Origin of the sequence: Streptosporangium sp. CA-135522 (assembly GCF_050949235.1) — a bacterium.
In the GTDB taxonomy this organism is placed as follows: domain Bacteria; phylum Actinomycetota; class Actinomycetes; order Streptosporangiales; family Streptosporangiaceae; genus Streptosporangium.
In genome coordinates this window covers 7,426,664-7,482,822 of the sequence record NZ_CP192026.1, presented here as the reverse complement: position 1 = coordinate 7,482,822, position 56,159 = coordinate 7,426,664, and the positions used below count along the sequence as shown (strand labels likewise).

At 70.7% G+C, this 56,159-nt stretch carries 55 protein-coding genes, 1 other RNA gene and 1 pseudogene; 22 read left to right on the top strand and 35 right to left on the bottom strand.

Annotated elements, in window-relative coordinates; translation table 11 throughout:
- Window positions 1-129 precede the first annotated feature (129 nt).
- The 3 genes from ACQPYK_RS35440 (at window position 130) to ACQPYK_RS35430 (ending at window position 5,961) form a co-directional block, all read left to right on the top strand.
- Window positions 130-2,223, top strand: coding sequence for a M6 family metalloprotease domain-containing protein (locus tag ACQPYK_RS35440; RefSeq protein WP_433240979.1), 2,094 nt, complete (start codon window positions 130-132; stop codon window positions 2,221-2,223).
- A 404-nt stretch (window positions 2,224-2,627) separates the two neighbouring features.
- Window positions 2,628-5,090: a tetratricopeptide repeat protein gene (locus ACQPYK_RS35435; protein WP_433240976.1), complete on the top strand. Its 2,463-nt coding sequence runs from the start codon at window positions 2,628-2,630 to the stop codon at window positions 5,088-5,090.
- Window positions 5,091-5,163: 73 nt separating this feature from the next.
- On the top strand, window positions 5,164-5,961 hold the full coding sequence (locus tag ACQPYK_RS35430; RefSeq protein WP_433240973.1) for a tyrosine-protein phosphatase: 798 nt from the start codon (window positions 5,164-5,166) through the stop codon (window positions 5,959-5,961).
- Window positions 5,962-6,071: 110 nt separating this feature from the next.
- On the opposite strand, the gene ACQPYK_RS35425 is transcribed toward ACQPYK_RS35430, so the two are convergent.
- Both ACQPYK_RS35425 and ACQPYK_RS35420 read right to left on the bottom strand, forming a co-directional pair.
- On the bottom strand, window positions 6,072-7,109 hold the full coding sequence (locus ACQPYK_RS35425) for a Gfo/Idh/MocA family oxidoreductase (RefSeq protein ID WP_433240970.1): 1,038 nt from the start codon (window positions 7,107-7,109) through the stop codon (window positions 6,072-6,074).
- Window positions 7,102-8,010 (bottom strand): proteasome assembly chaperone family protein, encoded by a 909-nt coding sequence (locus tag ACQPYK_RS35420; protein WP_433240967.1) that lies wholly within the window; start codon window positions 8,008-8,010, stop codon window positions 7,102-7,104. The genes ACQPYK_RS35425 and ACQPYK_RS35420 overlap by 8 nt, the downstream gene beginning before the upstream one ends.
- Before the next feature lie 663 nt (window positions 8,011-8,673).
- Here ACQPYK_RS35420 and ACQPYK_RS35415 point away from each other — a divergent pair.
- Window positions 8,674-9,594, top strand: a complete 921-nt coding sequence (locus tag ACQPYK_RS35415; protein WP_433240964.1) for a 4-epi-cubebol synthase — start codon at window positions 8,674-8,676, stop codon at window positions 9,592-9,594.
- On the opposite strand, the gene ACQPYK_RS35410 is transcribed toward ACQPYK_RS35415, so the two are convergent.
- Window positions 9,595-11,712, bottom strand: a complete 2,118-nt coding sequence (locus ACQPYK_RS35410) for an ATP-binding protein (RefSeq protein ID WP_433240961.1) — start codon at window positions 11,710-11,712, stop codon at window positions 9,595-9,597.
- 184 nt (window positions 11,713-11,896) lie between these two features.
- Here ACQPYK_RS35410 and ACQPYK_RS35405 point away from each other — a divergent pair, with 184 nt between their 5' ends.
- Window positions 11,897-12,067 carry a hypothetical protein gene (locus tag ACQPYK_RS35405; protein WP_433240958.1) on the top strand — a complete coding sequence of 57 codons (171 nt, stop codon included), beginning with the start codon at window positions 11,897-11,899 and terminating at the stop codon, window positions 12,065-12,067.
- Between the two features lie 51 nt (window positions 12,068-12,118).
- Here ACQPYK_RS35405 and ACQPYK_RS35400 read toward each other — a convergent pair whose 3' ends face one another.
- From ACQPYK_RS35400 to ACQPYK_RS35340, 13 genes are all read right to left on the bottom strand, one after another.
- On the bottom strand, window positions 12,119-12,361 hold the full coding sequence (locus tag ACQPYK_RS35400; RefSeq protein WP_433240955.1) for a gas vesicle protein K: 243 nt from the start codon (window positions 12,359-12,361) through the stop codon (window positions 12,119-12,121).
- A 223-nt stretch (window positions 12,362-12,584) separates the two neighbouring features.
- Complete coding sequence (locus ACQPYK_RS35395; RefSeq protein WP_433240952.1) at window positions 12,585-12,836, bottom strand: gas vesicle protein; 252 nt, start codon at window positions 12,834-12,836, stop codon at window positions 12,585-12,587.
- Entirely contained in the window at window positions 12,833-13,648 is an 816-nt protein-coding gene (locus ACQPYK_RS35390) for a GvpL/GvpF family gas vesicle protein (protein ID WP_433240949.1), read from the bottom strand. The genes ACQPYK_RS35395 and ACQPYK_RS35390 overlap by 4 nt, the downstream gene beginning before the upstream one ends.
- On the bottom strand, window positions 13,641-14,099 hold the full coding sequence (locus tag ACQPYK_RS35385) for a gas vesicle protein (RefSeq protein WP_433240946.1): 459 nt from the start codon (window positions 14,097-14,099) through the stop codon (window positions 13,641-13,643). Before ACQPYK_RS35385 ends, ACQPYK_RS35390 begins: the two co-directional genes overlap by 8 nt.
- Before the next feature lie 12 nt (window positions 14,100-14,111).
- Window positions 14,112-14,603 (bottom strand): gas vesicle protein, encoded by a 492-nt coding sequence (locus ACQPYK_RS35380; RefSeq protein ID WP_433240943.1) that lies wholly within the window; start codon window positions 14,601-14,603, stop codon window positions 14,112-14,114.
- Window positions 14,604-14,607: 4 nt separating this feature from the next.
- A complete protein-coding gene (locus tag ACQPYK_RS35375; RefSeq protein ID WP_433240940.1) occupies window positions 14,608-14,880 on the bottom strand; it encodes a gas vesicle protein GvpG in 273 nt (90 codons plus the stop codon).
- Window positions 14,881-14,883: 3 nt separating this feature from the next.
- The gene (locus ACQPYK_RS35370; protein ID WP_433240937.1) at window positions 14,884-15,696 is read right to left on the bottom strand and encodes a GvpL/GvpF family gas vesicle protein; all 813 of its coding nucleotides are present in this window, start codon (window positions 15,694-15,696) and stop codon (window positions 14,884-14,886) included.
- 3 nt (window positions 15,697-15,699) lie between these two features.
- Complete coding sequence (gene gvpJ / locus ACQPYK_RS35365) at window positions 15,700-16,122, bottom strand: gas vesicle protein GvpJ (protein WP_433240934.1); 423 nt, start codon at window positions 16,120-16,122, stop codon at window positions 15,700-15,702.
- A gap of 44 nt (window positions 16,123-16,166) precedes the next feature.
- Window positions 16,167-17,498: an SRPBCC family protein gene (locus ACQPYK_RS35360; RefSeq protein ID WP_433240931.1), complete on the bottom strand. Its 1,332-nt coding sequence runs from the start codon at window positions 17,496-17,498 to the stop codon at window positions 16,167-16,169.
- A 6-nt stretch (window positions 17,499-17,504) separates the two neighbouring features.
- On the bottom strand, window positions 17,505-18,188 hold the full coding sequence (locus tag ACQPYK_RS35355; RefSeq protein ID WP_433240929.1) for a hypothetical protein: 684 nt from the start codon (window positions 18,186-18,188) through the stop codon (window positions 17,505-17,507).
- A 303-nt stretch (window positions 18,189-18,491) separates the two neighbouring features.
- Window positions 18,492-19,403, bottom strand: coding sequence for an ABC transporter permease (locus ACQPYK_RS35350; RefSeq protein ID WP_433240926.1), 912 nt, complete (start codon window positions 19,401-19,403; stop codon window positions 18,492-18,494).
- Complete coding sequence (locus tag ACQPYK_RS35345) at window positions 19,400-22,018, bottom strand: CocE/NonD family hydrolase (RefSeq protein ID WP_433240922.1); 2,619 nt, start codon at window positions 22,016-22,018, stop codon at window positions 19,400-19,402. Before ACQPYK_RS35345 ends, ACQPYK_RS35350 begins: the two co-directional genes overlap by 4 nt.
- A gap of 139 nt (window positions 22,019-22,157) precedes the next feature.
- Window positions 22,158-22,679, bottom strand: coding sequence for an N-acetyltransferase family protein (locus tag ACQPYK_RS35340; protein ID WP_433240919.1), 522 nt, complete (start codon window positions 22,677-22,679; stop codon window positions 22,158-22,160).
- A 109-nt stretch (window positions 22,680-22,788) separates the two neighbouring features.
- Between ACQPYK_RS35340 and ACQPYK_RS35335 the strand changes: the two genes are divergently transcribed.
- Window positions 22,789-23,946 (top strand): hypothetical protein, encoded by a 1,158-nt coding sequence (locus ACQPYK_RS35335; RefSeq protein ID WP_433240916.1) that lies wholly within the window; start codon window positions 22,789-22,791, stop codon window positions 23,944-23,946.
- On the opposite strand, the gene ACQPYK_RS35330 is transcribed toward ACQPYK_RS35335, so the two are convergent.
- From ACQPYK_RS35330 to ACQPYK_RS35320, 3 genes are all read right to left on the bottom strand, one after another.
- Window positions 23,904-24,935, bottom strand: a complete 1,032-nt coding sequence (locus ACQPYK_RS35330; protein ID WP_433240913.1) for a copper resistance D family protein — start codon at window positions 24,933-24,935, stop codon at window positions 23,904-23,906. The two genes, ACQPYK_RS35335 and ACQPYK_RS35330, sit on opposite strands and share 43 nt — an antisense overlap.
- On the bottom strand, window positions 24,932-25,498 hold the full coding sequence (locus tag ACQPYK_RS35325; protein ID WP_433240910.1) for a copper resistance CopC family protein: 567 nt from the start codon (window positions 25,496-25,498) through the stop codon (window positions 24,932-24,934). Before ACQPYK_RS35325 ends, ACQPYK_RS35330 begins: the two co-directional genes overlap by 4 nt.
- 158 nt (window positions 25,499-25,656) lie before the next feature.
- Window positions 25,657-26,301, bottom strand: coding sequence for a class I SAM-dependent methyltransferase (locus tag ACQPYK_RS35320; RefSeq protein ID WP_433240907.1), 645 nt, complete (start codon window positions 26,299-26,301; stop codon window positions 25,657-25,659).
- A gap of 445 nt (window positions 26,302-26,746) precedes the next feature.
- Between ACQPYK_RS35320 and ACQPYK_RS35315 the strand changes: the two genes are divergently transcribed.
- Both ACQPYK_RS35315 and ACQPYK_RS35310 read left to right on the top strand, forming a co-directional pair.
- Window positions 26,747-28,387 (top strand): L-lactate permease, encoded by a 1,641-nt coding sequence (locus tag ACQPYK_RS35315; RefSeq protein ID WP_433240904.1) that lies wholly within the window; start codon window positions 26,747-26,749, stop codon window positions 28,385-28,387.
- 480 nt (window positions 28,388-28,867) lie between these two features.
- Entirely contained in the window at window positions 28,868-29,335 is a 468-nt protein-coding gene (locus ACQPYK_RS35310; protein ID WP_433240901.1) for an ATP-binding protein, read from the top strand.
- 118 nt (window positions 29,336-29,453) lie between these two features.
- Here the strand turns inward: ACQPYK_RS35310 and ACQPYK_RS35305 are convergent, their stop codons facing one another.
- Together ACQPYK_RS35305 and ACQPYK_RS35300 are read right to left on the bottom strand one after the other, a co-directional pair.
- Window positions 29,454-30,248, bottom strand: a complete 795-nt coding sequence (locus tag ACQPYK_RS35305) for an SDR family NAD(P)-dependent oxidoreductase (protein ID WP_433240898.1) — start codon at window positions 30,246-30,248, stop codon at window positions 29,454-29,456.
- Entirely contained in the window at window positions 30,245-31,234 is a 990-nt protein-coding gene (locus ACQPYK_RS35300; RefSeq protein ID WP_433240895.1) for an AurF N-oxygenase family protein, read from the bottom strand. The genes ACQPYK_RS35305 and ACQPYK_RS35300 overlap by 4 nt, the downstream gene beginning before the upstream one ends.
- A gap of 183 nt (window positions 31,235-31,417) precedes the next feature.
- Here ACQPYK_RS35300 and ACQPYK_RS35295 point away from each other — a divergent pair, with 183 nt between their 5' ends.
- Complete coding sequence (locus tag ACQPYK_RS35295) at window positions 31,418-32,341, top strand: DMT family transporter (RefSeq protein ID WP_433240892.1); 924 nt, start codon at window positions 31,418-31,420, stop codon at window positions 32,339-32,341.
- Here ACQPYK_RS35295 and ACQPYK_RS35290 read toward each other — a convergent pair.
- Together ACQPYK_RS35290 and ACQPYK_RS35285 are read right to left on the bottom strand one after the other, a co-directional pair.
- A complete protein-coding gene (locus tag ACQPYK_RS35290) occupies window positions 32,298-32,900 on the bottom strand; it encodes a TetR/AcrR family transcriptional regulator (RefSeq protein WP_433240889.1) in 603 nt (200 codons plus the stop codon). The genes ACQPYK_RS35295 and ACQPYK_RS35290 overlap by 44 nt on opposite strands.
- A 9-nt stretch (window positions 32,901-32,909) precedes the next feature.
- Window positions 32,910-34,253, bottom strand: a complete 1,344-nt coding sequence (locus tag ACQPYK_RS35285) for a sensor histidine kinase (protein WP_433240886.1) — start codon at window positions 34,251-34,253, stop codon at window positions 32,910-32,912.
- 169 nt (window positions 34,254-34,422) lie between these two features.
- Here ACQPYK_RS35285 and ACQPYK_RS35280 point away from each other — a divergent pair, with 169 nt between their 5' ends.
- The 3 genes from ACQPYK_RS35280 to ACQPYK_RS35270 all read left to right on the top strand — a co-directional run bounded on the left by ACQPYK_RS35280 (window position 34,423) and on the right by ACQPYK_RS35270 (window position 38,156).
- Entirely contained in the window at window positions 34,423-35,604 is a 1,182-nt protein-coding gene (locus ACQPYK_RS35280; protein WP_433240883.1) for an acyl-CoA dehydrogenase family protein, read from the top strand.
- A complete protein-coding gene (locus ACQPYK_RS35275; RefSeq protein ID WP_433240880.1) occupies window positions 35,601-36,593 on the top strand; it encodes an acyl-CoA dehydrogenase family protein in 993 nt (330 codons plus the stop codon). The genes ACQPYK_RS35280 and ACQPYK_RS35275 overlap by 4 nt, the downstream gene beginning before the upstream one ends.
- A gap of 84 nt (window positions 36,594-36,677) precedes the next feature.
- Window positions 36,678-38,156 (top strand): AMP-binding protein, encoded by a 1,479-nt coding sequence (locus ACQPYK_RS35270; RefSeq protein WP_433240877.1) that lies wholly within the window; start codon window positions 36,678-36,680, stop codon window positions 38,154-38,156.
- Here ACQPYK_RS35270 and menC read toward each other — a convergent pair.
- The 5 genes from menC to ACQPYK_RS35245 form a co-directional block, all read right to left on the bottom strand.
- Entirely contained in the window at window positions 38,153-39,253 is a 1,101-nt protein-coding gene (gene menC, locus ACQPYK_RS35265; protein WP_433237022.1) for an o-succinylbenzoate synthase, read from the bottom strand. The two genes, ACQPYK_RS35270 and menC, sit on opposite strands and share 4 nt — an antisense overlap.
- Window positions 39,254-39,296: 43 nt before the next feature.
- Complete coding sequence (locus tag ACQPYK_RS35260; RefSeq protein ID WP_433240874.1) at window positions 39,297-40,118, bottom strand: GNAT family N-acetyltransferase; 822 nt, start codon at window positions 40,116-40,118, stop codon at window positions 39,297-39,299.
- Entirely contained in the window at window positions 40,115-41,458 is a 1,344-nt protein-coding gene (locus tag ACQPYK_RS35255) for a M20 family metallopeptidase (protein ID WP_433240871.1), read from the bottom strand. The genes ACQPYK_RS35260 and ACQPYK_RS35255 overlap by 4 nt, the downstream gene beginning before the upstream one ends.
- Complete coding sequence (locus tag ACQPYK_RS35250) at window positions 41,455-42,492, bottom strand: dipeptidase (protein ID WP_433240868.1); 1,038 nt, start codon at window positions 42,490-42,492, stop codon at window positions 41,455-41,457. Before ACQPYK_RS35250 ends, ACQPYK_RS35255 begins: the two co-directional genes overlap by 4 nt.
- An 81-nt stretch (window positions 42,493-42,573) precedes the next feature.
- Window positions 42,574-44,013 (bottom strand): flavin-containing monooxygenase, encoded by a 1,440-nt coding sequence (locus ACQPYK_RS35245; protein ID WP_433240865.1) that lies wholly within the window; start codon window positions 44,011-44,013, stop codon window positions 42,574-42,576.
- Window positions 44,014-44,113: 100 nt separating this feature from the next.
- On the opposite strand from ACQPYK_RS35245, the gene ACQPYK_RS35240 reads away from it, so the two are divergent.
- From ACQPYK_RS35240 to rnpB, 4 genes are all read left to right on the top strand, one after another.
- A complete protein-coding gene (locus ACQPYK_RS35240; protein WP_433240862.1) occupies window positions 44,114-44,950 on the top strand; it encodes a Nif3-like dinuclear metal center hexameric protein in 837 nt (278 codons plus the stop codon).
- Window positions 44,947-45,687 (top strand): zinc ribbon domain-containing protein, encoded by a 741-nt coding sequence (locus tag ACQPYK_RS35235; protein WP_433240859.1) that lies wholly within the window; start codon window positions 44,947-44,949, stop codon window positions 45,685-45,687. Before ACQPYK_RS35240 ends, ACQPYK_RS35235 begins: the two co-directional genes overlap by 4 nt.
- Window positions 45,684-46,961, top strand: a complete 1,278-nt coding sequence (locus tag ACQPYK_RS35230; protein ID WP_433240856.1) for a bifunctional RNase H/acid phosphatase — start codon at window positions 45,684-45,686, stop codon at window positions 46,959-46,961. The genes ACQPYK_RS35235 and ACQPYK_RS35230 overlap by 4 nt, the downstream gene beginning before the upstream one ends.
- A gap of 219 nt (window positions 46,962-47,180) precedes the next feature.
- Window positions 47,181-47,573, top strand: an RNA gene (gene rnpB, locus ACQPYK_RS35225) — RNase P RNA component class A.
- A 139-nt stretch (window positions 47,574-47,712) separates the two neighbouring features.
- Here rnpB and ACQPYK_RS35220 read toward each other — a convergent pair.
- A complete protein-coding gene (locus tag ACQPYK_RS35220) occupies window positions 47,713-47,889 on the bottom strand; it encodes a hypothetical protein (RefSeq protein WP_433240853.1) in 177 nt (58 codons plus the stop codon).
- Window positions 47,886-48,101: a hypothetical protein gene (locus ACQPYK_RS35215; RefSeq protein WP_433240850.1), complete on the bottom strand. Its 216-nt coding sequence runs from the start codon at window positions 48,099-48,101 to the stop codon at window positions 47,886-47,888. Before ACQPYK_RS35215 ends, ACQPYK_RS35220 begins: the two co-directional genes overlap by 4 nt.
- A gap of 153 nt (window positions 48,102-48,254) precedes the next feature.
- On the opposite strand from ACQPYK_RS35215, the gene ACQPYK_RS35210 reads away from it, so the two are divergent.
- The 4 genes and pseudogenes from ACQPYK_RS35210 (at window position 48,255) to ACQPYK_RS35195 (ending at window position 50,228) form a co-directional block, all read left to right on the top strand.
- On the top strand, window positions 48,255-48,995 hold the full coding sequence (locus ACQPYK_RS35210) for a helix-turn-helix domain-containing protein (RefSeq protein ID WP_433240847.1): 741 nt from the start codon (window positions 48,255-48,257) through the stop codon (window positions 48,993-48,995).
- Window positions 48,996-48,997: 2 nt separating this feature from the next.
- Window positions 48,998-49,138 (top strand): annotated as a pseudogene (locus tag ACQPYK_RS35205) (NUDIX hydrolase); the annotation flags it as partial.
- Window positions 49,139-49,236: 98 nt separating this feature from the next.
- Window positions 49,237-49,623: a nuclear transport factor 2 family protein gene (locus ACQPYK_RS35200; protein WP_433240845.1), complete on the top strand. Its 387-nt coding sequence runs from the start codon at window positions 49,237-49,239 to the stop codon at window positions 49,621-49,623.
- A gap of 35 nt (window positions 49,624-49,658) precedes the next feature.
- Window positions 49,659-50,228, top strand: coding sequence for a hypothetical protein (locus tag ACQPYK_RS35195; protein ID WP_433240842.1), 570 nt, complete (start codon window positions 49,659-49,661; stop codon window positions 50,226-50,228).
- On the opposite strand, the gene ACQPYK_RS35190 is transcribed toward ACQPYK_RS35195, so the two are convergent.
- The 5 genes from ACQPYK_RS35190 to ACQPYK_RS35170 form a co-directional block, all read right to left on the bottom strand.
- Window positions 50,225-50,548 (bottom strand): putative quinol monooxygenase, encoded by a 324-nt coding sequence (locus ACQPYK_RS35190; RefSeq protein ID WP_433240839.1) that lies wholly within the window; start codon window positions 50,546-50,548, stop codon window positions 50,225-50,227. The genes ACQPYK_RS35195 and ACQPYK_RS35190 overlap by 4 nt on opposite strands.
- Before the next feature lie 161 nt (window positions 50,549-50,709).
- On the bottom strand, window positions 50,710-51,183 hold the full coding sequence (locus tag ACQPYK_RS35185) for a phosphohydrolase (protein ID WP_433240836.1): 474 nt from the start codon (window positions 51,181-51,183) through the stop codon (window positions 50,710-50,712).
- The gene (locus ACQPYK_RS35180; RefSeq protein WP_433240833.1) at window positions 51,167-51,649 is read right to left on the bottom strand and encodes a hypothetical protein; all 483 of its coding nucleotides are present in this window, start codon (window positions 51,647-51,649) and stop codon (window positions 51,167-51,169) included. Before ACQPYK_RS35180 ends, ACQPYK_RS35185 begins: the two co-directional genes overlap by 17 nt.
- Window positions 51,646-53,070 (bottom strand): ATP-binding protein, encoded by a 1,425-nt coding sequence (locus ACQPYK_RS35175; protein ID WP_433240830.1) that lies wholly within the window; start codon window positions 53,068-53,070, stop codon window positions 51,646-51,648. Before ACQPYK_RS35175 ends, ACQPYK_RS35180 begins: the two co-directional genes overlap by 4 nt.
- Complete coding sequence (locus tag ACQPYK_RS35170; RefSeq protein WP_433240827.1) at window positions 53,067-53,741, bottom strand: response regulator; 675 nt, start codon at window positions 53,739-53,741, stop codon at window positions 53,067-53,069. The genes ACQPYK_RS35175 and ACQPYK_RS35170 overlap by 4 nt, the downstream gene beginning before the upstream one ends.
- A 137-nt stretch (window positions 53,742-53,878) precedes the next feature.
- Here ACQPYK_RS35170 and ACQPYK_RS35165 point away from each other — a divergent pair, with 137 nt between their 5' ends.
- Window positions 53,879-54,376: a hypothetical protein gene (locus ACQPYK_RS35165; RefSeq protein WP_433240824.1), complete on the top strand. Its 498-nt coding sequence runs from the start codon at window positions 53,879-53,881 to the stop codon at window positions 54,374-54,376.
- Between the two features lie 332 nt (window positions 54,377-54,708).
- Window positions 54,709-56,091 (top strand): FAD-binding oxidoreductase, encoded by a 1,383-nt coding sequence (locus ACQPYK_RS35160; protein ID WP_433240821.1) that lies wholly within the window; start codon window positions 54,709-54,711, stop codon window positions 56,089-56,091.
- Window positions 56,092-56,159 lie beyond the last annotated feature (68 nt).

Below are 56,159 nucleotides of genomic sequence, written 5' to 3'. Positions count from 1 at the left end.
GCGGTCCTTGTGTCCCTGTGCGGTCCCTGTGTTACCGTACGGCCCCTCCTCTCCTTTCTTCATCTGATGGACGGCCTTCCTCCAAAAGAAGATTGATCGTTGCTAAAGCGATCTATAGCGTCATTTTTCGTGACTCGTCCCCCCAGGTTGCTCAAAGCGTTGATCGCAGTCGCGGTGCTGATCCCGATCGGCATCGCCTCCCTCCCCGCCTCCGCCGACCCGTCTCCCGACCCCGAGCACCCGTGGCGCCTGAACCAATGGCCCCAGACCCAGCCCTGGCAGCGGGACGAACCCGCGGCCACGCTGCGCGGCAAACCCGGTGGCCCGGCTCCGGTCGACCCGCAGAACTGGAAGAACCCGGACCACATGACGTGGGCCGACTACACCAAGCCGCCCGGCACGAACTGGGCCGATCCCGCGGTCAAGGGGTCCAAGAGAACCTTCCGCGGCGCGCTGGTCCTGCTCGACTACCCCAACCAGCCGTTCGTGGTCACCCGGCCCAAGGGATCGACGGTCTTCAAGAACCCCAGCGCCGAGGCCCACGACATCCCGCGCGAGCAGGTCGCCCAGTTCTACAAGGACTTCCTCAACACCCCCGGCGGGCTCAACCGCGGCCACACCATCCACGAATACTGGATGGAGGACTCCGCAGGCCGTTACGGCGTCGACCTGACCGCCTTCGGCCCCTATCGGATGCCGGGCAAGTCCCACGAGTACGCCATGGAGTTCCAGGCGGGCACCGGCTGTCCGGCGGGCGACAGTTGCGATCGCAACATCAGGACCGACGGGCGGGCCGCGTGGGCCGCCGCAGAGGGGCCGGACGTCCCCGCCGGGTTCGACTTCGTCTTCTACCTCAGCGCCGGCCAGGACGAGTCGGCCACCTGGCAGGAGTTCGGGTCGATCAAGTTCCCGGTCAAGGAGGCGGTGACCGACGACTTCGGGCCGCCGGACCCGGCCCTGCCCAACTGGGCCAGGACCAGATACGTCGAGTGGACCTCCTGGGCCTCCGCCTCCTCCATCTGGCCCAACGCCGGAGGTGGATCGTCCACCCAGGCAGAGAGCTCGGGACAGGGCGTCTACGCCCACGAGCTCAGCCACATCCTCGGCATCGGCGACAACTACAACAACCCGTTCGGAGTGCCGCCGCGCCGGGCCTACACCGGCATCTGGGAGATGCTCAGCCGGGGAAGCTTCAACGGGCCCGGCGGCCCGCACAGCCGCTGGATGATCCCGCCCACCGGCGGCGGTTCCATGGGCGCCCAGCACATGCTCCGCAACAAGATCAAGCTTGAGATGGTCGACGAGCGGAACGTGCTGCGCCTGTCCCGCGAGGCGTTGGCCCAGTCCGGTCTCGTCGTGGCGAAGGTGACCGCGCGGTCGGTTCAGCCCGGCCCCGATGACCTGTCCGGCGTCAACATCGCCTTCGGCGACGGCGATCGCAGCCCGGCGTGCGACATCGCCGTCGACCCGCTCTGTGACGGCGGCGGCTACGAGAACTACACCGTCGAGGTCGTCGACCGGATGGGCGCCGACTCCTTCACCCCCGACTCCGGGGTGCTGCTGGCCAAGACCAAGAACCAGGACCGCGCGCCCTTCGAATGGGTCGTCGACGCCAATCCCCAGGACATCGGCATGACCGACTACGTCCTGCCCGACGGGACCGCCGTGCCCATCACCATCGGCGACTACCGCCAGCTGTCGGACGCGCTGTTCCACGCCGGCACCGACTCCGGCTCCGAGTTCGAATACGTGGACGAGGCCAACCGGCTCCACTTCTACGTCCTCGACGTGCGGCGCGACCGCGGGGGCGTGCTGTCCTACACGGTGGCCGTCCGTTCCCTGGACGGCGCCGGGCCGCAGAAGCGCGGCCTGAAGCTGCTCCCCGCCGCCGGGGTCCCCGGCGGCAAGGGCCTGTCCTCCTGCCGGTTCCCGCTGTTCAACACCGGTGCGACCGCCCCCGCCCAGGGGCAGCACCCCGAGGACGTGAGCGCCCACCTCAACGGCGACGTCTACCGGCTGTCGGCCACCGTCCAGGGCGACGGCTGGACGGCCTCGCTGCCGAACCGGCTCGCGACCGCCGACTTCGGCCGGCAGACGCTGGTGGCCGTCAACGCCCAGCGGGCCTCCGGGGGCAGCCGCCTGGCCAAGGTCACGCTGACGGCCACCTCCGAGAGCGACCCGTCCAAGACCGCCAAGGCCACCTGCCACGTGATCGGCCTGTAGGGGGTCCCGGCCGGAGAACATCCCGCAAGGGCGTGAGAGCCCGCTCGGGACGGCGACGGGGTACGGCGCGCATGCCGTACCCCGTCATCGCGGGTCCGGCAGGCGGCGGGGCGGGGCGGAGCGCGCCTCCCCATCTTCACCAGGCCACCTTCCGGTGAATTTTCATGGCATGTCATTTCACCGACTGTTTAGCTGATCTATGGGGTCTCGCCGCCGGCCCGGTATCTGGTTGAATCAATCTTGGGGCAACACGTCGGCCGGTTCGGGCGGTCGCGGACGTGCCGCGGTTCTCTCGGGGGGTGTGGATGCCCGGGCCGTCGAACGTGCCTGATCATCGTGATTCGAGACCGCCGAGGCGGTCGATCCCGCTGGCGGCCCCCGCCGCCGCCGGAACGGTCGCGGCGGTGGCCAGCATCCTGGCGACCTCGCTGGACATCTGGGACCTGCCCACCGGGGCCAAGGTCGGTGTCACCGCGCTCGCCGCCCTCCTCGTCGGCCTGCTCACCTGGGCGACCGCCGGCACGCGGGGCCAGGAGCGGACCGAGGGCAACGGCCCGTCCTGGCGCGCACCCGACCAGTGGCCACCGGGTTCGGCGCACTTCACCGGCCGGACCGAGTCGCTGGCCGAGCTGCGCCGGGTGTTCGCCGAGCGCCACCGCTCCCACGGCGGCGACGAGGCCACCTCGCCCCTGGTCGTGTCGGTGTACGGCAGGGGCGGCGTGGGCAAGTCCATGCTCACCGCCAGGTTCGGGCACGAGGTCGCCGACCGCTTCCCCGACGGACGTCTCTACGCCGACCTGCGTGGCGCGGCGGAGCCGGTCCCGCCCGAGGAAGTGCTGATCGGCTTCCTGCGGGCACTGGGAGTGCGGCTGACGACCGACCCCGGTGGCCTGACCGAGCTGCGAAAGCTCTGGCTGACCTGGACCAAGGGCAAGCGCATCCTGATCGGCCTGGACAACGCCCAGGACGGGGATCAGGTCAAGGACCTCATCCCCGCCGAGCCCGGGTGCGCGGTGATGATCACCTCCAGGCAGCCCCTGTTCCTGCTCAACACCTACGACAAGCAGCTTTCGGTGTTCAGCGAGGCACAGGGCGTGGAACTGCTCGCCCGGCTGGCCGGGGACGACCGGGTCGCCGCAGACCTGGAGTCGGCCCAGGAGATCGTCCGCATGTGCGACCATCTGCCGCTGGCCATCGGCATCTGCGGCGGGCGCCTGGCGACCCGGGAGAACTGGACCCTGCGCGAGCTCGCCGACCGGCTGCGGGACGAGCGCCGCCGCCTGGACCAGCTCGAACTGGCCCGCAGGCTCGACAAGAGCGTGCGGGCCTCGCTCCAGCTCAGCTATGACGACTGCACCGGGCTGCAGCGTCGCCTGCTGCGCCTGCTCAGCCTGCTGACCGCTCCCGACGTGCCCGGCTGGGTGGCGGGGGAGCTGCTGGCCACCTCCGAGCTGGACGGCGCCGACCAGCTGGAGGCGCTCATCGACACCCAGCTCGCCGAATGCTCGGGCGTCGACTTCTCCGGCGTCATGCGCTACCGGCTGCACGACCTGGTGCGGATCTTCGCCCGTGAGCTCGCCCTCTCCGGCGACGACGAGGCCCATCGCCGGGCGGCCATCGAGCGGGTCCTGTCCGGCTACCGCCGCCGCGCCGAGGTCGCGGCCATGGCCCGCTGGCCGCAGGACTGGGGCCGCAGCGGCAGGCGCACCGATCCGGCGGCCGCGACGATGGCCCAGGCGTCGGCCGCCGACTGGCTCAACGCCGAGCGGCTGACCCTGGTCGCCGTGATCCACCAGGCCCGCAACCTGGAGATGTGGGAGCTGGCCTGGGGCCTGGGCCGGGCCCTGTGCTCCCTGTGCCACTCCCTGCGGGCCTACTGGTCCGACTGGCGAGCGGTCGCCGAGATCGTGTGCGAGGCGGCGGTCCACATGGACGACCGGCGGGCCCTGGGCATCGCGTTGCTGGATCGGGCCGCGGTGACGAGCGGGCAGGGCAGCCACCAGATCGCCAGGGCCGACGCCGAACGGGCGCTGGAGATCTTCACCGAACTGGGGGAGTCCTGGTGGGCCGCGCGGGCGATGCGCACGGTCGGCATGACCCTGTTCAGCGACGGCAGCCTCGACCGCGGTCAGGGCTACCTGATCGACGCGATCACCGCCTTCAAAGGGGAGGAGGACCGCTGGTGGTCGGCCAGGACCCAGCGCAACCTGGCCGAGCTCCGGCTCGCCCAGCGCAGGCCCGAGGAGGCCAGACGGCTGCTGGAGGACGCCCTGGAGGTGTTCAAACAGGACCGCAACCGCTACTCCGAGGCGCAGACCCTGCGCGCCTACGGCGAGGTGCTCGGCGCGACCGCCCGAGCCCTGCACGCCCGGGGCGAGACCAGGGCCGCCGGCGAGGACTTCACCCGGGCCGGGTTCAGCCTCGACCGGGCGGCCGAGACCTTCCGACTCCGGGGCGAGCTCTGGGAGGAGGCCAGGTGCCTGCGCGCGGCCGGCGAGGTCGGCAACCCGGCCAACGGGCTGCGCGAGCTGACCTACGTACGGCGGGCCGCGGAGATGCTGGTCGCCCTCGGCGACTCCTGGGGGGTGGCCAGGGCCGAGCTGTCGGCCGGACGCGCCCACGGCCGGCTGGGCCGTACCCGAGAGGCGCAGGAGGCGCTGCGGCGGGCCGTACGCGCCTTCGAGGAGCTGGATGACCGCTGGTGGATGGCCAGGAGCCTGCGCTACCTCGGCGAGGCGCACCTGGAGGCGGGCGACCCCCAGACGGCGATCCTCCCGCTCAGACGGGCCCAGGACATCTACCGCAGCCTCGGCAACCAGGCGGGGATGGGCCGCACCATCGAACTCCTGCGCCGCGCGGGGGAGTGAGGCGACCGTCGTTGCAACGATGGGCACCGGGTGTTCACCGCGCGGACATACCCCTACGTATAGGCTCATGGTGATGAACGACTTCACGCGATGGATCGATCTCGAAGGCGCCGTCAACGTGCGCGACCTCGGCGGGCTGGCGACGGTCGACGGCGGGACCACACGCTTCGGCCGGCTCTACCGATCGGACAACCTGCAGGGGCTGACGGCGCGCGACATCGAGCTCCTCGTCGGCGAGCTCAAGCTCCGCCACGTCGTGGACCTGCGCTCCGGCGCGGAGGTGTCCCTGGAGGGGCCCGGACCGCTCACGACCGTGCCGGAGGTGAGCATCCACCACCTCACCCTGTTCGCCGAGGGCGGCAGGCACACCGACGTCGAGGCCGACACGATCGACGCCGATCGGGTGCTGCCCTGGCAGGAGCGGGTCGAGGAGGACCTCGCCGAGCTCAAGGTGACCGGCTTCTACTACGGCTACCTGCGCGACCGGCCCGACTCGGTGCTGGCCGCGTTGCGCGTCATGGCCCACGACGACGGCGCCGCCGTCGTGCACTGCGCGGCGGGCAAGGACCGTACCGGCGTCGTCTGCGCCCTGGCCCTGGAGGTCGCCGGAGCCACCCGGGAGGCGATCGTGGCCGACTACGCCGCCACCGGTGACCGTCTGGAGGGCATCCTGGCTCGCCTGCGCTCCAGCCCCACCTACCGTGACGACCTCGACTCCCGCCCGGCCGACGACCACCGGCCGCGCCCGGAATACATCGAGCAGTTCCTCCAGGTCCTCGACGACCGTTTCGGCGGGCCTCTGCCATGGCTCGCCTCGCACGGCTGGAGCGACGCCGACTCCGAGGCGCTCCGCTCCCGCCTGCGCGACTGACGTCCGCCGGGCGCCCGGCCGAAGACCCGCCAAGGCCTCGTCGCGCCCGTCACGCCCGCCGCGGCCGGTCGCCGGCCCCTGAGCGGGAGGGCTCGGCGAGAGCGCGGCTCTCAGAGGGCGATCACCTGGCGCTCGGCGACCGACCGGCGGGCGGCTTCCAGAACGGTGAGGGCCTCGACCACCTCTCCCGGCTCCACCGGGGGCGGGGCGCCCTCGCGCAGGCTCGCCGTCACCGCCTCGTAGAAGGATAGGTAGGCGCCCGGTTCGGTGCGGACGGGATTATGGTCGTCGTCGGTGCCCAAGGTGCCCCAGCGCTCCGGAGGGTCCTCACCGAAGCCCGAAACGTCGGGGGTGAGGCCGGCGCGCAGCCGGTCCTCCTGGACGTCCAGGCCGTATTTGACGTAGCCGGCCGTCGAGCCCAGGACCCGGAAGCGAGGGCCCAGCCGGGCGGTGAGCGCGCCGGCCCACAGGTGGGAGCGGGCGCCGCCGGCGTGGGTCAGGGCGATGAAGGTGTCGTCGTCGGAGGCGACCCCGGGACGGCGGACGTCGGACTCGGCGTAGACGTGGGTGACGGGGCCGAGCAGCCGCAGGGCCTGGTCCACCAGATGGCTGCCGAGGTCGTACAGGAGGCCGCCGACCTCCTCGGCGTCACCGAGCTCGCGCCAGCCGCCCTTCGGGGTGGGGCGCCAGCGCTCGAACCGGGACTCCAGCCGGTTCACCGTGCCGAGCTCGCCGGCCGAGACCAGCCGCTCGATCGTCAGGAAGTCGCCGTCCCAGCGCCGGTTCTGGAAGACGGTCAGCATCAGGCCGAGATCGCGTGCCAGCTCCATCAGGGCGCGGGCCTGCGCGGCGGTGGCCGCCAACGGCTTGTCCACCACCACCGGCAGGCCCGCCTTCAGCGCGGCCTCGGTCAGCGGGACGTGGGTGCGGTTGGGAGAGGCGACCACGATCAGGTCGCTGGAGTCCCACAGCTCGGCGGCGTCGCCGACCGCCCGCGCGCCGTACTTCTCCCGCACCTCGGCGGCCCGCTCGGGATTGCCGGTCACCACGGCGGACAGGCGCAGCCCCGGGGTCGCGGCGATCAGCGGGGCGTGGAAGAACGCCCCGGCCACGCCGTACCCGATGAGGCCGACCCGGAGATCAGTCACCGCGCCGCTCGTCACGTTCGGCGAGGAAGGCCTCGAACTGGGCGGCGAGCTCGTCGCCGGTGGGCATCTCGGAGGGCTCGGCCATCAGGCTCTCGCGCTGCGCGCCGGTGGCGAACGCGTCGTACTGCTGCTCCAGGCCGGTGATCGCGGTGGACAGCTCGTCGGAGGCCTCGATCTGCTCGGCGATCTCGGTGTCGGTCCGATCGGCGGCCTCGCGCAGGCTCTCCAGGGGGAAGACCAGGCCGGTGCCCTTGGTGACCGCCTCCAGAGCGGTCACCGCCGCCGCGGGATACTCCGCCTGGGCGAGGTAGTGCGGGACGTGGACGGCGTAGCCGAGGGCGTCGTGGCCCTTGGCGCCGAGCCGGAACTCGATCAGCGCGGCCACGCTGCCGGGCACCTGGACCTTCCCGAAGGCGCTGGTCTGGCCGGTGATGAGCTCGGCGCGGCTGGCGTGACCGGTGATGCCCAGCGGGCGGGTGTGCGGGACGGCCATCGGGATGCCATGGGTGGTCACCAGCTTGCCCACGTTCAGCCGGGTGACCAGCGTGTCCAGGGCGGCGGTGAACAGCTCCCACTCGCGGTCCGGCTCGGGGCCGGTGAGCAGCAGGAACGGGGTGCCCGTGGTGTCGTGGGCGAGGTGGAGGGCGATCTCGGGACTTTCGACCTCGACCCATCGGTCGGTGTCGAAGGTCATGATCGGGCGCCGGGACCGGTAGTCGAGCAGCCGGTCGACGTCGAAGGTCGCGACGACCCGGTGCTCCAGCTCGTCGAGCAGGTGACCGATGGCGAGCCGTCCGGCGCCACCGGCGTCCACGAAGCCGTCGAAGTGGTAGAGCAGCACCGGATCGGTCAGCTCAGGGACGTCTCCGCTGAGCCGGTAGAGATCCGTCGGGTCGAACACCGTGTTCCAGCCTTTCGTCGGTCGTCTCTTCACATGAACCCGTGGGGCACCCGGTGAATTCCGCCTACCCGCGGCGATCAAGGGGCACCCTATCGGGGCACAATGAGTCTCACGCAGCCCGACCCGGAGCCGGAAGAGTCCGCGACCCGCCTGTTCGACCTGGCCAGGACCGGGCGAACCGAGCAGCTCGGCGCATGTGTTCGGCGCATATGTGGGGACCGGGGTGCCGGACAACCCGGCCGGTGACAGGGGTGACACGTTGCTCGTGCTCGCCGCCTGCCACGGTCACGCGGAGACCGTCCGCGCGCTCACCACCCCGGGCGCGCTGACGACCGCGGCAGACGCCGTTGCCCGGTGCGGTCTTCAAGAGCGGTGCGGCCTTCAAGAAGGAGTTCGAAGTGATCCGGGCGCTCCTGGAGGCGGGGCCGACCCGGACGCGGGCACTCCTTCGGCCGCGGACGCCGCCCGGATGTTCGGACAGGACGAATACCTAAACTGGTTCATGCGGCGTCCGAAACCATGATGATTCATCATTTCGGAGTTTACGGACGTATATGAATTCAACTGTTGTTCGGTCATTCTTGACGGGTGGGAACTACTACTACTCATAGGTTCGCCCAATCGCTCTGCATTCCCCCGCTCCCCTGTCCCTTCCCCAGCGACGTGAACCCTTATGTCGAGCAGGTCAACACGGAGACCTTGAAGTGGCTCGTCGAGTCGGGAATGCTGGACGACGCCGAGGCGGTGGAACGCTACAGGCAGGCGAAGTACGGGTGGCTGTCCGCGCGCACGTACCCCTACGCCGAGCACCACACGCTTCGCCTGGTGACCGACTGGTGCGTGTGGCTGTTCGCCTTCGACGACGCCTTCTGCGAGTCGGACCGGCGAGCCGCCGAGATCGCCCGTGCCCTGCCCCAGTTCTACGCCGTCCTCGAGGACCTGGAGGAGGGCCAGGAGCTCGACGACGCGTTCGCCAGGTCCCTCCTGGAGATCAAGGGGAGGATCGCCTCCTACGGCGACCCCGACCAGCTCGACCGCTGGCGCGGCGTCACCAAGGACTACCTGTTCGCCCAGGTGTGGGAGGCGGCCAACCGGGAGGACGAGGTGGTGCCGCCCCTGGAGGACTACCTCTTCATGCGGCGGCGGACCGGGGCCATGCTCACCGTCTTCGCTCTCATCGACGTCGCCAGCGGCCGGCGCCTGACCTCCGACGAGTGGCGCCACCCCGCGGTCCGCGCGATCACCGAGAGCGCCAACGACGTCGTCGTCTGGGACAACGACCTCATCTCCTACGCCAAGGAGAGCGACGGCGGCAACGCCCGCAACAACCTGGTGAACGTGCTCGCCAGGCACCGGCACTACTCCCGGCAGCAGGCGATGGAGGAGATCGGCGAGATGCGCAACCGGGCCATCGCCGACATGGTGGCGGTGCGCCCGTCACTGGAGGCGCTCGGCTCGGAGGCGGTGCTCGCCTACGTGCGCGGCCTGGAGTTCTGGATCAGCGGAAGCGTCGACTACTCGCTGACCAGCTCCCGCTACACGGTCGCCGGGCAGCGGACGGCCCGGCAGGCCTCCGCTCAGTGATCACAACTGGGGGAGCGGGTCGTCCGGCTCCTGGTCGCCGAGCGCGAGCTCGATCAGCTCCTCCAGATTCAGCTTCCTGCCCTGCGCGAACGCTTCCTCGTGCGCCTGCTCGCCCAGTACGCGCTTGCACTCCTTGAGGCATCGGTCGTGCTCGGAGTTGAAGAACGGAGAGTTCATCTGGGGCATCCCGAAGGTGCGCCAGTTCGCCTGTCCGGCCCCCATCAGCAGCGCGGCGAGCGCCGGCTGCCCGTCGTCCAGGGCCTGCCTGGCCACCACCTCGATCGCCAGGCCGATGCCGAGCACGTCGTGGAAGTAGCGCTTGAGCCGTAGCGCCTCGCGCGCGTTGGTCATGGCCTCGGTGGTGCGGCCCATCGCCTGGTAGACGCTGGCCAGCGCGTAGATGGCGTACGAGCGCAGCCACAGCTCGCCGCGCTGGGTGCAGACCGCGATGCAGTCGCGCAACAGCACCTCGGCCTCGGCGGGGTCGTTCTGCATGAGCAGCACCATCGACAGCTCGACGATCGAGGGCAGCAGCCCCGGATTGAGCTCCCGGCCGCTCTTGTGGAACTCGATCGCGACGCCCAGCAGCGCGCTGGCCTTCTGCAGGTCGCCCTGGAGGAAGGCGGCCGTGCCGAGCATCTTGGTGGCCAGGATGACCGCGCCGGAGTCGCCCACCCGGACGGCGTCCGAGCTGCATTTCTCGGCGGCCTCGATGGCTCCGGCGATGTTGCCCTGCGCGCTGTTGATGTAGGAGAGCACCCACAGCGCCTTGCACCGCTCCGGGCTCGGACGGGGCGCCAGCTCCAGGGTCTTCTCCAGATAGACCCTGCCCTCACGCGCCAGCCCGCAGGCCACCCACATGAACCACAGGGAGGACAGGAGCTTCAGCCCCTCCTGCACCTCGGAGGGACTTCTCAGGCAGTGGTCCAGGGCCACCCGGATGTTGTCGTGCTCGTGGCGCATCCGGACGTACCAGTAGACCTGGCGGGCTCCGGACCAGGCGTCCTCGCTCCTCTTGGCCAGCTGCAGGTAGTAGTCGCGGTGCCGCTCCCGGACCGCGTCCGTCTCGCCCAGCTTGTCCAGCCACTCCTCGCCGTACTGGCGCAGGGTGTCGATCAGCCGGTAACGGTGCCCGGAAGGGGTGCCGTCGCTCAGCAGGATGGACTTCTCCACCAGGCTGGCGACGAGATCCATGACGTCTTCGGAGGGCAGGCTCTCCCCGGAGCAGACGTAGCGGGCGGCGTCCAGCTCGAAGTCGCCGGCGAAGACCGACAGCCGGGCCCACAGGAGTCGCTCGGCGGGCTCGCACAGCTCGTGGCTCCAGCCGATCGCCGCGCGCAGCGTCTGATGGCGGGGCAACGCCGTACGGCTGGCACCGGCGAGCAGGCTGAAGCGGTCGGCCAGCAGGCCGAGGATCTGCTCCACCGACAGCGCGCGCATCCGGACCGCGGCCAGCTCGATGGCCAGCGGGATGCCGTCCAGGCGGCGGCAGAGCTCGGCCACGGGGCCGATGTTGTGCTCGTCCAGCATGAAGTTGGGCACCACCGCGCTCGCCCGAGCCACGAACAGCTGCACCGCCTCGTTGCTGAAGACGTCCTCGCCGGGCGAATCGCCGGGAACGGCCAGCGGCGGGATGGTGACCGTGTGCTCGCCCCTGGCGTTCAGCGACTGGCGGCTGGTCGCCAGAATGGTCAGACCCCTGGCACTGCTCAGCAGGTCCTCGAAGAGCGCGGCGCAGGCGTCGACCAGGTGCTCGCACGTGTCGATGATCAGAAGGATCTCGCGGTCGCCCAGCCACTCGACCAGCGTCTCGTCCGCCGATCGGGAGGACTGGTCGGCGATCCCGAGCGCCGAGGTGATCGTGTGGCGGACCATTCCCGAGTCCTGCAACCGGGCCAGATCGGCGAACCACACGCCGTCCCTGAACTGGCCGTCCATCAGGTGCGCGATGCGCAGCGCCGTACGGGATTTGCCGACGCCGCCGATGCCGGTCACGGTGACCAGACGATGCTCGCGCAGTCGCTGCCGGAGAGTGGTCAGCAACCTGGTGCGTCCCACGAAGCTGGTGAGCTCGTTGGGGAGATTGCCGTCTCGCCGCCATCCTGATGGCGTTGCCATGGCCGCCTCACGGGGGTAGCTGACAGGGGGGAGCTGACAGGGGGTGGCGCACACCTGCCACCGCATCCTACCGCCTGGGTCCCCGGCTGTCCCTGCGCCGGGACCGGCGGTGACGATCTTACGCTGGAAGGAAACGGCTCGCCGTGACACCGGTCGGCGGGCGGAGGCTGGTTAGCATGTACGAGTGACATCGCATGAACCTGACGACCTGCGCCCCGTCGACCTGTCCGACGACGGGCCGCCGATCCTGCCCGACCAGACCAGCGACGACACCGACCTCGGATGGGGCGAGTGGCGTGGCTCGGACGACGACGACGCCCGACTGCTGGAGGACCGCCCGCCGCACTGGGGCTAGGCACTCCGGTGAGCGCGGGACGCCCGGCGGCCGAGGGCGCCGTGGTCCGCCTCAGTCCATCGGGAGCAGCGTTCCGAGCGGGCCGAGGTCGAGGTTGAGGTCGGACGGGGACAACCCGAAGTGTTCGCACAATTCGGCCATGGCCTCTTCCAGCCGCATCAGCGTCAGGCCCAGCGTCTCGATCTGCTCGTCGGACAGGTCGCCCCGGTCCATCCGCCGTATGCACTGCCGCTCCACCAGCTGACGTACCAGCTCGACGATGGTGAGCACGAGACAGGTCAGGTCGCGCTGCACCGTCTCGGGATCGGCCTCGATGCGCCGGCGACTCGATCGCGCCGTGTCGGAACGCGAGGTGTCCGATCGCGCCGTGTCGGAACGCGAGGTGTCCGATCGCGCCGTGTCGGAACGCGAGGCGCTCGGTCGGAAGGTGTCCGATCGCGCCGAATACGGCTCTGCGGGGTGTGGCCGCGCCGCAGCGGGCCGCGGGGGCCGCGGGCCGGCGTTCCTCGCGGGGGGTTCACTTCCGGGCAGGGTCATGCCATCTCTCCCGTCTCTCGTGTTCTGCCGGGTCGGACTCCAGGACGGACGTGAGCAGCACGCGCAGGGAGACGCGCACGAGGTCGATGTCGGCGATGGACAGGACGAGGTCGCCGGTCACGACGACACCGCCCGCCAGCAACCGGTCCAGCAGGTCGACGAGCGCCACACGCTGGGGCGGCAGCCGGCCCTCGGCGGCCAGCGCGGCGCCCGGCGAACCGCGCGATGTCACGGCGCGCCTTCCGGATCGAGAGGGTCGCGCGGGTCGCTCGGGCCGGGATCGAGGGCGGTGAAGGAGTAGGGCGCCCAGGGGCCGGTGAGTTCCAGGTCGATCCCGCGTCCGCGGAGGGCGTCGAGGGCGGCGGCGAACTCCTCGCCGCGTTCGACGTCGACGAGGTAGGCGCCGTTGAGCACCATCCACTCGTCGCGGCCGGAAAGGCTCGGATCCTGTGGCCGGTGGAGCCGGTCCGCGACCGCGATGGCCGCGAGACGGGAATGGATGTGCTCGGCCTCGGCCACCGCGTCCCGCCACGCGTCCTGCCTGTCGTGCAGGCTCGCCCTGCGGCGTCTCAGGTAGGCGGTACCGGGACTGTCCTCGGCGGTGGCGTCTTCGGCGGCGTCTTCGACGCCCGTCGCGGGCGAGGTCCGCTCGGCGTAGGCCTTGACCCCCCACTCCCTGCGCCCGGCCACCTGGGAGAGCAACGCGGTGAAGTCGTCGTATCGTCGCTGCAGCAGGTCGCCCACCTGCTCCTCGTCGCTGTAGACGGTCACGAGCCTGACCGGGGCCGTCGCGGCCGCCTCGGCCACGGTCTCCACGACGCGGTGGTGGGCGCGAGCCGTCTCCTCCACCCACTCCAGATCCTCCAGGGAACGCCGCAGCGGCTCCTCGCCGAACCGCTCCAGCGGCACGGTGCTGACGTACGCGACGAGACCGGCGCGCCGCACCGTACGCACGGGCGCGCCTGCCACGCCCGTCAGGCCCTCCGGGCGGGGACAGTCCTCCTCGCGTGCGATCGCGTAGACGTAGGTGCCGGCGTCAGCCACCGCGTCCCTCCCCTTCGCGTGGCCGTCCTCTCGGGGTTCTCCGTCGAGCTTCGATGGGGCGGCGCTCTCGCCCGCCGTTCCGTAGTTCGTCCTGCTCCTGTCGATCCTCCGGCAACTCTCCCCACTCCTCCTCCGCGGCGGCCAGCCGCCTGCGGAGCCGGCGGTTCTCCTCGGCCAGCTCACGACCGTCCGAGCTGAGCCACGGATCGTTCTCCCACCAGTCGATGCCCAGCTCCCGGGCCGTGTCGACGGAGGCGATCAGCAACCGCAGTTTGATCGTGAGCAGCTCGATGTCCAGCAGGTTCACGCGGATGTCCCCCACGATCACCACGCCTCTGTCGAGCACTCTTTCCAGGATGTCGCCGAGGTTGGTGGTGTCGCGCCGGGCGGGCGCCCTGCCGCCGTAGGACGACTGGGGAAGAATGGAGCCGGACCGCGCTGGATCGGTCATCTTCAGTCACGCCTAACCGTCGTCGCCTTTGCCGCGCTTGTAGCGCCGCGTCCTGCGGTAGGAGAGCAGGTCCCCCCGCCGGTCCATCTCGGCCTCGTAGAGCGCCAGGATGTCGCCCGAGGACGGGATCCGCCGGTCCTCGACGATCTCGACCCCGACCCGCCAGCCGTCCTGTTCCGGCTGTACGAAGGTGACGCCCTCGGGCTGCTTGCCGGTCAGGTCGGCGATGAGGCGCAGCCCGGCCCGGCCGGCGGTCGCCGCGGACAGCGTCCGGGCCCGCCGGCGGGCCCGCGGAGCCTCCTCCTCGTCCTCGTCGAAGTCCTCGTCGAAGTCCTCGTCGAAGTCCTCGTCGTGGTCCTCGTCGTGGTCCTCCTCGTGGTCGTCGTCGAGGTCCTCGCCGGAGGCGTCGTCCTCCTCGTCGAGGAGCTCGTCCTCGTCGTAGAGGTCGTCGGAGGCGTCCGCGTCGGCGGCGCGCTTACCGTGGGTTGTGCGCCTGACAGGCACGAGGTCATTCCCCCTCTTCGCTTCTGTCCGGCGAGGCGGCGCCGGAAAGGTCCGGCTGGACCATCATCTGTTCGATGATCTCCGCCATCGCCCTGGCCGCCTCCTCCTCGGAGATCTCGCCGGCGAGCCTGGCCTCCTCCACCTCCTCCATTCGCCGCCGGACCGCCGCCGGGTGCCGCAGTTCGAGTTCGGCCTGTTCCTGCAGCATCTCCCCGAGCCGGATCAACGCCCGGATCGGGGCGAACGGCAACCCCACGGTCAGGCTGAACAGGCCCATCCGTCATCCCCCCTGTCCCGATGTCGTGACGAAGTCGTACGGTGCCATCGGTCCGAGCAGGCGCAGGTCGATCCGGCCCGCCCACCGCTCGCCGAACCCGTCCAGGACCTCCTCGAACTCCGCCTGCCGGTCGGCCTCCACCAGGACGGCCACGTGCACCGCGTCCTGCTCGTGGGTCGGCTCGCGCACGGCGACGGCGACGCACCGCGGAGCGACGGCGTCGACGAACGCGGCCGTGTCGGCGTCGCGCTTGGCCGCGACCGCCTCACCGACCAGCTGTCCGAGCTGGATCCGCGCGTCCCAGGTCGCCTCCTCCGGCAGGTCGCGGATCTCCTCCCGCAGGCGCGCGGCCTCCGGCTCCTCCGCGAGAACCTCCCCGATGACCACCCGCTCGACGTAGCGGCCCTTGACGACGTACTCCGTCCGCCCCTCGAGCTCCTTCAAGGCGGTGACGAACGCGTCATGGTTGGGACGCAGCAGTTCCTCGATGACCGCCTCCGAATCGGTCAGCACCGCCCCGAAGCGGAACGGGAGCACGGGAACCTCGGCCGCCGTGTCGTCCAGCAGTCGCTGATGCGCCAGCAGGTCGTCGGGCCGGCCCAGCGGGCGGTCCAGGAGGATGTCGCTCACCAGGGCGGCGACGTCGCCGTGCCGTACCAGCGTGACCCGTTCGGGGGGGTCGCCCACCCCGCGGGCCTCGGCGGTCAGCTCGACGTCCGCCGGCACGACGCCGTAGACGTAGGAATGCCGATCCTGAGCGCGCCGGGCGGTTTTCTCGGAGCCGGCGGTCTGTGTCTTTCCGGTGGAGCCGGACATCTTTCACTCCTCCTCTCGCCGTCGCCGGCGGCGGGGTGCCGGTTCGCGCTCCTCTTCCTCCTCCTCGGGCGCGCCGAGGAACTCCTGGAGCCTCTCCCCGGCCGCCTCCAGCATTCCCTGGGCGACCCCCTTGCTCTTGGAACTGCTCACGCCCTGCGTCATGTCCTGCACGACTTCCGGCAGTCCCTTCCCACCGGTCTGCGCGAGATCCAGCCGGTTCGTGGCCTCCGCGAAACGCAGGTAGGTGTCGACGCTGGCCACGACGATGCGCGCGTCGATCGTCAGAATCTCGATGCCGACGAGGGAGACCCTGACGAAGGCGTCGATAACCAGGCCCTTGTCGAGAATGGTGTCGATGACGTCGGCCAGTCCCGACGAGGACCCGCGGCCACCTCCACCACCTCCCGAAGGTTGCACGATGGTCATCTGTTACTCCTCGGCTCTGTTCGGCTCTGTGCTTGTTTCCCGGTTCACCCGCTGCGGGCGCCGGTACGGCGGCGTGCGGTGCGCGGCGCCGGTCGCTCGTCCGCGCCCGCCGCCGCGGTACGGCGGCGTGCCGGGCGCCTGGCCGGCTCCTCGGGCTCCTCGGGCTCCTCCTCGGCCGCCGCGGCGCGGCGGCGGCGTGCCGGCCGTTTGGGCGGCTCTTCCTCCTGCTCCTCCTGTTCCTCCGGCTCCTCCTCGGCCGCCGCGGCGCGGCGGCGGCGTGCCGGGCGCCTGGCCGGCTCCGGTTCCGGCTCCTCTTCCTCCTCGTCTCCGGCGGCCTCGCCCTCTTCGGCCTCGCCCTCCTCCTCGTCCTGCTCTCCGCCTTCCCCTTCCCCGGTCTCCTCTTCTTCTTCTCCGGTCTCCTCTTCGGGGGCCTGTCCCTCGGTCTCCTCGGCTCCCTCCGCCTGCCCGGTCTCTTCCTCCTCGGGGGCGCCCTCCTGCTCCTCGCGCTCCTGCTCCTCCTTGAGGGCGGTCTCGTGGTCCTTGACGACCTTGCTGTCGCGGATCTCGCCGCGCCAGCCCTCGATGTCGTCGGGGTGCAGCACGGTCTGCGTCATGACGTGCCGCCGGAAGTGCTTGAGCTCCAGGCGTGCCCGCCGGCCCTGCGCGCGCCAGATGTTGCCGGTGCGCTCGAAGAGGCCCTGCGGGTGGTACTCCAGCACGACCAGGATCCGGGTCATGTCGGGACTGAGCGCGTGGAAGCTCACGGCGCCGTCGACGTGGCCCTTGGCGCCCTTGGAGCGCCAGACGATCCGCTCGTCCGGCACCTGCTCGATGATCGTCCCTTCCCAGGTCCGGTGGGACCAGAAGATCTGCGCCTTCCACCTCGTCTTCTGATCGTCCTCCTGTTCCACGCCTTCGACCTTCTTCATGAAGCCGGGGAAGTCCTGGAACTGGGTCCACTGGTCGTAGACGAGTCTTCGCGGGGCGCCCACGTCGATCGTCTCGACTATGTTGGTGAGCTTGAGCTTCTTGCCGCGCCCGCCCTTGCCGCCTCCGGTGATCTTGTTCATCAGGCCTCCGGCCGCCATCTTGGCCGCTCCCTTGAGCCCTGCGGCCACCGGGTGCTTCGAACCGATCACCGTGCTCAGCAGGCCCAGGCCGCCCGATACACCTGATCCGTCCGACCCGCCCGATCCGCTGTTCTGCACGTAATCGGTCAGCCGCTCGGTCAACCCGCCGAGCTTGTCGGTCGCGGACGACAGGATCCGCTCCCCGAGCGCTTCGGCGAGGTTGCGCAGCTCCTGGGTGAGCTGCTCGGTGGGCAGCAGCTGGCCGTCGCCCCGCTCCGGCCGGTCGTTCCTCGTTTGCTCGGTCATCGGACCTCACCCTCGCGCCCGGCGGACCGGCCGTTCCCGGGTGGCCGTCTGGGTGCGCTGCGCGCCACCGCGGCGCCTGGTCGCCGTCGCCCGTGGCTGCTCCTCTTCCTCTTCCTCTTCCTCCTCGGGCTCGCCACGGGACCTGCCGGCCTGGCGTCCCCGAGCGCCGGACGTACGGCGTCCGCGGGCGGGGGCAGGGGCGGGCTCTTCCTCTTCTTCCTCTTCGGGCTCCTCTTCCTCCTCCTCGTCGTACTCCTCTTCCTCGTCCTCGGGCTCCGGCTCCGGCTCCCGGCGGGAGGCCGGACGGCGGACGGACGCGCGGCGCTTGCGGGCGGGCGTCGGCTCTTCCTCTTCCTCGGGCTCTTCCTCGTCGGCTTCGCCCCGGCCTCGAAGCGACTCCGCGCGATCGTGGAGCCGGGAGGTCAGCGAGTCGATCTGCTTGGTCGCCGCGCTCTTGACCGCGGCCTTGCCGACTTCCATCAGCTCGCCCCGGATGCTCTCAGCGATCTTCTCCAGCTCGGGTGAGGATCCGAGCACCTTCAGACCCTGCTGCAGCAGGTCGCCCCCGCCGGAACCCAGCCGGCCCGTCGCGCCCGCCGCTGCCAGCGCGAGCGCCGTCCGTAGCTTGTGGCTCCGGCCGAGAAAATAGCCCGCGCCTACAGCCAGGGCCATCTGCAGTCCGCATTTCACGATCATCACTCCCTGATCGATCACTCCATGTTCGGGGCCGGCCCACCCGGAAGCCTCGGCGGACCGGCTGGGCGGAAGGGAAGACATCGGTAAGAGCTGACGTCTGTCGTTTTGAACGTGTCAGAAGCGTCTTGCCTCGTATTGCCGCTACATACCCTAAAAAAGGGACATGAAATCACATATAGGTTAAAAACGGGCACACGTGATCAAGGGGGAGCTGCGGCCGTCATGGCAGACGTGACCGCCGCTATCCGGCCGAATGCGGCGGGGTAGCGGCGGGAGTCAGGAAAAGGCGGTTAAGCGCTAGGAAACGACATCCCTGCGCCGGAAGCGACGGAAGGCGAGCGCGACCAGGATCGCCGAGTAGGTGACCGAGACGGCCACGCCTTTGATCATGCCGCCGTATTCGGGCTGCGGGGCCAGAGCGTCCAGCCAGGCCGTGTTCCAGAAGGTCGGGAGGAACTCGCGGAGCGAACCGAGCGCCTCCACCGCCTGCAGGATGTTGCTCACGATCACCAGACCGACCGCCCCGCCGACCGCGCCGAGCGGGGAGTCGGTGCTGACCGACAGCAGGAAGGCCAGTGCGGCGACCACGAACTGGCTGATCAGGGCATAGACGATGACGACGCCGAAGCGGGGCAGCACGTCCAGCGCGGCGATGGTCTCGCCGGTGCCCGGCACCCGGACGTCGTTCCAGCCGAAGGCCAGGGTTCCGGCCAGCAGCGCCATCAGCGGCAGGCAGATCACCGCCGCCGCCGAGTAGCCCATCGCGACGACCAGCTTCTGCCGTAGCAGCCGGTCACGGGGGATGGGGGCGGCCAGCAGGTAGCGCAGCGACGACCAGCTCGCCTCGCTGGCCACGGTGTCCCCGCAGAACAGCGCCACCGCGACGACCAGCAGGAATCCGGCCGACACCGACAGCGCGAAGGCGGCGAAGTTCAGGCCGCCCTCGGTCGCCAGGTCGGAGATGCGCAGCGTGCCGGTCGGCTGGCCGGACCCGGCGCCGACCTGGAAGGCGACCACCAGGATCCACGGCAGTGCGAGCAGCAGGCCGAACATGACCAGCGTGCGGCGCCGCTTGAACTGGCGGACGATCTCCACCGCGAGCGGCAGCGTGTGCCGGGGCAGATAGCCGCTCGCCGAGCCGTCCCGCGGGGAGCCGGCGCCGGTCGCGGGGACGGCGACGGCCGTACCGGAGCCGTTGGCGTCGCTCATGCGTTCTCTCCGATCAGGTCCAGGAACACGTCCTCCAGGCGGCTGCCCGAGCCGTTGCCGGAGGTACGGCTGCGCAGCAGGTCGCTCACCGGACCGGCGCTGATGAGCCGGCCGCGGTGCATGACCACCACGTGACTGCAGGTCTGCTCCACCTCGGCGAGCAGGTGGCTGGAGACGATGACGGTACGGCCCCGCGCGGCGTAGGCGATCAGGACCTCGCGCATCTCGCGGATCTGGGGCGGGTCGAGGCCGTTGGTGGGCTCGTCGAGGACCAGCAGGTCGGGCAGGCCGAGCATGGCCTGCGCGATGGCCAGACGCTGGCGCATGCCCTGGGAGTAGGTTCGCACGGCGCGTTCCAGCGCGGTGCCGAGCCCGGCGATCTCCAGGGCTTCGGCGAAGTGGGCGTCCTCGGCGGGCCGGCCCGTCGCCTTCCAGTAGAGCTCCAGGTTGGCCCGGCCGGTCAGGTGCGGCAGGAAGCCGGGGCCCTCGACGAAGGAGCCCAGCCTGGACAGGACCGGGGCGCCGGGGACGACCCGGTGGCCGAAGATGCGGATCTCACCCGCGTCGGGATGGATCAGACCCATCAGCATCCGCATGGTGGTGGTCTTGCCCGCGCCGTTGGGACCGAGCAGGCCCAGCACCTGACCGTGCCCGACCGTGAACGACAGGTCGTTCACCGCCAGCTCACCGTTGCGATAGGCCTTGGTCAGGCCGTCGATCCGCAGGGGCACGGCCTCCAGCTCGGGGTCGGGCTCGTCCCGGCCGCGCCGGCGCCCGGCCAGCAGCAGGGCCGCCGCCACGACGACGGAGACCAGCGGCAGCGTCCAGGTCCACCAGGCAGGACCGGTGGAGGGGGTGCGCAGCGTGGCGTCGGTCGGGACGGTCACGGCAGGCGAGGCCAGGCCGACCGTGTAGACGGCCGGAGCGGCCGGCGTGCTGTAGCCCAGGTCGGTGGTGGTGAAGGTGACGCGCAGCCGGTGCCCGGGGTCGAAGCGATGGTCGATGGCGGGCAGGCTCACCGTGGCCTCGCCGGTGCCGCCCTCGGGAACGGCGATCCTGACAGGGGCGGCGAGCCCCTCGGGCAGCAGCGGCACCTGGGCGTCGCCCGCCACGTCGTAGAGCTTGGCGAACAGCGTCGCCTCCCGGCGGCTCGCCTCGCCGCCCGCGGCGGAGCCCTGCCCGGGCTCGGAGCGCACCCGCACCTTCACGGTGGAGCTGCCGGTGACCTGAAGCGGCGCGGTCAACGGCGCGGAGTCGAAGTCGGCGCTCTGGCCCGGCATGTCGACGGCCACGCTCAGGTTGCCGGCGCCGGTGAGGCCGCCGAACCCGGGGACGGCGGAGATCGAGGCGGGGGAACCGCCCGGCGGGTTGGCCACCTGCTGATCGGAGCCGTTGAGCGGCACCACGGTCCGGGCGGTGCCGTTCAGGCCGGGGTAGCCGGCCGCGGTGGCGTGCAGCTGGACCGGGCGGCGGGTGCCCGGGTCCCGGCCGCCGTCGCGGGTGACGGTGAACGGGCTGCCGGCCGGCTCCGCGCCGGCGGACTCCTTCAGGTAGCGGTCGAACCAGCCGAGGGTCCGCTCGTGGAGCCAGTCGACCTCGCCGTTGCCCCCGTCGTGGCCGCCGTCGAACCAGGCGACGCCGACCGGGGCGCCGGTGGCGGCGATGGCTCGGGCGTTGGCGTCCGCCTGGCCCAGGGGGAACAGCGAGTCGCGCCGCCCCTGCAGCAGCAGCGTCGGGATCCTGATCTTCCCGGACACCGAGATCGGGCTGGACCTGCGCAGGGTCTCGACCGCCTTCGGGGTCGCCCGGCCGGTCTGGGCCACCTGCTGGTACATGTCGCAGACCTCCGGCAGGAACCGGCCGCACCGAACCTCCTGCGCGGTCGGCGGGGTGGGCGGGTCGGACCGGTCGGCACGGGTCGCCGTCCCGCCCAGCCTGCTCAACCCGCCCAGCCCGCCGGCTCCCGCATCCGGCGTCGGGCCGCCCCGGCTGAAGAACAGCCCGGCCCACATCCGCTTGAACACGCCGTTGTCCGGCCCCCTGCCGGTGGCGTCGGGAAACAGCGCGTCGGCCAGGTCGTACCAGGTGACCTGAGGGACGATCGCGTCGATCCTGCCGTCGTACGCGGCGGCCATCAGCGCGATCGCCCCACCGTAGGACCCGCCCGCGATGCCCACCCGCGGATCACCGGCCGCGTCGAGCTGGACCTCGGGCCGCCTGGCCACCCAGTCCACGAGCTGGCGGACGTCCTTGACCTCGTAGTCGGGGGAGTTGAGCGCGATCTGCCCGGTGGACCGGCCGAAGCCCCGCGCCGACCAGGTCAGCACGGCGTAGCCCTCCTGAGCCAGCCGCACGGCCGCGTCTCGGACGCTCTGCTTGCTGCCGCCGAAGCCGTGCGCGAGCAGCACCGCCGGCGCCTTGCCGCCGCCGGCGGGCGGGAAGAAGCTCGCGTCGAGTGTGACGTGCTGGTCGTCGCCCGGCCCGTCGAGCACGGCGATCTTCTGGTCCTGGACCCGCACCGGTGGCGCGGACGGCCACAGCGACCAGGCCGCGACGCCGATGACCAGTACGGTGATCACCGCGACCCAGGTGGCGGGCCTCCTCGCAAGCTTCATGTCGCGAGCTTACTGAGGGGGGGCTGAGAGGGAACTGAGGAGAACGAGAGGGCCTGCGGGCGGCGGTCCGGCGGACGCGCGATGGCGCGGGGTGACGGGGATGGCGCGAGGCGACGGGGATGAGGCGGGCGACGGAAGATCAGGCGCCGTCGGCGGCGAGCGGGAGCCGGTAGTGCACCTCCGGGGCCGCGACGGGCAGACCCTCGACATCCTGGACCCGCCCGGAGAGGGTGAATCCGAAGCGCTCGTAGAACCTGCGAGCGCGGACGTTGCTCTCCAGGACCCAGAGCCCGGCCTCCGCGTGCCCCATCTCCCGCAGCCGCGCCACCGAGCGGTTCATCAGGGCCAGCCCCAGTCCGGTCGACCAGTGCTCGCTGAGCACGTAGATCGCGTAGATCTCCCCGCCGGGGATCTCCCTGTCGCGCGCGGACCCGAACAGGCTGAAGCCGGCGCTCACGCCGCCCGCCTCGCCGATCACGACGCGTTCGGCGGCGCCGGCGAACCTCGCCCGCCACAACTCCACCTCGCGGAGCTCGACCCGCAGCTCGTCGAGGAAGTCCTGAGGGAGCAGACCCCGGTAGGCCGTCTTCCACGTCTCGGTCTTGATGCGCAGGACGTCCTCGGCGTCGTCGGGGCCACCATCTCGTACAAAAGGCTCCATAACGGTCCATTATCCAGACGTGAAGGACAACCCATGCCAATGCCTGGACGATGCATCAGGGATGTCCCCGATTGCGGACCAAGGTAAAGGCCGGGCATCATTTCGACGCGTGAAGCCAGTCGACAGCCTCAAACGAAGAGCCGCTCCAGTGATCGAGTGGGCCCTGCCCTACTGGACCCGTGGGAAGGCCGGCCGTGAAACCCCGGAGGATCTGTTCCGGCTCCTGTACTTCGGGTGGCTGGTGGCCTTCTCCTTCAAGGTGCTCGGCGCCTCCTGGGACGTCTCCTGGCACTTCAAGTGGCTCCGTGACGACCTGGCGCCGCCGCACCTGCTCAACAGCGTCGGCACCGCCATCGCGCTGGTGCTCACGATCATCCACCTCTACACCGGTTACGGCGTGGACAGGACGGCGCAGCGCCTTGTCGGCTGGGGCACCGCGGTCTTCCTGACCGCTGTGCCGCTGGACCTGATCAACCACCGGATCAACGGGCTCGACATCACCTCGTGGAGCCCGTCCCACATGATGCTCTACATCGGCACGTTCCTCATGATCTGCGGCGTGATCCGCGGTTGGTTCATGGGCGCGCCCGCCGGGCGGACGCGGACGCTGGTGCTCGGCGGGCTCTTCGTGTTCCTGTTCGAGAACGTCTGGTTCCCGGCGCAGCACCAGGAGTACGGCGTGTTCGGCATCGCCGCCTGGGACCGGGGCCGGCCGGAGGCCGAGCCCATCCTGCTGCAGTTCGCCGCCGACCAGATGGGCCGCGCGGTGGACCGGCCGATGGTGGTCAACTTCTCGCTGCCGGTGCCCGACCAGGTGTATCCGCTCTACGCCGCGGTCGCCGCCATGATCGTTCTGGTCTTCGCGCGGGCGATGGTCGGCCGGATGTTCTCGGCCACCGCCGTGATCGGCACCTACCTCGTCTACCGCACCCTGATCTGGCCGCTCCTGGCGCTCACGGACTTTCCGCGTTCGTCGGTGCCGATCTTCCTGGTCGCCGGGGCGCTCGCCGTCGATCTGGCGTTCCTCATCCGGATCCCGATGATCCGGGCACTGGTCGGCTCGCTCGGGGCCACCATCCTCGTCGACCAGGCGCTGCGCCTGCAGAGCGGCGTCTACTTCACCCCGCCGCTGGTGTCACCGATGACCATGCTGGTCGGCGGCCTCATGCTCGCCGCCCTGTGGCTGGGCGGCGAGTGGGCCCTGAACCGCTACAGGCTGCGGGCTCAGGACATGGAGGCCGTGGTCAGCGCCACCGCGACGCCGTAGGCGAGTCCCATCACGGTGATCTCCGCCGCCGCCCACGCGACGACCGCCGTCCCCTGCCGCTCAGCGATGCGCGGCAGCAGGCGGAACCGGATGTGGGCGGCGAAGGGCACCAGCAGCGCCACGCACACGGTCTTGGCCACCACGAGCAATCCGTAGTCGCTGGTGAACACCGCGCCCGGCAACTCCACCCCCTGGGTGAGGGCCATCGTCGCCAGGCCGTTCACCAGGCCGGAGACGCCGACCACGACCAGTGCCACAGTGGCCAGCCGGGAGAACTTCGGCAGAACCCGCGCCAGCGACTCGCGGTCCCCGGCGACCAGCGCGACGATCGCGAGCAGTCCGCCCGTCCAGGCCGCCGCACCCATCACGTGCAGCTCCATCGAGATCATGATGGGGTCGTGCCAGACCGAGTCGACCGCGTGGCCGGTGACCGGGATCGGCAGCAGGCCGAAGAATGCGATCACGATCCGCAACTCGGCCGGGACCTTCTCGCCGAAGCGCACGGCCAGCAGCCCGATCCCGGCGTAGGCCAGCGCGCAGGCGGCGCTGAAGAGCATTCCCTGGCCGGCGCCGACGCCGTCGACGTATTCGGCGATCATCCCCGGCGTGGGGATGAGGCCGGGGTTCAGCTGGGCGGTCTGGAACACGATGACGACCAGCGCCAGCACCGCCCACGCCCACGCGAACGTCACCGCCAGCGGCCGCGCCCGGCGCATCACCGGCTCGGTCCGCTCGGGGTCGTCGAAGCCGAGCAGCCTGGGCAGCACGCTCAGCCCGACCACCGCCACCGCGGCCAGGTCCAGCAGCACCCGCAGCACCGGCAGGCCGTACTCCACCAGCGGGCCGGGCATCGCGATGCCCGGCACCGCCTCCTGGGCGGTGAACGCCGTGGCGGCCAGCACGGCGAGCACGGCTCCCGAGACGAAGCCGCCGGCCACCAGCTTCTTGACCGCGCCCGCCTCGGGGGCACGCTCGACGGTCACGGTCATCCCGGCGTCCCCTGCCCTCCGGTACGGCGCAGCGCCACGACGGTGGCCCCGCCCAGCACGACGAGGGCGCCGGCGATCCACAGCACGGCCATCCCGGCCCCGCCGTTCTGCGCGGCCTCGGCGGCCTGGGCGCTCAGGTCGGGGGCCTGCGGCGCGGCGGCCGAGGACGCCGGGGCCGGCTGGGAGGCGGTGCCCGATCCGGCGGCGGTCAGGGTGAAGGTCACCTTGCCGGCCACCGGATGACCGTCGGAGGACAGGATCCGGTATCCCGCGACGTACTGCCCGGCCGGTCCCAGGGGTTTGACCCCGATGCTGACCTTGTGCTTGTCGACGGTGGTCTTGCCGTCCTCCCAGCGGGTCCCGTCCGGGCCGGTCACGCTGATCTGCGCGAAGCCCTGCCGTACCGGCTGGTCGAAGGTAAAAGTGATCTTTCCGGGTCCGGTGGCGAGCCGGGCGCCGTCCTGGGGGTCGCTGCCGATCAGCACGTTGTGGGCCTGCGCGGGGGTGGCCACGCCGAGCAGCGCGGCACACGCGAACAGCAGGACCGTGAGTAGCCGCCTCAACGATCATGGCCTTCCGTTGGGTTCGTCATGACCCGGCCATGGTCCCATCCCTGCCTCGCGCCCGGGGAATCGAGTGAGCCCGTACGCGGTGGGGGTGTCGTGGACGGACCGTGTCGCAGCGATGACCCGCCGGGCGATCCGTGGTGACGTCCGGTCCGTCAATCCCCGGCCGGAGGGCGGGGCGCGGAGGCGGCCTCCCGCCGTTCCCACACGATGGAGTAGCGCCACAGGAGATGGCGGCGGAAGCGGCAGCCGGGCAGCAGGCGCCGGGCCTCGCGGCGGACCTGGTCCCAGGACATCCGGGCGTCCTCTACCGGCATGCCGGGCGGGTCGACCTTGCCGCCGTGCCGCAGCGCCTGGATGCGGGACGCCGGGACGCCCGCGCCGCTGATGATCCAGTCCAGCGCGGTGTGGTTGCCCGCCAGGCCGACGATCGCCAGGCGTCCCCCCGGCGCGAGCAGCCGGGCCATACGGGTGACGGCGGCCTCGAAGTCCATGTGGTGCACGACGGCGACCGCGCTGACGAAGTCGTACTTCCCCTCGGGGAAACGGCCCTGGGCGTCGTCGAGGAAGTCCGCCTCCACGAAGGCGACGTTGCCGGCGTGGGCGCCGCGCTCGCGGGCGAGACGGATCATCTCGGCCGAGCGGTCGACGCCGGTCGCCTGACGGGCCCGGCCGGCCAGCTTGCGGGTGAGCAGACCGTCACCGCATCCGATGTCGAGGGCCTCGCCGCACGCGTCCGGCACGGCGCCGAGCACCACCGGGTGGTAGTGGACGTTGTGGTTCCAGTAGTCGTCGGACATCAGGGCACTGTAGTCCGGCGGCCGGCCAGGAAGCGATCTTCGTCCGTGGCCGGTGCCGTCCTCCGAGGGCGGGCGCGCGGTTTCACGTTCGTGAGGCACTCGCCGAGCCGACCCGCGGGGTGGGGCCGTGGTGGGTGGCCGGCATCTCGCTGGCCGACCTCGCGCTCTGAATGGGCCATTTCGGGCCGCTCCAGGCGCTGTCGCCGTCGCAGGTGGCGCAGGTCGCCCCGGGGAGCAAGGAGTCGGCGCTGCCTCGCGGATGAGACACCAGCGGGAGACTTCACGGGTCTTCGCAGGTCTTCGCAGGTCTTCGCGGATCTGCACGGGATCTTCACAGGTCTTCGCGGGGTCTTCGCGGGGACCTCGTGAGGTCTTCACGAGGCCCGCGAGGGGGTAGAACCCGGAGTGATCGCTAGGAGAGCCATGCCTGTGCGAGGTGGTCACCGTGTACCAGCAGATCCTCGATCCCGTCGCCCACTCCCTCGCCTGGAGCTCCCTGGTCGCCGCGTTACCGCTGCTGACGCTGTTCGTGCTGCTGGGGGTGTTGCGGGTGACCGCCTGGGCCGCCTCACTGGTGTCCCTCGCCCTCGCCCTCGCGATCGCCATCCTGGTGTACGGCATGCCGGCCGGGCAGGCGCTGCTGGCCGGGTCCGAAGGGGCGGCGTTCGGCTTCTTCCCGATCCTGTGGATCGTGATCAACGCGATCTGGGTCTTCCAGATGACCGTCGAGACCGGGCATTTCGACGTGTTGCGGCGTTCGTTCGCTCAGGTGAGCGACGACCAGCGCATCCAGGCGATCATCATCGCGTTCTCGTTCGGCGCCCTCATCGAGGCGCTCGCGGGATTCGGCACGCCGGTGGCGGTCACCTCGGTCATGCTGATCGCCCTCGGCTTCAAGCCGCTGAAGGCGGCCGTGGTGGCCCTCACCGCCAACACCGCGCCCGTCGCCTTCGGGGCCATGGCCACCCCGATCATCACGCTCGGCAAGGTGACCGGCCTGCCGAGCGACACGCTCGGCGCGATGGTGGGCAGGCAGACGCCGATACTCGCGGTGTTCGTCCCGCTGGCGCTCGTCGTCATCGTGGACGGGCTGCGCGGCCTGCGGGAGACGTGGCCGGCGGCGCTGGTCTGCGGAGTCGTCTTCGCCATCGGGCAGTACGCGACCTCGAACTTCATCTCGGTGCCGTTGGCCGACGTGGTCGCGTCCCTCCTGTCGGCCGCCGCGGTCGTCGCGCTGGTCCGCATCTGGCGCCCGCGCGAGCCGTACGGCGAGCCCGCGGTCATCGCGGGCGGCGCGGCCGACGAGCCGACCCCCGAGTTCGCCGGACGGGTCGGCCGCCCCGACGCGCGCGCGGACGTCGTCCGGGCGTACGCGCCCTACGCGATCATCATCGTGGTGTTCGTCATCGGTCAGATCCCCGCGGTCAAGAGCCTCCTCGACCGGGCGACGTACGTCGTGAAGTGGCCGGGACTGCACCTGCTCAACGCGAAGGGCGGTGTGTCGCCGCTGCCCACGTTCACCTTCAACCTGCTCACCACCCCCGGGACCCAGATGCTCGTCGCGGGCGTCATCACGATGATCGCGCTCAGGCTCTCCGTCCCGCGGGCGCTGCGGGCCTACGGGGCGACGCTCCATCAGCTCCGCTGGGCGATCGTCACCGTGATGGCGGTGCTGGCGCTCGCCTTCGTGATGAACGCCTCCGGGCAGACGATCACTCTTGGCACCTGGATGGCCGGGGCGGGTGCCGCGTTCGCGTTGCTGTCGCCGATCCTCGGCTGGCTGGGCGTGGCGGTCACCGGTTCCGACACCTCCTCCAACTCGCTCTTCGGCGCCCTGCAGGTCACCGCGGCGGGCCGGGCCGGGCTCTCCGAGGTTCTCATGGCCGCCGCCAACAGTTCGGGTGGCGTGCTGGGCAAGATGATCTCGCCGCAGAACCTGGCCATCGCGGCGGCGGCGGTCGGCCTGAACGGCAGGGAGGGCGACATCTTCCGCCGGGTCATCGCCTGGAGCCTGCTCTTCCTCGCCTGCCTGTGCGTCCTGTCCGCCCTCCAGGCCTCCCCGGTGCTGTCCTGGATGGTCCCCTAGCGCGTCCACGGCGCCTGGCTCCGGGGGAGATTCGATCTCTGTGACAACTTCGACTAAATAGAGAAAAACGGATTTTTACTGACTGTGGCGTCCTATCCGTACTATCGACAAACCGAAAGCCGCCATTAGCCGGTCCGTTCCGTGCGGGAAATTCGGTCACGGCTTCTCCTGGCATGTCGACGACCTGATCGCACACCTTCTCTTTAGGCAGGGGTGACAATGCGGGAGGTTGAATGCCCGGTGCCGGGGAAAGGCAGTAAATGAATGATCGGAATGGCGAATCGATTGACTCTGCTGCGTTCGCCGGAGGCATTCGGAAGGGCTGGGCCGGCAGAGCCGGGGGCAGTGAGTGCGGGCGCATGACGCCGACGTACTCCGGTGTATCGGGGAGGTGGCGCAGTGAGACCGACAGATTTCCAGAAACGGACTGACCGGGTGAACACGCTCACGCATTCGGTCACGCCTTCAATCGTGCCGGCGATGAGAGAGCGGGAACGGATTCGGCGATATGCGGGCGCGGCATCGGAGTGGCCGTACGCGGGCGTGTTGCAGAAGATGGGGCACGCGGATTTTCCGGGAGAGAGGCGCTCGATACCGGCGGCCAGGCGGTGGGTGCGGAATCTGCTGGTCGACCGCGGGATGGACACGACACTGGACGACGTCCTGCTGCTGGTGAGCGAGGTGGTGACCAACTCGGTGGTTCATTCCGACTCCGGCCGCACGGCGGACGGGCGGGTGGCGGTGTATGTGGCCCACGCTTCCGGGGTGATCCATGTGGAGGTGACCGACGACGGGTCGGCCACGAGCGAACCGATCGTCCGCATGCCGAAGATGGACGGCGGCGGCGGGCGAGGGTTGTTGCTGGTGGATCTGCTGGCGACCTCGTGGGGGGCTCACCACGATCCCGACGTGGGCGGGGCGGTGTGGTTCCAGGTGGCGTGGAAGTGACCTGGGTGCCGGCTTCGACCCATCGCGCCTGAGAGCGGTCGCCCCGGCCGATGAGCGAGGCCGCGCGGGTGGCCGGGGGCGACCGGACCACCCGGCCGCCACACCGGCGCCCGCCCGGTCAGCCGCCCAGGCGGCGGATGGCGAGTGAGGCGGCCCGGACGGCGAGGGCGGGCGACAGCCGTACTCCGCGCCAGGCCATCCGCCCCGATGCCGGGGCCACGATGAGCGCCCGGTCGCGCGCGAGGCCCCGCATGATGTCGCCTGCCAGCGCGTCGACCGAGTAGAGCCGGCCCTGGGTCCTGGTCGCCGACCGCCGGGCGCTCGCGCCGGTCGCGGTCTGCGGCAGGCCGGGGTTGGCGTGGTCGAGCAGCGGGGTGTCGGTGAAGCCCGGGCAGACCACGCTCACTTTCACTCCGTGCGCCGCCGCCTCGGCCCGCAGCGCGAGCGACAGCCCGACCACCGCGTGCTTGGTCGCCGTGTACGGCGCCATCAGGGGAGCGGGGACCAGGCCGGCCAGGGACGCGGTGTTGACGATGTGACCGAAGCCCTGGCGCACCATGATCGGATAGGCGGCGTGGACGCCGTGGACGACTCCGCGCAGGTTCACGTCGATGGTGCGGTTCCAGTGGTCGAGGGTGAGCTCGTCGGTGGTGCCGCCGACCGCGATCCCGGCGTTGTTGAACACGAAGTCCAGTCGGCCACGCTCGGTGCTGACGGCCGTGACCAGGTTCCGCACGGCTTCCGCGTCGGTGACGTCCAGCGCCACGCCCGCGCCGCCGAACTCCTTGGCCACCCGCTCGGCCCCGGCGCCGTCCAGATCGGCGACCACGACGTGCGCGCCGCGCCCGCCGAGCTCGCGGCACAGGGCCCGTCCGATGCCGGACGCCCCGCCCGTCACGATCGCCGTCTTCATCGAGCGGCCTTCCCGGCCGGCGGTGCCCAGATGCCCATCGCCTTCCAGACCCGGCGCTGGACGGGGTTCGTCATGCCCAGCTCGGCGCAGAGCTCACGGGTCTTGCCCACCGAGTCGCGGATCTCCCCGGCCGCGTCGGGGTTGTCGGTGTAGACCTCCTTGACGACGTGCTCCGGGATCCGGAAGTGCTTGATCATCGATCCGGGGGGCGACAGCATGATCCGGGCCATGATGCCCAGGATGATCGGGGAGATGATCCCCAGCGCGAAGCGGCGGTAGCGGGGCATCCGCGGGACCCTGCGGCGCAGGTAGTGCCGGGCGAAGGAGATGTGCCGGGCCTCCTCCGCGATGTGGATCCGCATGATGGTCTCCTCCAGCGGATGCCGGATCTGGCCGTTCTTGAGAGTCTTGCGCTGCACATGGTCGATCGGGTCCTCGCCGCCGAGCACGAAGACGAAGAACAGCTCGGTGGAGATCAGCGGAATCCACGGGGCGACCTGGGCGAGCAGGCTCAGCGGGCCCGGCATGCCCCTGACCGGAAGCTTCGTGCGGTTGACGAACTCCTGGAACATCATCCCGTGATGTCCCTCTTCGATGGTCTCGTGATAGACGTAGCGGAACTCGGGGGAGCCGTTCGGCAGCCGGTAGGCGTAGTTCAGCAGGCCCCGCTTGAGCAGGTTCTCGAACTGCAGGCCGATCTTCATGGCGGTCGCCACCCGCCACAGCCCGATCCTGGCGCGCACCTCGGGCGTCTGGGCCCGGTACCACGCGTGCCGGCCCAGCTTGTCGATCTCGGGAAGCTCCCAGCGCGGATCGTCCTGGCGGACGAGGAAGTCCTCGTCGTCCCAGGGGATGTCGACGTAGGGCTCCCAGTGCTTGTCGACCGACGCCTTGGAGAGACGTTCGATGACCGCCTCGTAGGCGCGCCTGTCCGCGACCGTCTGGTCGCTCTCCCTGTCCGCGGCGGTGTTTGGAGCGGGTGTCATCGCTGCACTCCCATCGGATGTCCTGCGCCGTAATTGTACGTAGCATCCAATAGCGGGGGAAGCCCCCGCGGGGGTGTGAGCTCCCTCACGCCGGTGTGGCGTCCTTCACTCCGCGTTGTACTCGGGCCACCCCGCTCCTCGCTGTGACGTCACGGTCGCTCGTGGTGATGAAATCCTTCCGGTATGGCAGCGGTACCCGCTCCTCGACCCCTCCTGGGAGCCGTTTTTCTGGTGTTCGTCAGCGCCGCCTGGGGGTCGGCGTTTCCGCTGATGAAAGACCTCATCGCCCGGATGCCGGTGGCGGACCTGCTCTTCGAGCGGTACGGCATCGCGACGCTCGTCCTGATCGCACTGCGCCCGGCGTGCCTGCGGGGACTGCCGGAAGGCACCTGGCTGGCAGGCATCCTGCTCGGCCTGCTGTTCGGCGTGGGCCAGACCGCCCAGGCGGTCGCGCTGCACGACCTTCCCTCCTCGGTCTCCGGCTTCACCGTCGGCTCCTACGTGGTGATCACTCCGGTCCTCGGGCTGATCCTGCTCGGCGCCGGAATCTCCCGGCGCACCTGGGTCGCGGTGGCGCTCGCGCTGGCCGCGATGACGGCCTTCACCCTGCTGCGGGAGGCCGAGGGCCACGCCGTCTCGCTGCCCGCCCTGGCCGTCACCCTGCTGTCGGCCGTGCTGTACTCGGCGCACACGCTGGTGCTCGGCAACCTCGCCGGGGCGCGGCGGGACGCCTACGCGGTCACGGTGATCCAGCTCGGCGTCATCGCCCTCATGACCGGCGTGCTCGCCGCGCCGGACGGCCTCGCTCTGCCCCGGGCGCCGGGCGACTGGGTCATCCTCGGCCACCTGTCGATCGTGGCCTGCGCCCTGGGATTCCTGGCCCGCTCGTTCGGCCAGCTCCACGTCCCGCCCGTACCCGCCGCGGTGATCCTGTCGGCTCAGCCCCTGTGGGTGACGGCCCTGGCCGTCGTGATGTACGGCGAGCCGCTCACCTGGACCGTCTTCATGGGTGGAGGGCTGATCGCCCTGGCGATGCTCCTCGTCGTGCTGCCCGGCCGGCGGCTCAGGACAGCTCGTCGAGGGACAGGCCCAGCTCCCCCGCGGTAGCCGTACGGACGAAATCGGCCAGGCGTCCCCGGGGCAGCACACGCCGGTGCACGGTCACCTGGGTGGACAGACCGTCGATCAGGGAGACGATCCGCCAGGTCGAGCCCTCGGGGTCGGCGCAGGTGAAGGCTCCGGTCGCGGCTCCCTCGTCGATGATGGCGCGCAGTGCCTGCTTCCAGCGCAGGTCGATCCTGCGGCACATCTCCTCCAGCTCGGCGTTGCGCATCGACTCCGCCCACGCGTCGATCCACAGCGCCCAGGACTTGGCCCTGCCGGTGGGGGAGTAGAGCTTCAGCAGGCCGCGCAGCCGCTCCAGCGAGGAGCCGCCCGACTCCTCCAGCTTGGCGAGCGCCTCCAGGTCGCGCTCGGCCGCATAGGCGAAGGCCTGTGCGAACAGCTTTTCCTTGGTCTCGAAATGGTAGAAGAGCAGCGCCTGGCTGACTCCGGCGGCCTGTGCGATGTCCGCCGTCCGTGTGTGCCCGAACCCCTGGGCCGCTATGACGTCGCAGGCGGTCCTGAGCAGATCATCGCGGCGTAGTCGCCCAAATCCCCGTGCCACAGGGGAACCTTAGCGGGTCAAGGGCAGTCGCAGCACGAAACGTGCGCCTTGCTCGCTATCCTCCAGACCCAGGCTTCCGCCGTGCGCCTGAGCGATCTCCCTGGCGATCGCCAGCCCCAGCCCGGTGCCCCCGGCGTCCCTGCTGCGCGAGGCGTCCAGGCGGGTGAACCGGCGGAAGACCACCTCCCGCTGGTCGGGGGAGATCCCGGCACCGTCGTCGAGCACCTCGACGACGGCCGTGCCGTCCTCCTCCGTCATGCTCATCGAGACCTGCGAGGCGGCGTGCCGCTCGGCGTTGTCCAGCAGGTTCGTCAGCAGCCGGGACAGCCGGAGGCGGTCGCCCTCCACGGTGAGGCCGGGTTTCAGCTCCCGGACGACCGTGACGCCGCGCCGGCGGCGGTCGAGTTCGTCGCCGCACAACTCGCCCAGGTCGATCTGCTCCTTGGCGGCGGGCGCGCCGGAGTCGAGCCTGGCCAGCATCAGCAGGTCGGAGACGAGCGCCTGGAGGCGGTCAAGACTGGAGAGCATCGCGGTGGCCTTGGCGGTCCAGTTGACGTCCTCGGGATAGAGCAACGCCTCCTCCACCTGGGCGCGCATGGCGGTGAGCGGGCTGCGTAGGTCGTGGGAGGCGTCGGAGGCGAAGCGGCGCTGCTGTTCCACCGCCGCTTCCAGGCGGTCCAGGGTCTGATTGATCGTCTCGGCCAGCTGCCTGATCTCGTCACGGGCTTTGGGCACCGGCACCCGTCGGCCGAGATCGGTCGTGGTGATCTCCGCCAGGCGCCTCCTGATGTCGTTCACCGGACGCAGCGCCCTGGCCACCATGTGGTAGGAGCCCAACCCGGCCAGCAGCACCAGCAGCAGGGAGGCGCCGATGAGCGCGGCGAACATCTTGGGCCTGCCGTACCAGGGGACGACGTTGTCGACGGAGTAGACGAGCCAGTCGCCCTCCGGCCGGTAGACCCGCAGGGCCACGACGATCATGCATCTGCCGGGGAACTCGGGAATCCGGCACAGCTCCTTGTCGGCCCGCGCGATTCCCGCGGGGGGCGCGAAGTCCGCCACCGGAGGGGCGCCCTTCAGCGACGGGGTGGACGCGACGACCGTGCCGACCGCGTTCACGACCTGGACGCCCACGGCGTTCCCCTGGGGCAAGATGACGGGCCCCGACACCTCTTTGTCGAGGTGGGCGACCTCCAGGGCGGCGCCGGCCACCTCTCCGGTGCGAAAGCCGTCCGCCAGGTCGTGCAGGGAGAACGTCAGGACGGTGGTGACGAGAAATCCGCACAGGACGGAGACGGTGATGGCGATCATCGTCAGTCGAGCCCGCACGGACCACGAGTTCCGTGTGATCACGCCAATCTCCCCCCGAGATCAGACGATCACATTGGAAGGATTGATTACCGTTTCCTGGTGTTTCATGACCAAGTAAGAGTAAAGATCACATTCCCTACCGTTGTAGAGCATTGCTCTGTACTGCGGCTTCGTCGCTGGTTAGAGTAAGTGCGCGCTGATTGGAGCGGACATGGATCTTGAGGAGTACCGCCGGCGGGCCAGAAGCTGGCTGACGGCCAACGCCGAGGAGACCAGGGCCGAAGGCAGTCCCGACGCCGACGGGGTCGCCGCCGAGAAGGCCTTCATGGCCAAGCTCTACGACGCGGGCTATTCGGGGATCTCCTGGCCGGCGGAGTGGGGCGGGCAGGGGCTGAGCCAGGCGGAGGAGCGGGTCTTCGCGGAAGAAGCCAGAGATTTCACGTTGCCGACCTACGTGTTCTCCATAGGGCTGGGCATGTGCGGACCGACCCTGGTCGACCTCGGCACCCCCGAGCAGAAGGCCCGGCACGTCCGGCCGCTGCTGCGCGGCGAGGAGATCTGGTGCCAGCTCTTCTCCGAGCCCGGCGCGGGCAGCGACGTCGCCGCCCTGCAGACCAGGGCCACCCGCACCGAGGACGGCTGGGTGGTCAGCGGCCAGAAGGTCTGGACCTCGGTGGCCCAGCACGCCTCCTTCGGCCTGCTGCTCACCCGCACCGACGTGGACGTGCCCAAGCACAAGGGCCTGTCGATGTTCATCGTCGACATGCGCGCCCCCGGTGTCACCGTCCGGCCGCTGAAGGACATGACCGGCCGTGCCCACTTCAACGAGATCTTCTTCGACAACGTGCACATCCCCTCGGAGAACCTGATCGGCCAGGTCAACGACGGCTGGAGCTGCGCGGTCACGACCCTCCTGCACGAGCGCCTGTCCATCTCCGGCGGTGTCGGCATGAGCGGCCAGCGGGAGAATCCGGTCGCCTTCGAGGCGCTGCGCCACACCGTGGACACCGGCGACCCCCTCGTGCGCGACCGGCTCGTCGAGCTCTACATCCGCTCCCGCGCGCTCGCCCTGTTCAACCAGCGGCTCGCCCAGGAGACCAAGGCCGGGATCTTCCCCGGAGCCCGGGGCAGCGCGGCGAAGCTGCTCCTCGCCGAGCTGAGCATGTTCCAGGCCGACCTGGCCACCTCGCTGGCCGGTCCGCAGGCCGTGGCCTACGAGGAGGACGGGAGGCTGGCCGCCTCGCTCGCGCTCGCCCCCGCCCTGTCCCTCGGCGGCGGCACCAACGAGATCATGCGCAACATCATCGGCGACCGGGTGCTGAACCTGCCGCCCGAGCCGCGCGTGGACAAGACCGTGCCGTTCAAGGACCTGAAGACGGGAACCCGGCAGTGAAACTCGTCCTCACCGAGGAGCAGCGGCAGCTGCGCGAGACGGTCCGCTCCTTCCTGGCCGCCGTCTCGCCCCTGTCCGAAGTCCGCCGGGCCGCGGAGTCGGAGACCGGCTACGACCCGGCGGTCTACCGGCGCCTCAACGGTGAGCTCGGACTGGCCGGCCTCATCGTCCCGCAGGAGCATGGCGGGGCCGGAGCCGGATACGCCGAACTCGCGGTCGTCCTGGAGGAGACCGGGGCGGCGTTGCTGCCCGGGCCGTTCCTGGCCACCACCCTCGCCGCGATCCTGCTGACGGAGCTGGGAGACGAACTAGGAGACAAGGAGCTGCTGCCGGACATCGCCGCCGGGACCATGGTCGCGACCGTGGCGCTCGACGGCGACCGGGCGCTCAACGGGGCCGAGGCCGAGGTGGTCCTCACGGTGGACGGCGCGCGGGTCCGGATCGTCCGGGACGGCACCCGCACTCCGCTGACCACCCTCGACCCGACGCGCAGGCAGGCGCGGGTGGAGCTCGGCGGGGGAGCGGCCGTGGCCGTGTCCGAGGCGGTCCTCGCCAGGGTCCGGGACCTGTTCGCGGTGGCGGTCGCCGCCGAGCAGCTCGGCGTGCTGCGGGCCTCGCTCGACGCGATCGTGGCCTACGCCAAGATCCGGGTGGCATTCGGCCGGTTCATCGGCTCCTACCAGGGGGTCAAGCACAAGCTCGCCGACATGCACTGCAAGCTGGAGCAGGCCGAGTCGATCGTCCGGCACGCGGCCTGGGCGGCCGACGAGGCGCCCGGCGAGTTGCCGCTGGCCGCCGCGCTCGCCCAGGCCTACGTGGGCCGGGCCTGCTTCGAGGTGGCCGGCGACAGCCTGCTGCTGCACGGCGGCATCGGTTTCACCTGGGAGCACGACGCGCATCTCTACTACAAGCGGGCCAAGTCCGATGAGGTGCTCCTCGGGCCGCCGCGGGTCCACCGGGCACGTCTGGCAGATCTGCTGGAGCTGTGAGCCCGGGTTCACTGGAGTTGCGAGCCGGGTCCGCCGGAGTCATGAGTCAAGGTCCGCCGGAGTTGCGAGCGCGAGGAGGAATCCATGCCCGACATCAGCACGCTCCCCGGTTTCTACCGGATCGCGCAGGCCGATCCGGACCGCCGGGCGGTGATCGGCACCGACGGCGCGGTGACGACCTACGGCGAGCTGCTCGCCCGGGTCAACCAGGTGTCACACGGGCTGCGGGCGCGCGGGCTCACCGAGGGGGACGTGGTCGCCGGGGTGTTGCCCAACGGCCTCGACGCGGTGGTCATGCTGATGGCCACCGGCCAGATCGGGCTGTACTACGTTCCGGTCAACTGGCATCTGACCGCCGCCGAGATCGCCTACATCCTGACCGACTGCGACGCCGGGATCGTGGTCGCCGACCGAGCCCACCCCGTGGAGGGGGCGCTCACCGGAACCGACGCGCTGGCCGAAGGGCAGCCCGCGACCGCTCCCGGGAACCGGACGGCGGGCGCGGTCATGTGGTACACCTCGGGCACCACCGGATTCCCCAAGGGAGTGCAGCGGCCGTTGTCCGGCGTCGAGCCGGAGGCGACGCTCCCACTCGTCACCTGGTTCTTCGGTGAGGTCTGCGACCTGCGGCCGGGAGACGAGATCCACCTGGTGACCTCGCCGATGTACCACTCCGCGCCGTGCGCGCACACGATGTTCGCGCTGCACCTGGGCCACACCCTGGTGATCGCGCCGAGGTTCGAGCCGGCCGGGATCCTCGAACTGATCGACAGGTATCGGGTGACCAACGCCATGATGGTCCCGACGATGTTCCACCGGATGCTGCGGCTGCCGCCGGAGACCCGCAGCCGCTACGACGTCTCCTCGCTCCGGCAGGTGGTCCACACCGGCGCGGCCTGCCCGGTGGCGGTCAAGAAGCAGATCATGGACTGGTGGGGTCCGGTCCTGTACGAGTACTACGGCTCCACCGAGTCCACCGTCGCCTTCTTCGTCAAGCCGCACGACTGGCTGGAACGACCCGGCACGGTCGGCCGCCCGGCCCCCGGCTTCGAGGCGAAGATCCTCGACACCGACGGCGAGGAGGTCCCGGCGGGCGAGCCCGGCATGATCTACGTCAAGTCGGGCCTCGGCGGATTCACCTACCGCAAGGACCCGGCCAAGACCGCCGCCAGCATGCGCGGGCAGTGGTACGCCCCCGGCGACATCGGCTTCATGGACAAGGACGGGTTCCTGTTCCTGTGCGACCGCCGTACCGACCTGATCGTCTCCGGCGGGGTGAACATCTACCCCGCGGAGATCGAGGCGGCGCTGCTGGAGCATCCGGCGGTCGCCGACGTCGCGGTGATCGGCGTGCCCGACGAGGAATGGGGCCACAGCGTGGTCGCGCTGGTCCAGCCCGCCCCCGGCGCCCGCCCTGCCCGGGCAGAGCTGCTGGAACACCTCGGCCCGCGCCTGGCCCGCTTCAAACACCCCCGGATCATCGAGTTCCGCGACGAGCTGCCCCGCACCCCCACGGGAAAGCTCTCCCGCTCCCGGGTCCGGGAGGAATACCTGTCCGGCTAGAGGGTGATCCATTCGGTGGAGGTGGTGACCTCCTCCAGGATGTCCTGGATCGGATCGACGCCGATGCCGGGGCCGGTCGGCACGTCGAGGTGACCATCGCGCAACTCGAACGGCGCGGTGATGTCGGTGGCGAAATAGCGGCGCGAGGCGGAGGTGTCGCCGGGCAGGGTGAACCCGGGCAGCGCGGCCAGCGCGACGTTGGCGGCGCGGCCGATGCCCGTCTCCAGCATGCCGCCGCACCACAGGGCGACGCCGTGGGCGCGGGCCAGCTCGTGGATGCGGCGGGCCTCCAGGTAGCCGCCGACCCGGCCGGGTTTGACGTTGATGATCGAGCAGGCGCCCAGGGTGATGGCGGCGGCGGCGTGCTCGGCCGACTCGATGGACTCATCCAGGCAGATCGGGGTCGTCAGCAGCGTGGCCAGCCGGGCGTGCTGGACCAGGTCGTCGTTGGCCAGGGGTTGTTCGATGAGCAGCAGGTCGAAGGCGTCGAGCTTGGCCAGCCGGGGGGCGTCGGCCAGGGTGTAGGCGGCGTTGGCGTCGACCTGCAGCAGCACCTGCTCGCCGAAGCGTTCGCGCACCGCGCGGACCGGGGCGAGGTCCCAGCCGGGTTCGATCTTCAGTTTGATCCGGATGTAGCCCTCGTCGAGGTAGCCGGCGACGGCGTCGAGGAGTTCGGGGATGGAGTTCATGATGCCCACCGACACCCCGCACGGCACCCGGTCGGCGGCGGCGCCCAGGAAGGAGGCGAGCGGCTGGCCGGTGGCGCGTAGCTGGGCGTCCAGGACGGCGGTCTCCAGGGCGGCCTTGGCCATCCGGTGGCCCTTGAACGGTTCCATGGCCCGCTGTACGCGGTAGGCGTCGGGGTGGGCGGGCAGGGCGGGGATGAGGAAGCGGCGCAGCATCTCGGCGGCGGCGTCGACGTATTCGGAGGAGTACAGCGGTTGTGACATGGCCACGCACTCTCCCCAGCCCTCGGCCTCGGGGGTGACGACCCGCACGAGCAGCACGTCGCGTTCGGTCTCGGTGCCGAACGAGGTGCGAAACGGTGCGAGCAGTGGCATGCCGATCCGCCGCAGTTCGATTCCAGTGATCTTCACGCTCTCTCCTTCCGGCGGTGCGCCTGCCCGGTCCCGGGCCGGCTCACCGCTCCACGATGTAGTGGCCCTCGCCGGTGAACCCGGTCACCCGGGCCCCCCGTCCCATCAGCCCGCCCAGCACCTCACGTACGGCGTGGCGCCATGCCCTGGCCGCGTCCGGGTCGGTGCGGCGCAGCGCCTCGATGTCGGGCGGAACCGCGACCAGCACCACCGGGGCGTCACCGTGCCCGGTGACCGGGCGGCCGTCGCGTTCGGCCAGCGCCATCACCGCGCCCGGCGGTACCCGCGGCCGGTCCGGCTCGCCCCGGACGGCGGCCAGCACTCGCGGCTCGGACAGCCGCCAGACGGCGAGCATCCGGTCGGACTCGTCGCCGTTGTTGATCGCGTCTCCCATGAGGCCGTAGAAGGACGGCAGGTACTCCTCGGGCCGGGCGCCGAGCTTGACCAGGTTGAAGTGGGCGTTGCGCCGGACCAGCGGGTCGTAGGTCCAGGTGATCCGGTCCAGGCCCCGCTCCAGTGCCCAGGCCCGCTGGTGCAGCTTGAGCGCGAACCCGATCCCGCGCCCGGCGGAGGCGCCGGTGACGTGAGAGTGCAGCACCCGCCCGGCCGGCGCCCCGAAGAACGCCACCGACGCGCCGACCAGCCGGTCGCCCTGGTAGGCCCCGGCCACGTAGTTGCCCGCGTGCGACAGCGCCCGCATCATCTCGACGGTGACCGGTGGATTACCGGGGTCGGAGTGCCAGATGTCGTCGAACAGCCGGTAGACCTCCTCGAAGGCGGGCAGCTCGAACAACTCGGCGACGCGCACCCCGGCGGCCTCCGCCGCCGCCTCGGCGTGCTCGTCGCCCGTCGGGAAGGCGGTCACCTGTCGTCCACTCCCGAAGGCGCCGCCGCCTCTCCCCGGGATGCCGGAGTCTCTCCCCAGGGCGCCGAGGACTCGTGCGCCGGTCCTGAGGACTCGTGCGCCGATCCTGAGGCCCCGCCTGCCAGCACCGAGGCGACCAGACCGGTCAGCAGCCTCGTCCGGCCGGGCATCTCGGCCACGACCACGTGCTCGTGGGCGGCGTGCGCCCCGCCGCCCACCGCGCCCAGTCCGTCGAGCGTGGGGCAGCCGACTCCGGCGGTGAAGTTTCCGTCGGACGCGCCGCCCACGGCCACCCCCCGCAGCGGTTCCATGCCCAGATCCTTCGCGATCCGGCGGGCCAGTTCGAACAGGCGCGCCGAGGAGACCCCTTCCATCGGCGGCCGGTTCGGCCCCCCGCCCACCTCCAGCCGGGTCCCCGCCATCCGGGGGGACAGGGCTTTCATGAGCTCGTCCACTCGCTGTTGCGCGGCGAGGGTGGGCACGCGCACGTCGACCTCCACGCGGGCCAGCGCGGGCACGGTGTTGACCGTGGTGCCCGCCGACAGCACCGTGGGCGTGACGGTGGTCGGCCCGAGGCCACCCGGCCCGCCGGGCGCCGCGATGCCGGGGGCATCGTCCACCGCGGCGCCCGGCCGGGCGGCCGGAAGCGGGGATCCGCCCGCCGCGGCCGGGGACGTCTTCGCCGCCGTCACCCCGCAGGGGCCCCCGTTCACCTGGTCGGCGAGCGCGGCGACGGCGAGGATCTGGTGGGCCAGCTCGATTCCGGCGTTGGCCCCCTTGTCCGGTTCCAGGCCCGCGTGCGCGGCCTTGCCGTACACGGTGAGCGTGTAGGTGGAGGTGCCCTTGCGGGCGGTCTTGAGCGCCCCGCCGTCGGCACTGGCCTCCAGCACGAACGCGGCCGAGCAGCCGCGCGCCGACTCCTCGATCAGCGCGCGTGAGGACGGCGAGCCGACCTCCTCGTCTCCGGTGACCAGCACGCACAACCCCGCCAGCGAGGGCAGGGCGGCCAGCGCGTGGAAGGCCTGCACCAGTCCGGCCTTCATGTCGAACACGCCGGGGCCGCGGGCGATCCCGTCCACCAGTGACCAGGGGTGTCGGGCGAGCGTCCCGATCGGCCAGACGGTGTCGTGGTGGCCGATCACCAGGACGCGGGGCGTGCCGAAGGTCCACCGCAGGTGGGTGACCCCGTCGATCACGATCGCCTCGGGGTGCGCGCCGAGTCTTCTGAACCCCTGGTCGGCGACCAGCCGGGCGCTGCGGGCCACCGCCTGGTGGTCGGCGGAGAAGGACTCGCACGAGACGAGCTCCTCCAGGTCCGCGAGCATGGCGTCCAGGTTCATCGTGGTCGTCCCAGCTCGGCGCGGAACAGCCGCAGGACGTTGTCACCGAGGATCTTGACGACTTCCTCGTCGGCGAAGCCGTGCTTGAGCAGGGCGTCGGTGACCAGCGGCAACCCTCCGGGACCGGCCAGGCCGGGGATGGCGGCCAGGGTGTCGACGCCGCTGTAGCCGAACCCCTCGCAGCACGGAGGGGTGACGTCGTGCATGACTTCGCGGATGAAGTCGGGGCCGAGACCGACATGGTCGATCCCGCCGACGCTCACGATGTGCTCGATGTGGTCCACCAGGCGGTCGACGGTGTATTCGGCCGGGTCCGCCGACAGGAAGGCCGCCAGGAAGTTGACGCAGACCACGCCGCCGGTGGCGGCGATGGCGCGGATCTGGTCGTCGGTGAGGTTGCGGTGGTGATCGCGCAGGGCCCGGGCCGAGGAGTGGGTCGCCATCACCGGCCGGGTGGCCAGCTCCAGCACGTGCTCCACCCCGGAGGCGCCCAGATGCGAGACGTCGAAGATCATGCCGAGGCGCTCCATCTCCCGGACCGCCTCCACCCCGGCCGCGGTGAGCCTGCTGCCGGTGGCGTCCTCGCCGCTGCCGTCGGCCAGCGCGGTGCGGCCCCAGTGCGCGATCGAGGCGACCCGCACGCCCAGCCGGTGCAGGGTGGCCAGCAGCTCGACGTTCGCGTCCAGTCCGGGGGCGCTCTCCAGCGCGAGCACCAGGGCGATCTTCTCCTCGCCGAGCGCCTCGTCGATCTGGGCGCCGTCCACGCAGAGCCGTACCGCGTCCGGGTTGCCCTCGGCGAGGGTGTGCGCGCACTCGATCATGCGCAGGGTCTGCCGGAGGGCTCCCTCCGGCCGGTATTCGTCGTCGATGAAGACCGGCAGCACCTGCACGTTCACCCCGCCCTCGCGGAGCTGAGGCAGCCAGCGTTCACGGAAGAACGACGCCCACCGCTGCGGGGGCCGTGCCGTGACGGCCATCAGCAGGTCGTTGTGGGTATCGGCGACCACGGCGTCACGGTGGAGGTCAGCGGACACGGGCGAGCCCTTCTTCACGGGTGGCTGTCGTCATTCGTCGTGATGACGCTATCGACAGTTCGGGCCCGGTGTCCGGACGGGTCAGCGCGCGAAGTGGAACGCCGCCGGCCGGGGCGCCCTGGTGATCCGGCGGTAAACGGTCGTCGGGGCCGGCCAGTTGTTGGTCACCCGGCCCGTCGCGGTCTTGTACCAGCTCGTGCAGCCCGCCTCCCACACCATGGTCTCCATCGCCTGGTCCAGGCTCCGGCGCCAGACCTCCATCGCCTCGGGCCTGACCTCCATCGGCCCTCTTCGCGCCAGGTGCGGCAGACAGCCCATGATGTATCCCACCTGGCATTCGATCATGAAGACGATCGAATTGTGGCCGAGATTGGTGTTGGGGCCGTAGAGCAGGAACAGGTTCGGGAAGTGCGGCACCGCGATGCCGAGATAGGCCTCCGCCCCGCCCTTCCACGCCTCGCCGAGCCGGCGTCCCCGACGGCCGGTGACGTCGATGGGAGCCAGGAAGTCGGTGCTTTGGAACCCGGTGGCGTAGACGATCACGTCCGCCTCGCGGAGACCGGCGGCGGTCTCGACGCCCGCGGGAGTGATCCTGATGATCGGTTCGGTGACGACGTCCACGTCGGGGCGGGCCAACGCCGGATAGAAGCCGCTGTCGATGATGATCCGCCGGCAGCCGATCGGATAGTCGGGGGTCAGTTCGGCCCGCAGCCGCGGGTCCCGGATCTGCTGGTGCAGGTGCTCCAGTGCGCGCCTGCGCAGCAGCCCGGTGCTCCACCCGCCCGCCAGCGCCCGGTAGAGGGCGGCTTCGGCGTACCGGTAGACCCACTCGCGGTAGCCCCGCTGCAGGAACGGCACGCGATGGAAGGCCGTCCGGGCGGCCTCGCCGAAGACGGCGTCCGGTTTGGGGATCACCCAGTTGGGGGTGCGCTGGAAGACGTCCACGTGCGCGGCCACCTCGGCCACCCGGGGGATGAGCTGCGCCGCCGAGGACCCGGTCCCGATCACCGCCACCCGCCTGCCGGTCAGGTCATGGGAATGGTCCCATCGTGCGGAGTGGAAGGCCGCACCCGCGAAGGACGACATTCCCGGGATGCTCGGCAGGCGGGGGCGATTGAGCTGGCCGACCGCCGACACCACCACGTCGAACGACTCCTCGCCGGCCGCGGTGCGCACCCGCCACCTGCCCAGCGACTCATCGAAGACGGCGGCCGTGACCTCGGTGTTCAGCCGGATCCGCGGGCGCAGGCCGTACTTGTCGGCGCACATCTCCAGATAGCCGAGGATCTCCGGCTGCCCGGGGTAGCGGCGAGTCCAGCTGGCGTATCTCTCGAAGGAGAAGGAGTACAGGTGCGAGGGGATGTCGCACCCCGCCCCCGGGTAGGTGTTGTCCCGCCAGGTGCCCCCGACGCCGGGCCCCTTCTCGAAGACCGTGTAGGAGCGGATCCCCGCCTGTTCCAGCCGGATGGCCATGCACAGCCCGGCGAACCCGGCACCGATGATCGCGATGGTCGGACTCATGAGCCAGCCCTTCAGATGTCGGGATCCACTTACATTAAGCGATTCGTCGGGGCTCGGATAGATTCACCTGCACCTGGGCGCCGGCCGGTAGTCTGCGCACGTGCCTACCCTCGCCGACATCGTCCGAGAGCTCGAATCGACCTACGACCCCCGATGGGCGGAGTCGTGGGACGCGGTCGGGCTGGTCTGCGGAGATCCCTCCTCGGAGGTGCGCAGAGTCCTGTTCGCGGTGGACCCGGTGGCGGCCGTCGTCGACGAGGCCCTCGAATGGGGCGCCGACCTCGTCGTCACCCACCACCCGCTCTACCTGCGCGGCACCACGAGTGTCGCGGCCACCACCTTCAAGGGCCGCCTGGTCCACACGCTGATCAAGAACGATGTCGGTCTCTTCACCGCCCACACCAACGCCGACGTCGCCGACCCCGGCGTCTCCGACGCACTGGCCCGCGCCGTCGGCCTGACCGGCCCGCTGACGCCGCTGCAGCCCTCGGCGGACGATCCCCGGCGCGGGCTCGGCCGCGTCGGCTCGTTGCCCGCTCCGCTCTCCCTGCGCGCGTTCGCCCGGCAGGCCGCGCGTGGGCTCCCCGCCACGGCGGGTGGCCTGCGGGTCGCCGGCGACCTGGACCGGGAGGTTCGGCTGATCGCGGTCAGCGGGGGAGCGGGAGACTCCCTCCTCGGCACGGCTCGCGCCGCCGGAGTGGACGTCTTCCTCACCGCCGACCTGCGCCACCATCGGGCCTCGGAGTTCATGGAGGCCTCCGGCGGCCCGGCGCTGATCGACGCCGCCCACTGGGCCACCGAGTGGCCCTGGCTGGCCGAGGCGGCGCGCCGTCTGACGTCCGGATTGGCCGGGAAGGGGATTACTGTTGAGACGCGCGTATCCGAGACGGTCACGGACGCCTGGAAGACAACAGCAGAGTGCGAGGATTTGAAGTGAAAGCAGCCCCGGCAGCCCAGAAGCGTCTGCTCGACCTGGCCGAACTCGACTCCGTCATCGACCGGCTGGCCCATCGCCGCCGCACCCTGCCCGAACTGGCCGAGATCGACGAGATCTCCGCCCGGGTGGCGAGGCTCGCGACCCAGGTGATCGCCGCCGAGACCGAGGCGGGCGATCTGGCCCGCGAGCAGACCAAGGCCGAGGCGGACGTCGACTCGGTCCGCATCCGCGCCGAACGCGACCAGAAGCGTCTGGACTCCGGCCAGGTCTCCTCCCCGAAGGACCTGGCCAGCCTGCAGTCCGAGCTCGCCTCCCTCAACCGCCGCCAGGGCGACCTGGAGGAGGTCGTGCTGGAGATCATGGAGCGCCGGGAGTCGGCCGACGCCCAGGTCGTCAAGATCGTCGCTGAGCGTGACGAGCTGACCGCCGCCCGCGGCGTCGCCGAGGACCGCAGGGACGCCGTCTTCGCCGAGATCGACAAGGAGAGCGCCGAGGTCAAGGGCAGGCGCTCGGAAGTCGTCGGCGACATCCCCGCCGACCTGCTCGCCCTCTACGAGAAGCTTCGCGAGCAGTTCGGGGTGGGCGCCGCGATGCTGCAGGGCGCCCGCTGCCTCGGCTGCCGCACCAGCCTGTCCATCGCCGAGATCAACCGCATCAAGGCCGCCTCCCACGACGAGGTCATCCGCTGCGAGGAATGCCGCCGCATCCTGGTCCGCACCGCCGAGTCGGGGCTGTGACCTCCTTCGTCGTCGAGGCCGACGGCGGATCCCGGGGCAACCCGGGCCCCGCCGGCTACGGCGCCGTCGTCAAGGACGCCGCGGACGGCCAGGTGCTGGTCGAGATCGCCGAGGCGATCGGCACCCAGACCAACAACGTCGCCGAATACCGCGGGCTGATCGCCGGCCTGCAGTCGCTCCTCGCCCTCGCCGGCGACGGCGCGGCCGTCGAGGTGCGGATGGACTCCAAGCTGGTCGTCGAGCAGATGGCCGGCCGCTGGAAGATCAAGAACGAGGGGCTGCGCCCGCTCGCGCTGGAGGCGTCCGCCCTGGCCCGACGGCTGCGGGTCACCTGGACGTGGATCCCCCGGGAGAAGAACAAGGACGCCGACCGGCTGGCCAACGAGGCCATGGACGCCGCCGCCAAGGGCCGCCCCTGGCGACTGACGGGTTCGGCGGGCAGCGATCTCGTCGAGGCCGCTTCGGCGGGCGCCGGTTCCGAGGTCCCTCTCCCCTCCGCCACCGTGCAGGACTCCCTTCTCGATCTCATCGGCTCCGATGACGACGTCTCGGGCGATGTCCTTGACGAGGTCCCCGGCGACGTCCTTGACGACGTCCGGTCGGAGCGGGAGACGGCGGCGCCCGCGACGACCGGCAGCGGCTGGCGCGCGCCCACGACCGTGGCGACCTCACTGCTGCTGCTCCGGCACGGAGAGACCCCGCTCTCGGTCGAGCGCCGCTTCTCCGGCCTCGGTGATCCGGAGCTCACTCCCAACGGCATCGCCCAGGCGGAGGCGGCCGCCGTCAGGCTGTCAGGCGAGCCGTACGGCATCCAGGTGGTCGTCAGCTCCCCGCTCAAGCGCGCCCGCGCCACCGCCGAGATCGTCGCGGCCCGCCTCGGCCTGGAGGTGGTCATCGAGGAGGGGCTACGGGAGGCCGACTTCGGCGACTGGGAAGGCCACACGTTCACCGAGATCCAGCGCCGCTGGCCGGACGAGCTCGCCGCGTGGCTGGCGGACCCGTCCGCCGCGCCGCCGGGTGGGGAGAGTTTCGGGGAGGCGGCGCGGCGGGTCCAGGCGACCGGGGACCGGCTGGTCGAGCGTTACGAGGGCAAGACGATCCTCGCCGTCTCCCACGTCACGCCGATCAAGATGCTGCTCCGGCTCGCGCTGCTGGCTCCCCTCGCCGCGCTGTACCGGATGCACCTCGACCTGGCAGCCCTGTCCCTGATCGAGTATTACGCCGACGGGCCGGCGGTGGTGAAGGCGTTCAACGACACCTCGCACCTGCGCTGAACCGGCGGTCTCGCGGCGACGGTCCGCGTTTCACGGGGGACGGTACGGCATCCGCCCCCCGTGGAAGCGGGTCCTGTCCGGTGGCCGGTCGTGCTCTCATCGATCGTTCCCCCGGTGCTCATGGCCTCGCCTCCGGCCGCTTGACCCCATTCCACCGGAGGCGACTTGCCGATCGGTTGGAGACCACTTGGGAGCCGTTAGGCTTGGAGGCACGGTGGACGAGCCGGCCGGGCGGCCGCGTCGGGTCTCTTCGGAGACCCGCCGAGGAAGGTCCGGGCTCCACAGGGCAGGGTGGTCGGTAACGCCGACCCGGGGCGACCCGCGGGACAGTGCCACAGAGAACAGACCGCCTCTCCTCGGAGAGGTAAGGGTGAAACGGTGGTGTAAGAGACCACCAGCGCCCACGGTGACGTGGGCGGCTCGGTAAACCCCACCCGGAGCAAGGTCAAGAAGGGACGCTCTCCGGAGCGTCTCGCGCGCGACGTTTGAGGGCTGCCCGCCCGAGCCGCGCGGGTAGACCGCTTGAGGCCGGCGGCAACGCCGGCCCTAGATGGATGGTCGCCCCTTCACCTCGGTGAAGGACAAAACCCGGCCTACAGGCCGACTCGTCCGCCTTACCTACCGCCGGCCTGCGGCGTGGTCTTCGTCCAGCAAGATCGAAGTGCTCGAAGGGCACAATGGGGTCACATTCACGTGAACCTCAGTGCTGGTCGATCCGGTCGACGGCCAGGCTGAGCGCGAGGTAACACGCTCATCCCCGCACATGGCAGCCGGTGACCCGCCGGGCCAGCCCCGCCGCCCTGCTCGGCGGGATGTCGCCCAGGCGCATCCGCCGATCCTCCTGGCGCATCCCGACCAGGACGAGCATGTAGCCGACCACTACGGCGATGCCGAGCACCAGGCCGATGATCAATGGGATCGCGGTCACGTCCAGATCACCTCCGCCTCGACGACGCCGCGCGGGCGGCCGGCCGGGCGCCGGGTCTGCCCGCTCCTCGTGGTCGTCCCGCGCTGGGCCGTCTGACGGTGCACCCAGCGGTCCCGCGCCCGGCACCTGCGGCAGAGGAACCGCCCCTGTTCCGCGACCGCACCGCACTCGCAGACGGGCATCTCGTCGATCGACCCGATGTATTTGACCACTGTCGTCTCTCCTCTCGTCGCGGTCGGCACTGCCTTGCGGTACCGAGAATGCGCTGGAGAGGCGGGACGAGATCACTACAGGACGGGACATGTCCAGGACGTCCGGTCTACGATTGCCACGTCCCTGGACGTCCCCGCTGACAGGCAGGTGGAATGGCGAACGAGCGGTTGCGCGCGGCCCTTCTCGAACGCGGGGCATCGGTGGCCGAACTGGCCGAGGCGATTGCGGTCGACCCGAAAACGGTGGAGCGGTGGATCACCAAGGGCCGCACGCCGTACCGAAAGCACCGTTACGCAGTGGCTTCGTTCCTGGAAATGGACGAGAGGTACCTGTGGCCCGAGGCGCTGACGCCTCAGCAGGTGGCCGCCGCGTCCGAGAGCGAGATCGTCACCGTCTACCCGCATCGCTGGGCCGTCCCTAGGGACGCCTGGGGACGTCTGTTCACACAAGCCGAACGAGAGATCGGTGTGCTGGTCTACAGCGGCATCTTCATCGCTCAGGACACCGGCATCATGCGGACGTTCACAGAGAAGGCCAAGGCCGGTATACGGGTGCGCATCCTGCTCGGTGACCCGGACGCGCTTGAGGTCGCCCAGGGTGGGGCTGACGAAGGCGTCGGTGAGGGCATGGCCGCGCAGACCCGAATGGCTCTGATGCTCTACCGCCCACTAAGACAGATCGACGGCATCGAGATACGGCTACATCACACGATCCTGTACAACTCCATCTACCGCGGAGACGATCAGCTTCTCGTCAACACCCACATCTACGGCAAGTTCGCCGCCGATGCTCCGGTCATGCACCTACGTAAGGTGCTGGGTGGAGACATGGTCTCGACCTATATGGAGAGTTTCGAAAACGTCTGGGCCGGCGCCACTCCCGTAAGGTCCTGATCGTGGCCCGCCGCGTCGATTTCTACGACGACCCGAACGCCCCCGCACCCAACAGCCTGGTGCCATCCGTGAACGTCGTGGTCACCAACGAGGCGGGCGAGATCCCGATGATCCGCCGGTCAGACAATGACAGCCGGGCCGTACATCGGATGAACGAGCTCACGCCGACGGGCTGCACGATGGCCCGAGGCACCTTTGCCCACACGTCCCCGAACATTCCCTCGTCCTGGAAAGCAGCCTCATGACCGACCGCACCCTCACCGATGAGCTGTACGAGGCCGAACGCCGGCTGCAGGCGGCGATGCTCGCCGGAGACGTCGAGGAGCTCGATCGGCTGCTCGACGAGCGGCTCGTCTTCACCGGGCCGCCGGACGGCGCGTGCCACCCGCAGGCCAAGCAGCTCGACCTCGACAACCACCGCTCGCGCAGGCAGGTGATGACCAAGCTCGTCCAGGAGGATCTCACCGTGGTCGTCGCGGGCACCACCGGCGTCACCTGCTTCCTGGGCGCGCTGGAAGGCACCTTCGCGGGCACGCCGTTCGCCTCACGGCTGCGCTACACCCGCACCTGGGTGCACACCGGCGAGCACGGCTGGCGCATCCTGGCCGCCCACGCCGGCCCGGCGTAACGTCAGGTCCGCGCCTCTAGAGCAGCCGGTACGGCGTGCACGGCCGCGGTGATGGACGGGGGTTCGGCGCCGCTCGGCGGGACGCGGCGGACGGCGCCGATGAGGGGTTTGAGGACCTCGGGCCGTTCTACGCGGCGGCGGCGCGAGAGGGCACGGCCGGGCTGTTCTGCCTGCCGGTCCTGCCCTCCTACCAGCTCACCCATCAGTGGGGCCGGGAGCTGCGGCGTGGTGGGCGGCGCACGATGGTCGCCGTGGACTTCCGGCTGCCCGACGATGAGCCCGTGTTCGTGGGCCACTATGGACGGGCCCATCAGGGGCTTCCCAGCGCCGAGGCCGCCGCTTTGATCGCCGGATGCGAGGACGCCCGGGGATATGAGGTGTTCGTCCCCCGGGCGATCGGTGCCAAGGAGATCCATCGGGTGCGGGGCGTCAGCCGGGTCACCGGCTGGCGGTACATGCCCGACGCCCACGGCAGGGTCCCCTGCCCCTGCCCCATGTGCATCCCGCGTGGCCAGTATGGCGGAGCGAAGATCCGCCAGGCGGCCGAGGGCCGCGGCTATCAGAGAAGCAGGCTGAGTCCACAGGGCCGTACATCGGCTGGCTAGGCCGGTGTCAGCTCTGCCATGTGCGACCAGCCCTCGCCGGGCACCTCGACGTTGATGATCTCCGGCGTCTTCGCGATCACATCGGGCATCCATGCCATGGCGGTCTTGAAGTGCTCGGAGCTCACGTGGGCCTTGCCCGCCGCTGATGAGGCGAATGCCTCAAGCAGAACGAACTGGTTGGGCGTGTCGACGCTCCTGGACCATTCGAAGAAGACGTTACCCGGCTCCTGCCGAGTCGCCTGGGTGAAGTCGTCAACGAGCGAGAGCCACCCCTCGCTCCGCTCGGGACGGATGGTGAACTTGACGGCGATGAAGATCATGAGCTGGTCTCTTTCGCTGTGCCGACTGGTCTCTTTCGCTGTGCCGAAGGGTGCGCGTTCTCCGCGTACGGGTACCACGTGGGACAGATATGCGACGTCATGACCACGATAGCGAGGGCCTTATCGGCCGGATGTCAGGGCGTCCTGAGGCTGGCCTGCCGTCAGTGGCCGTCCTGGCCACCGGACAGAGCGCTGTCAGCCAGAGCGGCCTGCACCGCCCGTACGGCCAAGGTGATGCACGGGGTGGCGTTGGCGATGGAGCGGCTGACCAGATGCTCGGAGCCGTAGCGGGAGTGGATCTCCGCGAGTCGGGTGTCGACGTCCAAGGGATGTCCGTCCGGGCTGGTGGTCATGTCGGCATAGGTCAGCGCCGCCACCAACTCCGGACGCTCCGGATCGAACTCGGCGTTCAGCGCCTCCATCAGGCTGCGCTCGGTCGCCTCGTGGACCGCACACGAATGATGCGCGACCAATCGGACGAGCGTGCCGTCGGCCTGGTGGACGTCGCGCAGGTGGTGGGCCCCGTCGAGTGAGTGCGGTCCGATGTCTACCGGCTCGGGCGTCCACGGCAGGACCGCGGTGATCTCACGAGGTCGGACACCGGCCGCCCCGGGCAACTCATTTGAAGTCCGCACAGCGCGCCTGCCCCTTGTCCGGTACGGTCACCCGCACGTCATCCACGTCCACGCCGCGCTTGGCGGCGGTGGCGGCGGCGATCGTGCAGACGAGCTGCCCGGTCGCCATTCGCGACAGGCGGGAGACCGGCGGCGGCCGTCGGCCGCCCACCGGTGTCGAGACGCCCTTGTCCAGCGCGAACCCGTCGTCGTCCGCCCGGACGGCCGAGTTCTCGGGCAGACGGGTTTCGAAGGAGCGCTCGAGCTCCTTCGAGGTGGGGCCGCCGGCCAGCAGCTCGACGGCTTCGGCGGCCTCCAGCGGGCCCTCGGGGCGGCTGACGGAGACGAGGCGGTCGTGCTGCACGAAGTACAGGCGGGTGCCCTGGATGAAGCCGCGGGCGGGCTCTCCGGCGCCGATCACGCCGGTGGGGCCGACTCCGCAGGCCGTACAGGCCGCCAGGAGCAGGGTGAGGGGCCAGATTCTCACGTACGGCTCCCCGGTGGGGTGGTTCTCACGGGCGGTTCCTCGGCGGGGCGGTTCCTCGGCAGGGTGAGAGTGAAGACGGCTCCGGGGCCGGGGGCGACGGTCAGGTCGCCGCCGTGCAGGAGGGCGTTCTCGCGAGCGATGGCCAGGCCCAGGCCGCTGCCTTCGGAGCGGGCGCGGGCGGCGTCGGCCTTGTAGAAGCGCTCGAAGACGTGTGGGAGGACGTCGGCGGGCAGGCCCGGCCCATGGTCGGCGATCTCGATGGCGACGGTCTGGCCGGTGGCGCGCACCCGGATCGTGACGGGCGGCGCGCCGTGCCGCAGCGCGTTGCCGACGAGGTTGGCGACGATGACGTCCAGGCGGCGCGGGTCGAGGGGAACGCGGATGTCCGGCGGCAGGTCCGTGGTGACGCCGGAGCTCCAGCCGCGTGAGCGCAGGCAGGCGGTGACGGCGGCGCCGACGTCCACGTCGTTGAGGTTGAGCACGGCGGCTCCGGCGTCGAAGCGGGAGATCTCCATCAGGTCGTCGACGAGCTTGGTGAGCCGGGTGATCTCGGCGGTGACCAGCCGGGCGGCGGTCCCGGCGTCGCCGTCCAGCCGGTCGGCGCCGGCTTCGAGGACGTCGGTGACGGCGGTGGCGGCGGCCAGCGGGGTGCGCAGCTCATGGGAGACGTCGGCGACGAACCGCCGCGACCTGGCCTCCAGCTCGCGCAGCTCGCCGACCGAGCGTTCCAGCGCGGCGGCGGTCTCGTTGAACCGTCCCGCCAGTCGTGCCAGCTCGTCGCCGCCGCGCACGGGCAGGCGGGTCTCCAACCGCCCTTCGCCCAGCCGCCGGGCCGCGCGGTCCAGGTCGGCGACCGGGCGCAGCACGCCACGCGCGGCCAGCAGCCCGGCCAGCACCGCCAGCAGCACGACGGGCAGGGCCGCCGCCTGCGCGGCGCGCAGCACGGCCGCCTCGTCGGAGGCGGCCTGCGCGAGCGACTCGATGAGATAGACGGTGATCCCCGACGGCGTGCCGCCCGCGCTGAGCATGACCCTGCTGCCGCCCACGAGGTATGGCACGCCGTCGTGGGTCACCCGCTGCCAGGCCAGCTCCGGCCGCCGCAGAACGCTCGCGCTCAGTTCGGCGGTGATGCGGGCGTCGCCGGGGACGGCGCCGTCCCTGACCACGTACACTTCGCGGTCGCCCACCTCGAGGTCCTCGGCGAGTCGGGCGAGATCCTCGTCGCCGGCGGGCAGCGCGACGTCGCGCGACAGCAGCAGCACCCGGTTCCTGAAGTCCTCCAGCAGCCGGTCCTGCACCCCGGCCAGCAGGTTGACCCGCGCCTTGTAGTAGGTCAGCCCGGCGGCCCCCACCGCGCTCAGCCCGCCCACCAGCACGAACGTGATCACCAGCCGGGCCCGCAAGCCCCGCAGCCAGGTCATACCGGCCCGAAGCGGTAACCGAATCCGCGCACGGTCTGCACGTACCTCGGCTCGGCCGGCACGTCCTCGATCTTGGCGCGCAGCCGCTGCACGCACGCGTCCACCAGCCGCGAATCGCCCAGGTAGTCGTGCTCCCACACCGACTCCAGCAACTGCTGCCTGCTGAAGACCCGCCCGGGTGCGGCCGACAGATACAGCAGCAGCCGCAACTCCATCGGCGGCAGCGCGACCTGTCGCCCGCCCCTGCTCACGGTAAGGGAGGCGCGATCCACGCACAGCGCGCCGTAGGTCTCCACGGGCGAGGGCACACCGTCGGTACGGCGCAGCACCGCCCTGATCCGGGCCTCCAGCACCTGCGGACGCACCGGCTTGACCACGTAGTCGTCCGCGCCGGCCTCCAGCCCGCCGACCACGTCGAAGTCGTCGCCCCGCGCGCTCAGCATCACGATCGAGGTGGAGGTGGTCGCACGGATGCGACGGCAGACCTCGAACCCGTCGATGCCGGGCAGCATGAGGTCGAGCACCACCACGTCGGCGGCGAAGCGCGCCAGCCGCTCCAGCCCTTCCTCCCCGGATGCCGCCGATTCGACCTCGTGATCCCTGCCCTTGAGGGCGAGCGTCAGAGCGTCCCTGACGTTCGGGTCGTCCTCGATCAGCAACACGCGAGCCATGCGTTCCAGTATCGGCGGCCCCGACTTGCGATTTGTCCGGACTTGGAAGCTATTACACGTTCATGACATGGCGCGGACGGGCCGCTCACAGGGGCGCGCCAGGGTGATGGGCAGCCAGCCGACCCATTGGAGGACATGTGTTCATCACCAAGCGGCGCCTCGCCGTCCTGGCCGCCCTTCCCACCCTGGCACTGAGCGCGGCGTGCGGAGCCCAGAGCTTCGCCAGCGCGTCGAGCCCTTCCGCCTCGGCCAAGCCCAGCTGGCACGAGACCGCGGTGAAGTTCGCCGGGTGCATGCGGCAGAACGGGATCGACATCCCGGACCCGGTCAAGGGCCAGGACATCGACACCAGCGCCGTCACCAAGGTCACCCAGGCCACGCTCGACGCCGCCATGAAGGCGTGCAAGGAGTGGGACTCGGTGCTCCTCGGCAGCTCCGAACCGTCCTCACCCGAGGACGAGGCCAAGTTCGCCGCGTGGGCCCAGTGCCTGCGTAAGGGCGGCGTCTGGCAGCCCATCGGCAAGGAGGAGAAGCCTGCCGGGTTCAAGCAGGTCGAGGGCGGCTCGGCCGCCGAGAAGCGGGTCTTCGAGGGGTGCGCCTCCCTACGCCCGCCCGCGCCGTACGAGGAGAACTAGCCGCCGCGTGCTCTCGCCAGGCCATGCCCTTCCCTCAGCGGGGATGAGGGGAGGGGCGAGCGGGGATGAGGGGAGGGGCGGCGGGAACACGGGCCGGTCCCGGCTCCTCGCGTCAGGAGCCGGGGCCGGTCGCGGTGGGCGGCGGCTCCGGCCGAGCGACCCGCTCGTCCCGTTGTCCGCGGTGGAACACGAGGACAGGGTCCCGCAGGCCGGAAGGGTCCCGGCAGTCCCCGGTAGAGCGATGACAGCAGCGCCGGCAGCTTCGATGGAACGACAAGATGATCCACAACGATGTCCACTCAACCTTGTGTGCTCAAGCATCGGAGGGGGACGTGGACCCTGAGAACGCGTTACGCACGTTGGCCGAAGGCTTCGACGGCGAGGTGATCCTGCCCGAGGACGCCGGTTACGAATCGGCCCGCCGCGTTTGGAACCAACTGATCGACCGCAGACCCGCTGCCATCGCACGCTGCCGAACCCGGGACGACGCCGCCTCGGCACTGGCGGTCGCACGCGATATCGGCCTGGAGATCGCCGTCCGCGGCGGCGGGCACAGCTTCCCCGGCTTCTCGACGACCGAAGGCGGCCTTGTCCTGGACCTGGGCCCGATGAAGCAGATCATCGTCGACGTGGAGCGGCGGACGGCCAGGGTCGGCCCCGGTGTTCGGTGGGGTGATCTCACCGCAGCGACCGCGCAGCACGGCCTCGCGCCAGTCGGTGGGCACGTGGCCGATGTGGGCGTTGCGGGTCTGACGCTCGGAGGGGGCAACGGGTGGTTCGCGCGGGTCTTCGGGCTCGCCTGCGACAACCTCGTCGCGGCCGACGTCCTGACCGCTTCGGGGAAGGTCGTCCGGGCGAGTGCCGAGGAGAATCAGGACCTGTACTGGGGCCTGCGCGGGGGCGGCGGCAATCTCGGGGTCGTCCTCGAGTTCACCTTGCGCCTGCACCCGGTCGACCGGCTGCTCGGCGGGCTGGTCATGCACCGGTTGGACGACGCCGCCGACGTGCTCCGCTTCCTCGCCGGGTACGGTCAGAGCGCTCCCGGTCAGGTCAACGTGGCAGCTGCGATCCTCGCCGCTCCGCCGGCGCCGTTCGTTCCCCAGGAGTTGCACGGAAAGCCCGTGCTCGCGCTGGCGATGTGTTACGTCGGACCCCTCTCCGATGGGGAGCGCGAGCTCGCTCCGGTGCGCGGGTTCGGCAGGCCGCTGGCCGACCTCGTCGAACCGACCACGTTCGAAGTCCTGCAGCACATGTTCGACGCGCAGGGGCGGTCCACGCCCTATCACATGCGCTCTCACCTGGGCGGTGCGATAACCGAGGAGCTGATCGAAACCATGATCGAGTTCGGCGGCCGGTTGAGCTCGCCGGAGAACGGGGTGCTTCTACTGCCGATGGGTGGTGCCGTGGCCGGAGTCGCGGCCGACGCCACCGCCTTCTGGCACCGTGAGGCTTCCTACTGCCTGGAAATCGGGGCGGCCTGGTCGGCGGGCGAGGAGAACCCGCAAAGGCACATCGACTGGGCCGACCGGTTATGGGCGGCGACCCGGTCATGGGCCATCGGGGTGGAGGTCAACCACCTCGCCGACGAGGGGCCCGAAGGGGTCCACCGGGCCTACGGCGACAACTACGACCGGCTTGCCCGAATCAAGCGGGCGTGGGATCCCGATAACCTTTTTCGCCTTAACCAGAACGTCCCCCCAGCCGTGGCCGACTGAAGCATGCCGCGGCCTCATCCCGTTTGACGGACATCCGAGCTCAGCCGATCCCTCCGCCGCCCGCCCGC

Excerpts from the sequence above, each read along its gene's own strand:
- ACQPYK_RS35210 (WP_433240847.1), top strand. The coding sequence starts at position 48,255 with ATGGCGAACGAGCGGTTGCGCGCGGCCCTTCTCGAACGCGGGGCATCG.
- ACQPYK_RS35370 (WP_433240937.1), bottom strand. The coding sequence starts at position 15,696 with ATGTCCGGCTCCACCGGAAAGACACAGACCGCCGGCTCCGAGAAAACC.
- ACQPYK_RS35255 (WP_433240871.1), bottom strand. The coding sequence starts at position 41,458 with ATGAACCTGGACGCCATGCTCGCGGACCTGGAGGAGCTCGTCTCGTGC.
- ACQPYK_RS35375 (WP_433240940.1), bottom strand. The coding sequence starts at position 14,880 with ATGGGCCTGTTCAGCCTGACCGTGGGGTTGCCGTTCGCCCCGATCCGG.
- ACQPYK_RS35200 (WP_433240845.1), top strand. The coding sequence starts at position 49,237 with ATGACCGACCGCACCCTCACCGATGAGCTGTACGAGGCCGAACGCCGG.
- ACQPYK_RS35175 (WP_433240830.1), bottom strand. The coding sequence starts at position 53,070 with ATGACCTGGCTGCGGGGCTTGCGGGCCCGGCTGGTGATCACGTTCGTG.
- ACQPYK_RS35270 (WP_433240877.1), top strand. The coding sequence starts at position 36,678 with ATGCCCGACATCAGCACGCTCCCCGGTTTCTACCGGATCGCGCAGGCC.
- ACQPYK_RS35320 (WP_433240907.1), bottom strand. The coding sequence starts at position 26,301 with ATGTCCGACGACTACTGGAACCACAACGTCCACTACCACCCGGTGGTG.
- ACQPYK_RS35340 (WP_433240919.1), bottom strand. The coding sequence starts at position 22,679 with ATGGAGCCTTTTGTACGAGATGGTGGCCCCGACGACGCCGAGGACGTC.
- ACQPYK_RS35360 (WP_433240931.1), bottom strand. The coding sequence starts at position 17,498 with ATGACCGAGCAAACGAGGAACGACCGGCCGGAGCGGGGCGACGGCCAG.
- ACQPYK_RS35310 (WP_433240901.1), top strand. The coding sequence starts at position 28,868 with ATGAGAGAGCGGGAACGGATTCGGCGATATGCGGGCGCGGCATCGGAG.
- ACQPYK_RS35330 (WP_433240913.1), bottom strand. The coding sequence starts at position 24,935 with ATGACCGTGACCGTCGAGCGTGCCCCCGAGGCGGGCGCGGTCAAGAAG.
- ACQPYK_RS35245 (WP_433240865.1), bottom strand. The coding sequence starts at position 44,013 with ATGAGTCCGACCATCGCGATCATCGGTGCCGGGTTCGCCGGGCTGTGC.
- ACQPYK_RS35430 (WP_433240973.1), top strand. The coding sequence starts at position 5,164 with ATGAACGACTTCACGCGATGGATCGATCTCGAAGGCGCCGTCAACGTG.
- gvpJ (WP_433240934.1), bottom strand. The coding sequence starts at position 16,122 with ATGACCATCGTGCAACCTTCGGGAGGTGGTGGAGGTGGCCGCGGGTCC.
- ACQPYK_RS35170 (WP_433240827.1), bottom strand. The coding sequence starts at position 53,741 with ATGGCTCGCGTGTTGCTGATCGAGGACGACCCGAACGTCAGGGACGCT.
- ACQPYK_RS35295 (WP_433240892.1), top strand. The coding sequence starts at position 31,418 with ATGGCAGCGGTACCCGCTCCTCGACCCCTCCTGGGAGCCGTTTTTCTG.
- ACQPYK_RS35280 (WP_433240883.1), top strand. The coding sequence starts at position 34,423 with ATGGATCTTGAGGAGTACCGCCGGCGGGCCAGAAGCTGGCTGACGGCC.
- ACQPYK_RS35190 (WP_433240839.1), bottom strand. The coding sequence starts at position 50,548 with ATGATCTTCATCGCCGTCAAGTTCACCATCCGTCCCGAGCGGAGCGAG.
- ACQPYK_RS35305 (WP_433240898.1), bottom strand. The coding sequence starts at position 30,248 with ATGAAGACGGCGATCGTGACGGGCGGGGCGTCCGGCATCGGACGGGCC.
- ACQPYK_RS35410 (WP_433240961.1), bottom strand. The coding sequence starts at position 11,712 with ATGGCAACGCCATCAGGATGGCGGCGAGACGGCAATCTCCCCAACGAG.
- ACQPYK_RS35345 (WP_433240922.1), bottom strand. The coding sequence starts at position 22,018 with ATGAAGCTTGCGAGGAGGCCCGCCACCTGGGTCGCGGTGATCACCGTA.
- ACQPYK_RS35350 (WP_433240926.1), bottom strand. The coding sequence starts at position 19,403 with ATGAGCGACGCCAACGGCTCCGGTACGGCCGTCGCCGTCCCCGCGACC.
- ACQPYK_RS35300 (WP_433240895.1), bottom strand. The coding sequence starts at position 31,234 with ATGACACCCGCTCCAAACACCGCCGCGGACAGGGAGAGCGACCAGACG.
- ACQPYK_RS35385 (WP_433240946.1), bottom strand. The coding sequence starts at position 14,099 with ATGACCGATCCAGCGCGGTCCGGCTCCATTCTTCCCCAGTCGTCCTAC.